Below are 56,632 nucleotides of genomic sequence, written 5' to 3' on the forward strand. Positions count from 1 at the left end.
CCTTACAGGCTGGGAAAGGCGAATTGCGACGCTTCATGGCTGGCCCGTTGCGGCCAACGCTGGGTGATCGCCTTGCGACGAGTATAGAAACGCACCCCGTCCGGCCCATAGGCATGCAAGTCGCCAAACAGCGAACGCTTCCAGCCACCAAAGCTGTGATACGCAACCGGCACCGGCAGCGGCACGTTAACACCCACCATGCCGACTTCAATCTCATCACAGAACAGACGCGCCGCTTCACCATCACGGGTGAAGATACAAGTACCGTTGCCGTATTCATGATCGTTGATGAGTTGCATCGCCGCTTCCAGGCTATCCACCCGCACTACGCACAACACCGGGCCAAAGATCTCTTCTTTATAGATACGCATCTCAGGGGTGACGCGGTCAAACAAGCTGCCACCGAGGAAAAAACCTTGCTCATGCCCGGCAACACTCAAGCCACGGCCATCAACGACCAGCTCAGCCCCCGCCGACACACCGTCTTCTATATAGCCACTGACTTTATCTCGCGCCTGCCCCGTCACCAACGGGCCCATATCCAGCCCGCAAGAAGTGCCCGCACCAATCTTCAACGCCTTGACCTGTGGCACCAGCTTGGCAATCAATGCATCCGCCACCTGATCGCCCACGCACACAGCCACCGAGATCGCCATGCAACGCTCACCGCAGGAACCATACGCCGCGCCCATCAGGGCACTCACAGCGTTATCCAGGTCTGCATCCGGCATCAGCACCGCGTGGTTTTTCGCCCCGCCCAGCGCCTGCACACGCTTGCCACGTTTGGTCGCTTCGGAATAGATGTACTCGGCAATCGGCGTCGAGCCTACAAAGCTCAAGGCTTTGACTTCAGGCGCTTCGATCAATGCGTCCACCGCGCCCTTGTCGCCATGCACCACGCTGAGCACGCCTTTGGGCAGCCCGGCTTCCTGCAACAGCTGCGCGATCAACAGCGTCGAACTCGGGTCGCGCTCTGAAGGTTTAAGGATGAAACAGTTACCGCAGACAATCGCCAGCGGGTACATCCACAACGGCACCATCGCCGGGAAGTTGAACGGGGTAATACCCGCTACCACGCCCAATGGCTGGAAGTCCGACCACGCATCAATGTTCGGCCCTACGTTGCGGCTGTATTCACCCTTGAGAATCTCCGGCGCCGAGCACGCGTACTCCACGTTCTCGATCCCACGCTTGAGTTCACCCGCGGCGTCTTCCAGGGTTTTGCCATGTTCTTCGCTGATCAACTGCGAAATCCGTGCTTCGTTCTGCTCCAGCAGTTGCTTGAAACGGAACATCACCTGGGCACGCTTGGCCGGCGGCGTATTGCGCCAGGCCGGAAACGCCGCCTTGGCTGAGTCAATCGCCTGTTGAATGGTTTCACGGCTGGCCAACGGCACCTGGTGAATCACCTGGCCGGTAGACGGGTTATAGACGTCGGCACTACGACCGCTGTCGTTGACCAGCTCACCGTTGATCAAATGCTGGATAAGGCTCATGCAGGGCTCCTGAAAAATTGTTCTATATAGAAGGAGAAATCAGTCGATCTTGTTCAGCACTTCGCCGACCGCGTCAAACAGACGGTCCAGGTCCTGCGGCTTGCTGTTGAAGGTTGGCCCGAACTGCAGGGTGTCGCCGCCAAAACGCACATAGAAACCGGCCTTCCACAATGCCATGCCGGCCTCGAATGGACGCACGATGGCATCTCCATCACGCGGGGCAATCTGAATCGCACCGGCCAGGCCGTAGTTGCGAATGTCGATCACGTTCTTGCTGCCCTTCAAACCGTGCAGCGCATTCTCAAAGTGCGGTGCGACTTCGGCTACGCTCTGCACCAGGTTTTCTTTCTGCAACAGGTCCAATGCCGCCAAGCCCGCCGCGCAGGCCACCGGGTGCGCCGAGTAGGTGTAGCCGTGGGGGAATTCCACGGCGTATTCCGGCGTCGCCTGATTCATGAAGGTCTGGTAGATCTCGCTACTGGCAATCACCGCGCCCATCGGGATCGCGCCGTTGGTGACTTGCTTGGCGATGCACATCAGGTCCGGTGTCACGCCAAAGCTGTCGGCACCGAACATCGAGCCGGTGCGGCCAAAGCCTGTGATCACTTCGTCGAACACCAACAGGATATTGTGCTGGTCGCAAATTTCGCGCAGGCGCTTGAGATAACCCTGCGGTGGCACCAATACGCCAGCGGAACCGGCCATCGGCTCGACAAACACGGCTGCGATGTTCGACGCATCATGCAGCTCGATCAGCTTGAGCAACTCATCGGCCAAGGCAATACCACCCTGCTCCGGCATGCCCCGGGAGAAGGCGTTGCTGGCCAGCAAGGTGTGAGGCAGATGGTCGACGTCCATCATCGCCTGGCCAAACAGCTTACGGTTACCGTTCACACCGCCCAGGCTGGTACCAGCAATGTTCACACCGTGGTAACCACGGGCTCGACCAATCATCTTGGTCTTGGTGGCCTGACCTTTGAGGCGCCAGTAGGCCCGCACCATCTTCACTGCCGTATCGGCACATTCAGAGCCCGAATCGGTGAAGAACACATGATTCAGGTTGCCTGGGGTCAGGTCGGTGATCTTTTCCGCCAACTGGAAGGACAACGGATGACCGTATTGGAAGCCTGGGGAGTAGTCCAAGGTGCCCAATTGCTTGGCGACCGCTTCCTGGATTTCCTTGCGCGTATGCCCGGCGCCACAGGTCCACAGGCCCGACAACGAATCATAGACCTTGCGCCCCTTGTCATCGGTCAACCAGCTACCCTCGGCGGCCACGATCAGGCGTGGATCGCGCTGGAAGTTGCGGTTGGCGGTGTAAGGCATCCAGTGCGCATCCAGCTTCAATTGGCTGGCCAGTGACGATGGGGCGTTTTCGGGCATGTTCATCAGCAAAACCTCGCAGGGCAAAAGGCAGCGTCGGGATTGAAAAAGCGTTGTTGCAGCTAAATTGCCACGGGGATAAAGTCGGTGAAATCCAACTCTTCTAACCTTCAGTCAGGCCTTCACTAAACTATGAGCAGCCGTCGTCCCGACCCTTTGGCCCAAGTCAGTGACTTCGATATTCGCTTGCTGCGCATCTTTCGCAGCGTGGTGGAGTGCGGCGGCTTCTCGGCAGCGGAAACCGTCCTTGGCATCGGGCGCTCGGCCATCAGCCAGCAGATGAGCGACCTTGAACAACGGCTCGGGCTGAGGCTCTGCCAACGCGGCCGCGCCGGGTTCTCTCTGACAGAAGAAGGCCGCGAGGTCTATCAGTCTGCCCTGCAACTGCTGAGTGCCCTGGAAAGTTTTCGCACCGAGGTCAACGGCCTGCACCAACATTTGCGCGGAGAGTTGATCATTGGCCTCACCGACAATCTGGTGACCCTGCCCCATATGCGCATCACCCACGCATTGGCGCAGTTGAAGGAACGCGGCCCGGACGTGCAGATCCAGATTCGCATGATCGCCCCCAATGAAGTGGAGCAAGGCGTACTCGACGGTCGCCTGCACGTCGGTGTGGTGCCCCAGGCCAGCGCACTGTCGGGCCTGGAATACCAGCCGCTGTACAGCGAACGCTCCTTGCTCTATTGCGCGGTCGGCCACCCGCTGTTTTACGCCGACAACAAGCAACTCGACGACGAACGCATCGACAGCCAGGATGCCATCGCCCCCACCTTCCGCTTACCCGCGGAAATCCAGGCCCATTACCAGGCGCTCAACTGCACCGCCAGTGCGTCAGACCGTGAAGGCATGGCGTTCCTGATTCTCACCGGGCGTTATATCGGCTATTTGCCCGATCACTACGCCAGCCTATGGGTGCAACAAGGCCGACTGCGTGCGCTGAAACCGGCGACACGTTTTTACGATTTGAGCCTGGCATCGGTCACGCGCAAGGGCCGTCGCCCTCATTTGGTGCTGGAAAGCTTCCTCGAAAGCCTGGCCGCCACCCGCTAACTCGGGCCTTGCACAAAAAGCTGAGCATATGGACAGCTTTTTGCAAGGGTTCAAGGACCTTGAACCGTCCGCCTTGAGTTGACCCGCCATGCCCCCAGAATCCTCCAGCCCCAGCGACCTGATCTACGGCCTCAACGACCGGCCGAAACCACTGCCCGCTCTCCTCGCGGCGCTGCAACATGTCCTGGCGGCGTTCGTCGGCATCATTACGCCGCCGCTGATTATTGGCTCCACCCTCGGCCTCACCGCCCACTTGCCCTACCTGATCAGCATGGCGTTGATGGTTTCCGGCGTAGGCACCTTCATCCAGGCACGCAGGCCGTTTGGCATCGGTGCCGGCATGATCTGCCTGCAAGGCACCAGCTTTGCGTTTCTCGGCGCCGTATTGTCAGCAGGCTTTCTGGTGAAGCAACGCGGTGGCAGCCCGGAAGACATTCTGGCGATGATTTTCGGCGTGTGCTTCTTCGGCGCGGCGGTGCAGATTGTATTGAGCCGCTTTATCAGCCAGTTGCGCCGCGTGATCACTCCCCTGGTGACCGGCATCGTAATTACGCTGATCGGCATCAGCCTGATCAAAGTGGGCATCACCGACCTCGGCGGTGGTTTCAATGCACCGGACTTCGGCGCTCCCGCCAACTTGGCGCTGGGCCTGTTCGTTGTATTGACGATCATCCTGCTCAACCGCTCGAACACGCCCTGGGTACGCTTGTCGGCCATCATCATCGGCCTGGCCCTGGGCAGCCTCGCGGCGTGGTTCAGCGGCAAACTGACTCCCCAGGCGTTGCCTGACCTGCCATTGGTCAGCCTGCCTACACCATTCCGCTTTGGTTTCAACTTCGACTGGAGCGCCTTCCTGCCGATTGCGCTGATTTATCTGATCAGCAGCATCGAAACCGTCGGCGATCTCACCGCCAATTGCATGATTGCCCGCCAGCCCATCAGCGGCCCTTCTTATATAAGCCGGCTCAAGGGCGGCGTGCTCGGCGATGGGGTGAGCTGCATGATCGCCGCCACCTTCAGCGCCTTCCCCAACACCACGTTTGCGCAGAACAATGGCGTGATCCAGCTCACCGGCGTGGCCAGCCGTTACGTCGGTTTGTACATCGGCGTGTTGCTGTTCTGTCTGGGCCTGTTTCCATTGATCGGCGCCGTGCTGCAGCAAATCCCCAAGCCGGTGCTGGGCGGCGCCACCCTGGTGATGTTCGGCAGCGTGGCGGCGGCCGGCGTGCGCATCCTTGCCCAGGCACCGCTGGACCGACGCAGCATGCTGATCATCGCCACCTCATTCGGCGTTGGCCTGGGTATCGCCGCGCAACCTAACCTGCTGCACCTGATGCCGACACTGGTGCAGAACCTGTTCGACTCCGCCATCACCAGCGGCGGTATCACCGCCATCCTGCTGTGCCTGTTACTGCCGGAGGCCAAGGCAAGTACCGCCGCCGCAAACCACAGCCCGGAACGCGACAGCCTGGAGCCGCTTTGACGGTTTTATTGCATCAGGACTTGTCTGAGGCTTGAGGGTGGGTTATCTGTGCACACGTCGTCTCTATCGATCAGCACGGAAACCTCCATGAGCCTCGAAGTTCCTGCCCACAGCAACCACGCCGGTAAACCCGCCAGCCGCATTCGGCAAAAGAACGAACAAGCGATTCTCCAGGCTGCTGAAGATGAATTCGCGCGTCATGGCTACAAAGGCACCAGCATGAACACCATCGCTGCCAGTGCCGGGCTGCCCAAGGCCAATTTGCACTACTACTTCACCAACAAGCTGGGCCTGTACGTCGCGGTGCTGAGCAATATCCTCGAACTGTGGGACAGCACCTTCAACGCGCTGACCGCCGAGGACGACCCGGCCGTGGCGCTCGCTCGCTACATCCGCACCAAGATGGAATTCTCGCGCCGCCAACCCCAGGCTTCGCGGATCTTCGCCATGGAGATCATCAGCGGTGGCGAATGCCTCACTGAATATTTCGGCCAGGACTATCGGGCCTGGTTCAGTGGCCGTGCCGCAGTGTTCCAGGCGTGGATCGACGCCGGCAAAATGGACCCCGTCGACCCTGTGCACCTGATCTTCCTGCTGTGGGGCAGCACCCAGCACTACGCTGACTTCGCCACCCAGATCTGCCGCGTTACCGGTCGCACCAAGCTGACCAAGCAGGACATGGAAGATGCCGGCACCAACCTGATCCATATCATTCTCAAAGGCTGCGGCATCAAGCCAGCCCTATAAACGAAGCGATTTATGTCTTTTACGCTCACCGGCTTTTGCGAGTTTCGTGAAGAAATACGCAAAAGTCGCTTTATCACCTTGGCGGCGCCGATTACCAGCCCGCAGGACGCCCAGGCGTTTTTCGAGCAACACAGCGACCTCAACGCCACGCACAACTGCTGGGCCTGGAAGCTGGGCGATCAATACCGCAGCAGCGATGACGGCGAACCCGGAGGCACCGCCGGGCGCCCGATTCTTGCAGCCATCGAGGCCCAGGGCTTTGATCAGGTGGCCGTCTTGGTGATCCGCTGGTACGGCGGCATTCAACTGGGCACGGGTGGATTGGCCCGCGCCTATGGCGGCGGGGCCAATAAATGCCTGCAAAATGCCGAGCGCATCGAGCTGATCAGCCGCGTCCCCCTGCGTTGCGCCTGTGGCTTCTCCGAACTGAACCTGGTGAAGCTGCGTGTCGCTGAACTCGGCGGGCTTGTGGTGGAAGAAACCTTTACCGCCAACGGCGTAGAACTGCAACTCGCCCTGGGGGAGGCGCACATCGACACCCTGCAAACCCAGCTCGCCGACCTGAGCCGTGGGCGCATCCTGCTCGAACGCTGAAACTGCTACTGTTATGCGCTGAACTCCCTGAACCGCGATTTCAAAGGAAGCCTTTCATGTCTACGCCAAAAACCGCACTGATCATCGGCGCCTCGCGCGGGCTGGGCCTTGGCCTGGTCAAGCAACTGCTCCAGGACGGCTGGGACGTGACCGCCACCGTGCGCGATCCGAACAAGGCCGATGCGTTGAAAGCCGTGGGGCCGGTGCAGATCGAGAAGTTGGACATGGACGATCAGCAAGCCGTGATCGCCCTGGCCCAACGCCTGAAAGATCGCACCTTTGACCTGCTGTTCGTCAACGCCGGCGTCAAAGGCCCGGCCAATCAGGAGCCCGGCCACGCGACCCTGGCGGAAGTCGGCCAGTTGTTCTTTACCAACGCCGTGGCGCCGATCAACCTGGCCCAGCGTTTTGTCGGGCAGATCCGCAAAGACACCGGCGTGCTGGCCTTCATGAGTTCAGTACTGGGCAGCGTGACCATTCCCGACGGCTCGGACCTGGCGCTGTACAAAGCCAGCAAGGCCGCCCTCAATTCGATGACCAACAGCTTTATCACGCAACTGGGCGAGCCCAAACCGACGGTGCTGTCGCTGCATCCAGGCTGGGTGAAGACCGACATGGGCGGCGAAAACGCCCACATCGACGTCGAGACCAGCGTGCGCGGCCTGGTGGACCAGGTAAATGCCTACACCGGCAAAGGCGGCCATCACTTCGTCGACTACAAAGGCGACACCATCGCCTGGTAAGTGGCAAAGGGTCGTTATCGACCAATTGCCGTCGATAACGATCCACGCGTAAACTGCCCTCCTCGCCCTCCCCGGCGACCCTGGATCAGCAGACAGGGCAACACTGAGCTGGCAAACCTGAACCCATCATTCAGAGGAGCCGGCCAATGCCTGCGACCCGTATCTGGTTAAAAAACCCCCTCGCGATTTTCACCGCCAATGGCCTCGATGCCCGTGGCGGCCTGGTGCTGCAAGACGGTGTCATCACCGAAGTGCTGGCCCAAGGGCAAGCGCCTGCGCAGCCTTGCGCGCAGGTGTTCGATGCCCGCGAGCATGTGGTGCTGCCTGGGCTGATCAACACCCACCACCACTTCTATCAAACCCTGACCCGTGCCTGGGGCCCGGTGGTCAACCAGCCGCTGTTTCCCTGGCTGAAAACCCTGTACCCGGTATGGGCACGACTCACCCCGGAAAAACTCGCCCTGGCCAGCAAAGTCGCCCTGGCCGAATTGCTGCTCTCGGGCTGCACCACGGCGGCCGACCACCACTACCTGTTCCCCGATGGTTTGGAAAACGCCATTGATGTGCAGGTAGACAGCGTGCGTGAACTGGGGATGCGCGCCATGCTCACCCGCGGTTCCATGAGCCTGGGCGAAGCCGATGGCGGCCTGCCGCCGCAGCAAACGGTGCAGCAAGGCCAAGTGATTCTCGAAGACAGCCAGCGCCTGATCCGCGAATATCACCAGCGCGGTGACGGTGCGCAGATCCAGATCGCCCTGGCGCCGTGCTCGCCGTTTTCCGTCACCCCCGAAATCATGCAAGCCAGCGCCGAGCTGGCCAACCAGTTGGACGTGCGCCTGCACACCCATTTGGCGGAAACCCTTGATGAGGAAGATTTCTGCCTGCAACGCTTCGGGCTGCGTACCGTGGATTACCTCGACAGCGTCGGCTGGCTTGGCCCGCGCACCTGGCTGGCCCACGGCATTCACTTCAACCCGGACGAAATCGAGCGCCTGGGCGCAGCCGGCACCGGCATCTGCCATTGCCCAAGCTCGAATATGCGCCTGGCCTCCGGCATTTGCCCGACCCTGGACCTGCTCGCCGCCGGCGCCCCCATCGGCCTGGGCGTGGACGGCTCCGCCTCCAACGACGCCTCGAACATGATCCTTGAAGCACGCCAGGCCCTGTACATCCAGCGCCTGCGCTACGGCGCGGAAAAGATCACCCCCGAAGGTGTATTGGGCTGGGCCACCAAGGGCTCGGCGCAGTTGCTGGGGCGCACGGATATTGGCGAGTTGGCAGTAGGCAAACAGGCGGACCTGGCACTGTTCAAGCTCGATGAGCTGCGCTTCTCCGGCAGCCATGACCCCATTTCCGCGCTGCTGTTGTGCGGTGCGGACCGGGCAGACCGGATGATGATCGCAGGTCAATGGCGGGTGATCGACGGCCAAGTCGAAGGGCTGGATCTGAAAGGCTTGATCGCGGATCACAGCCAGGCAGCGCGCCAGTTGATCGCAGGCACCTAAGCCAGGTACCAATCCAAATGTGGAGCGGGCTTGCTCGCGAATGCGCTGTGTCAGTCAGTACATCTGTGACTGAACCACCGCATTCGCGAGCAAGCCCGCTTGTATGCTAGGACTTGAAGGGAGGAGAAGGGACAAAGCCCGATTCTGACTGTTGACGCAGTACAGACCGTGGGAGATTTCGCCCCTCCTCCTTTCACCCAAGCGCCGATAAAGAATGCATCTGGCTATGACCGACGATAGGAACAAGCCTGCGCCTCTGGGTGAGCCCTTCAAGTGCTCAAAACCTTAGCCCGGAGGAAGCCCCATGGCAATGCCAGTTTCTGTCTCAAAGCCAATCGTAGGCGTCGATGTCGCTAAGAATGAACTGGTGATTTATCACGCTGAAGTCGATCTGTTAGAAACAATCCCAAACACCAAAGCCGCTATCAAAAAATGGCTGAAGGCCTTGTCCTGCAAAGTGGCCATCGCAATTGAAGCCACCAATATCTACCACTTGGAGTTTGCTGATCTAGCTCATGAAGCTGGTTGCGTGGTTTACATGGTTGGAGGTTATGAGCTCAAGCATTACCGCGAAAGCGTGAAGATCCGGGCCAAGACCGATGCTTTGGATGCCAAGCTGCTCGTCCGCTATTTGAGAAAGGAGGCAGACGAACTGCGTCCCTGGACACCTCCATCACCGCTGTATCGCCATCTTCTAAGCCTGTTTCGTCGGCGCGCAGCCTTGGTTCAGGCGCGCGTCAGCCTGACGCAAAGCTGGGCGAACGAGCCGCTTCTTAAGGCCTCGTTTGCCGAGCAGGTGAAGTCGATGCAGAGACTGGAAGGGTTAATCGAAAAAATGATCAGTGACTGCCTGAAAGAAGCAGGTTTACTGGGTCAGTTGAAGCGTTGCTTGAAAGTCGAAGGCATCGGTTTTTTGACTGGCGCGCGTTTGATTGCCACCTTCCAACGGGGAGAGTTCAGGAATTCGGACGCGTTTATCGCCTTTCTTGGTATGGATTTGCGCGTCAACAAGTCAGGACAGAAGGATGGTCGTCGTAGTTTAAGTAAGCGCGGCGACTCAGAAGCTCGGCGCCTGCTGCATAACGCAGCGATGGCGGCTAGCCGAACAGAGACATGGAAAGCGTTTTATCAAGCACAGAGGGCGCGAGGCTATAGCACCACACAGGCGCTGGTAATACTGGCCCGCAAGCTTGCTAGGGTGGTGTTCGCTCTGCTGAAAGGGCAAAGCGAATATCAGCCAAAAGTTGGTTGAGGGTTGCCCCTCAACCATAGAATCTCCCACATTGGGTCTGCGGCGCCGTTCAAATCGGGTTATAGCCCCAACAGCGACAGCATGATAAAGGTCGCAAACAACACAAAATGCGTCATCCCTTCTATCGCATTGGTTTCCCCGTCGTTGAGGTTGATCGCGCTGACGATCAGGGTGATAAACACCATCACCGTTTGCACCGGCGTCATCGCCATCTGGAACGGCTGCCCGGTGTAGAGCGCCATGGCTTCCATCACCGGCACCGTCAGGATCACCGTAGACAACGAAGCCCCCAGCGCGATGTTGACCACCGATTGCATGCGGTTGGCCAACGCGGCGCGCAGTGCCGTGAGGATCTCCGGCGCGGCCGAGATAGCCGCCACCACAATCGCGGTAATCACCGGCGGTGCGCCGGTCCCTTCCAGGCCCAGGTCGAGGGTCTTTGACATCACCTCGGCCAGCGCCCCAATCACGATCACCCCAAACACCAGAGTCGCAATGGAAAACGTCAGGCTGACAGACGGCGCGTGCTCGTCTTCCGGCTGTTTCTTACGGCGTTTTTCCGGATAGCTGTAGCTGAAGAAATAACTGTGCGGCCCCACCTGCATGCGCAGGAACAAGGTGTAAAGCACCACCATCGCGCCAATGGTGAAGGCCGAGTAAATTTTCCAGTCCGCTTCGGGGATAAATTCCGGCACCACCATCGACACACCCATGGCAGTAAGAATCATCACACTGTAGGTGCGCGCCGAGTCATCGTTGTAGGACTGTTCGCCATGCTTGATGCCGCCCATCAGCGCGGCCAGGCCGAGGATGCCGTTGATATCGAGCATCACCGCTGAGTAAATGGTGTCGCGCACCAGCGTCGGCGATGGCTCGTTGCTCATCATGATCGCCAGGATCACCACCTCCACCAATACCGCGGCGAGGGTCAGGATCATGGTGCCGTAGGGGTCACCGACTTTTTCCGCCAACTGCTCGGCGTGATGAGCCACGCGCATCGATGCCATCACGATAAACGCGATCAGCGCGAAGCCGGCCAGCAGCGCGACCAGTTGGCCGCTGTGGAGCATCCAGTGTTCCAGCGGGTAGGCGGCGATGGCGGCAATCAGCGCCAGCAGCATGAATTTTTCTTGCTTGAGGGATGTGAGCATTCCGGGCCTTTTCATACAGCGAATCAGTCATTGATGGGGTAAAGACTGCGCCGAGCCACTAACGTTTCGTTACACCTTAGTTCAGGCCGCCCTTGCGTGAGTGACAGAAATACTCTCCTGCTGGTCAGGTTTTGCCGATTATTTCAGCCATGGCCTGTAGAATGCCGCCATTGCACCTGATGAGAATTTAAAAATGTACGATTGGCTCAACGCCCTGCCCAAGGCTGAATTGCACCTGCACCTGGAAGGCTCGCTGGAGCCTGAGCTGCTGTTCGCCCTGGCCGAGCGCAACAAGATTGCGCTGCCATGGAACGACGTCGAAACCCTGCGCAAGGCCTACGCCTTCAACAACCTGCAAGAGTTTCTCGACCTGTATTACAAGGGCGCCGATGTGCTGCGCACGTCCCAGGATTTCTACGACCTGACCTGGGCCTACCTGCTGCGCTGCAAGGCCCAGAACGTGATTCACACTGAACCGTTCTTCGACCCGCAAACCCACACCGACCGTGGCGTGCCGTTCGAAGTGGTGCTCAACGGCATCGCCGCCGCACTCAAAGACGGCGAGCAGCAACTGGGCATCACCAGCGGTTTGATCCTCAGCTTCCTGCGCCACCTGAGCGAAGACGAAGCGCAGAAAACCCTCGACCAGGCGCTGCCATTCCGTGACGCGTTCGTGGCCGTGGGCCTGGACAGCTCGGAAATGGGCCACCCACCGAGCAAGTTCCAGCGCGTGTTCGACCGTGCCCGTCACGAAGGCTTCCTGACCGTGGCCCACGCCGGTGAAGAAGGCCCGCCCGAGTACATCTGGGAAGCCATCGACCTGCTGAAAATCCAACGCATCGACCATGGCGTGCGCGCCATCGAAGACGAGCGCTTGATGCAGCGCATCATCGACGAGCAGATCCCGTTGACCGTGTGCCCGCTGTCCAACACCAAGCTCTGCGTGTTCGACGACATGGCCCAGCACAACATCCTCGACATGCTCGAACGTGGCGTAAAGGTCACCGTGAACTCGGATGACCCGGCGTACTTCGGCGGTTACGTCACTGAGAACTTCCATGCGCTGCACACCAGCCTGGGCATGACTCAGGACCAGGCCAAACGCCTGGCGCAGAACAGCCTGGATGCGCGGCTCGTGAAGCCATAACTGAATAGACCTGGACTCAACCTGTGGGAGCTGGCTTGCCTGCGATAGCGGTGTATCAGCCAGCCTCTTATTGCCTGACCTACCGCTATCGCGGGCAAGCCCGGCTCCCACATGGCCCCATCAGCTTTAAGCCTGGGTGAGTTCTTCCAGGGTCTTGCCCTTGGTCTCCATCCCGAACAACCACACCACCAGCGCCGCCACCGCAAAGCACAGCGCACCCAAGGCAAATACCCCGCCCTGCCCGGTTATCGGGAATACCAGTCCGGTTACCAACGGCCCCAGCAACGAGCCCACGCGCCCAATCGCCGACGCAAACCCCGAGCCGGTCGCACGTGCCGAGGTGGGATACAACTCCGGCGTGTAGGTGTACAGCACCGCCCACATGCCAAACAGGAAGAACTGCATCAACAACCCCGAGGTGATCAGCAGGCTTACGTTGCCGCCAAACACTGCGCTCTGCCCATACACAAACGCCATCACCCCGCCGCCCAGCAAGGTCACCACGCACACGGGCTTGCGCCCCCAGCGCTCGACCAACCACGCGGCCATCAAAAAGCCTGGGATTCCGCCCAGGGAAATGATCACCGTGTAATACACCGACTGAGTCACAGCAAAACCCGATTGCTGTAACAACGCACTCAACCACGACGTCAGCCCGTAGAACCCAAGCAGGGCGAAGAACCACACACTCCAGATCATCATCGTGCGTTGGCGGTACTGCGCCGACCACAGCTGCTGGAACGCGGAGAAAAACGTCCCCGGCGCACTCTCGATCCGTGGCAGGGCAATCGGCTCCGGCAAGTCGGCGCGGCCCAGGGAATCGCGCACCTTCTGCTCGATGCCAAGCAAGACCTTGTCCGCCGCCTCATGGCGCCCAGCCTGTTCCAGCCAACGCGGCGACTCCGGTATAAAGAAACGGATGGCCAGCACAAACACCGCCGGTATCGCCAACACCAGAAAGATGTCGCGCCAGCCAATCACCGGCAACAAGAAGTAGGACAACACGCCCGCGGCCACAAAACCCAACGGCCAGAAGCCATCCATCAAAGCGATGTAACGGCCGCGTCGCTTGGCGGGGATCAGCTCCGACAGCATCGACTGGGCAATGGGAAACTCCATGCCCATGCCAATGCCCAGCAGGATCCGGAACAACGTCAGCGTCTCCACCGTCTGCGCCATGGAACACAGGTAGCTCGCCAGGCCCCAGAGTACGATGCTCCACTGGAACACCGGCTTGCGCCCGAAGCGATCAGCAAGCATCCCGGACAGCGAAGCGCCCACCACCATGCCGAAAAAACTCGAACTGGCCAGCAACCCGGCCTGGGCCGTGCTCAGGCCAAACTCGGCTTTGATCGAGCCCAGCAGGAAGGTCATCATCGCCAGGTCCATGGAGTCGAAGAAAAACGCCAGGGCGATGATGATGAAAATGACTCGGTGGTAACCGCTGATGGGCAACCGTTCCAGGCGTTCCGCCGCGCTATAACCCTGCCTACCCATGCCGCACCCCTCGTATGAAAAAATCCCCTTGGCGAGTGTGCGGCATCGTTTACGCTGGCTATTGCTGAATGCGACCTGACGACAGCTGAGAGCGACGCCAGCACCTGTAGGAGCGAGCTTGCTCGCGAAGAACGTTAACGATAACGCCGGGCATCTGGATAAAACGCGGCGCCCTCAAGTTTTTCACGAGCACGCTCGCTCCTACAGCTTGGCAACGCGAGCTATGTGCTCAAGCCCCCCGTCATTGACCGACAGGGCCCGTGACTCGTTGATCACGCTGATCCAGTTCGCCTGCAAAAACAGCTGCATCAAGCCCGCCCCCAGCGCACCGCCCAGATGGGGTTGTTGCTGGCTCCAGTCGAAACAGTCGCAGGCCAGCGGCGATGCCAATGCCTGGGTAAAAATGCCCAGTTCCGCCAACGCTTGCACGCCCCTGGGCGTCACCTCGGTACGCTGCTCATGGCGCTCGATCCATCCGGCCTCAAGCATCCGTTGATACAGCTGCGCCGCCAGTTCACCGCCGAGGTGGCCGTGGCACCAGCGGGCGCGGCGCAGCAACGGCGGCGCTCGCAGCGCCGGTGGCAAAACATCCGGGGTGCTGCGGGCCGCGCTGGCCATGGTGGTGCTGGCCAATGCATCAATGGCGGTGCTGACATCAGCGGCCGCTAGCCTAAACAGGCGCTGGCCTCGCCGTGCCTCGATCCGCAACAGGCCGCTGCCGGTCAGCCGCGCCAAGTGTGCATTGGCTGACGCCGGCGACAAACCGGCCAGCGCTGCCAGCTCGTCTGAAGATTTCGCCGAACCGTCCATCAAGGCCCAGAGCATGGCCGTCCGTTTAGGCTCGGCGAGCAAGCTGGCGATCTGGCTGATGCAAGGTGCTGCTCCCATGTATTCACTCCCTGTTAAACCATTTTTTCTGCTGCGGTTGACGCCCAAGTATAGGTGCGCGGGCAGTAGGTTCCGCGGCGTCTGACAGTGCAGATCAGGACAGGAGACGAGTGAAACTTCCGAGCGTGGCGCAGGCTATTGACGGGAAACCATGCGTCCCGGTCGCTGCGCCGTCAATGTCGCACAGCGGGACACGAGCATGTCCCGCAGCAGATTGATGGGTTTACTCAATTGCGCACGGTGGGCGCACAGCAGGTTGAGCGGGGTGCGCTCGCCCTGCAGTTCCGGCAGGATCAAACGCAAGCGCCCGGCCAGCACATCGGTGCTCACATCCAGCCAAGACTTGTAGGCGATGCCCATGCCCGCCACCGCCCAGCGGCGCACCACATCAGCGTCATCGCTGAAGCGATCGCCGCTGACCGTCAGGCTTACGTGGCGCTTGCCATAGTAAAAACCCCAGTGGTCGTGGACGCGGCTGCCGAGCATGTACAGCAGGCAATTGTGCTGGGCCAATTGTTCCAGATGCCGCGGCTCGCCATGCCGGACGAGGTAACTGGGTGCAGCGCAGAGTACGCGAATATTGTCCGCAGCGATGGGCAGCGCAATCAGGCTGGAGTCTTCGGGTTCGCCGTAACGCAGGGCAATGTCCACGGGCTGACGGAACAAGTCAGCAATGCGATCACCGAGCAACAGGCGCACGTTCAGTTGCGGATGCTCCTGCTGGAACGCATCCAGCCACGGCAACAGTTGGTTGCGGCCAAAATCCGAGGGTGCCGACAATTGCAGCACACCACTGACGTGATCCTGGCCACTGGCCAATAGGCGCCGCCCTTCATCCAGCGCACTCAGTGACGCCCGTGCGTACTCCAGAAAGCCCTCACCTTCGGCCGTCAGCCGAAGGCTGCGGGTAGAGCGCGCCAGCAAGCGCGTGCCCAGTTGCTGTTCGATACGCTTGAGTGCAGCACTGGCCACCGCCGGTGACAGGTCCATGACCCGCGCCGCGGCCGACAGGCTGCCTAGGTCCGCTGCCCGCACAAACAACTGCAAATCATCAAAACGCAGCATGCATACCCGCTCATTATCAATATTTGGTTGAAACAGCCTGCTGTTTTAGCTGCTTTTATCAGCGTGGGAAATAGCCAATCATCTGCCCATCCCGTTACCCCGTGCCAGGAGTCGACTATGTCCACCGCTTTTAATGTCATCGCCACGCTGATCGCCAAACCCGGCCAGCACGCCACCCTGGAAACCCTGCTGCGCGGCCTGCTGGAACCGACCCGCCTGGAAGCCGGTTGCGAGCAGTACGACCTGCACCAGGACCTGCAACACCCCGAGACCTTCTACATGCTCGAGCGCTGGAGCGACGACGCTGCGCTGGCCGACCACGACCAGAGCGCGCATATCCAGAGCTTTCGCGCCAAGGCCGCCGATGTGATCGAACACTTCGAACTCAAGCGCCTGAAATTTCTCGCCTGATCCCGCCTTTTTTGTAGGAGCGAGCGTGCTCGCGAAAACCCAACGACGAGGCGCGAAACCAGAAACACCACGTCATCGTTGACGATCTTCGCGAGCAAGCTCGCTCCTACCTTGACCGTATTCACTTGGAGTCATCATGAAAGCCATTGCCTACTACGCCTCACTGCCGATCAACGATCCAGAATCCCTGCAAGACATCGAATTACCAGCCCCCGTTGCCGGCCCCCGTGACCTGTTGGTGGAAGTCAAAGCCATCTCGGTCAACCCGGTGGATACCAAGGTGCGCCAGAACGTCGCCCCGGAAAATGGCGCCGCCAAGGTGCTGGGTTGGGACGTGGCGGGTGTGGTCAAGGCGGTCGGCAGTGACGTGACGTTATTCAAAGTCGGCGACAAGGTGTACTACGCCGGTTCCCTGGTACGCCCAGGCGGCAACAGCGAACTGCACACCGTGGATGAACGCATCGTCGGCCATATGCCCCGAAGCCTGGGGTTTGCCGAAGCGGCCGCATTGCCGCTGACCGCTATCACTGCGTGGGAGCTGTTGTTCGAACGCTTGCAGGTCGCTGAAGGCAAAGACGATCAAGGCCAGAGCCTGCTGATCGTCGGCGCTGCCGGTGGCGTGGGGTCGATCCTGACTCAACTGGCCAACCAGCTCACGGCGCTGAAGGTCATCGGCACTGCCTCTCGCCCCGAAACCCAGGCATGGGCCAAGGCTCTTGGAGCGCACATGGTGATCGACCACAGCCAGCCGCTGAGCGAAGTGTTGAAACAGGCCGGGCACGGGCAAGTCACCCACGTTGCCAGCCTGACCCAGACCGAGCATCACTTGGACCAACTGGTCGAAGCGCTGCAACCCCAAGGCAAGCTGGCGTTGATCGACGATCCCAAGGCCCTGGATGTGAGCAAGCTCAAGCGCAAGAGCCTGTCGCTGCACTGGGAGTTCATGTACACCCGTTCGATGTTCGAGACGCCAGACATGATCGAGCAGCACAACCTGCTCAACCGCGTGGCCGAACTGATCGACGCCGGCACCCTGAAAACCACGGTGGGCGAGCACTTCGGCGTGATCAATGCGGCGAACCTGCGCCGCGCCCACGCCTTGCTGGAAAGCGGCAAGGCCAAGGGCAAGATCGTGCTGGAAGGGTTCTGAAAAAACGGCTGTCAGTGTCGTCCGTTATCCACGTAGGTAATGGACGACACCATTAGTCCGAGAGTTGATCCTTGTCATATTTATGAGCCCGTTCAGGTTTATATTGGCCGCCTTTGCCACGATTCTTTTACGTGAGGAAGTCAGCAATGAAAATCCTGATAAAAGCGTTAGCAAAATCCCCCGGCAGCCAATGGCAAGTTCGTCTCGACGGCGAGGCCATCACCTTTCGCAGTGAAGCCGAGGCCCGCGCCTTCGCCGACACGCTGCAGGCCCGGATCCAGGCTCCCCACCGATTCCCCCTCAACCAGCAACGTTCCGCTGGCTGAACCGAACGTCAGACCTGCGCCTGTACGGCCCTTGCCCGTTGCAGGCGCTGGGTCGCCATGGCAATGGTCACCGCCAGCACCCCGCAGAGGCAGATGACCATGGCCATCGGCATCGCCGTGCCGTCGTGCAACACACCGACCAACGACGCCGCGCCTGCCGCCACACCAAACTGAATGCAACCGAGCAACGCCGACGCGCTGCCGGCCCGAGTCCCCTGCCCGCTCATGGCACAGGCCGAGGTATTCGGCAAAATGCAGCCCAGGCTGGCGATGCAGATAAACAGCGGCACCAGCAACGGCCATAGCGCCTCGGTGCGCAACGCGGCAATTCCCAACAGCGTCAACGCCGCCGCCACGTACACCCACACGGTGCGCGACAGCAAAAACGCGGGGCCGCGCTTGGCGAGCAATCTTGCGTTCAGTTGCGCCACCAGGATAAAGCCCGCGGCGTTGGAGCCGAACAACCAGCCGTAATGCTCGGCCGGCACGCCATAGAGCTTGATAAATACGAAGGGGGAGCCGGCGATGTAGGCAAACATCCCGGCAATCGAGATGCCGCCGGTCAAGGCATAGCCCAGGTACACCCGGTCTGACAGTAGCGAGCCGTAGCGGCGCAACGAGCCCGACAACGGCTGACGCGGCTGATCGGCCGGGAAGGTTTCCGGCAACCCGACCGCCACGGCGATGGCCGCCATCACGCTGAACAACGACAACGCCAGGAAAATCGACTGCCAGCCCCACACGCCGACCATCAGGCCACCGGCCAATGGCGCCAGGATCGGGGCCAGGCCGGTCACCAGCATCAGTTGCGAATACACCTTGGCCGAGCCCACGGCATCGCATTTGTCACTAACTACCGCCCGGGAAATCACCATGCCCGCACACCCGCCAAGGGCCTGCACGAAGCGTGCACCAATCAACCATTCCAGGGACGGCGCATACGCACAGGCGAAGGACGCGAGGGTAAACAGGGTGACGCCGCTGAGCAGCGGCACACGCCGGCCAAAGCGGTCGGCCAGCGGCCCGTAGATCAATTGGCCAATAGCCAGGCCCGCGAAATACACCGCCAGGGTCAGCTGGATATGTTTTTCATCAGTGGCGAAGGCCGTGGCCATTGCCGGAAAGCCCGGCAGGTAAAAGTCGATCGCCAACGGCGCGAAGGCGCTCAAGGCGCCCAGAATCAGGATTATGCGAAGGTTCATCAGACACCCAAGTGAGTCGGCAGCTCAACAGTCTAGCCGCGCTTGGGTGCCATGAACATTACGTTAGGTGGCTAACGATCAGAAAAATCACGCCAGCTTGGCGCTGTAGCCTTCTTCGGTTATCAGGCCGATCACGTCATCTGCAGATAAGCGGCTTTCCACACCCACTTCTTTCGCTGCCAAATCCACCTTTACACTCGCCGCCGGATCCTTGCTCTGTACCGCCTGGGTCACCGCTTTAACGCAGTGGCCGCAGGTCATTCCTTCAACGCTGAATATTTGCATGACATGACTCCTTTGATGAGGTTGAGCCCAGTGTCGAGCTTGCCATGATGGCAAGGTCAAGTTCTCAGTATTTCTGCCGGGCTGGTATTCGGCGGCGACGTCGGCCAAGCTTCAACCTTCCTAGCTGTGAACCACGGAGCATTCGCCATGCGCTGGTTGTTTTTTGCCCTTGCCGGCCTGATGAGCTTGCCTGCCGCTGCGCCCCAGGCCCTCGCTGCTGAAGATTATGCGGTGCTGATTATTTCCCGCGAACGCCTGGAAGTGCCGACCCACTGCGAGATCGGCCTGTATATCCAGGACCAACTGGCCGGGCGTCTGTTCCAGGAACAGGCCACCGCCTTCAACCTTCCCCCTGGCGATGTGTCGTTGCGCCTGAAAGTGTTGCCGAGCCAGGCCCCCGGCTGTCTGCCAGGCATGCTCGCGCCACCCGCGCAGAACATCACCTTGAAAGCCGGTGACGTACGCAAATTACGCATTGCCCAGGGCCCGGACGGCATGTACCTCAAAGCCGCGGCATTGGAATACTGAAGGGGCTTGACCTTCCCCACAGGTTAAGGTTGATCCTAGTGGCAACTTCTTCTGGAGGACTGCCCCATGAATGGATCCACCACCTTTGACCTGCCCATCGGCGGCATGACCTGTGCCAGCTGTGCCGGGCGGGTCGAACGCGCGCTGGGCAAGGTGCCGGGCGTGCAACGTGTCAGCGTCAACCTGGCCAATGAACGCGCGCACATCGAAGTACAGGGCCAGATGGACCCCAGCGTGCTGATCGCCGCTGTTGACAAAGCCGGCTACACCGCCACCCTGCCCCAAAGCGAAACCGCCACCGACGCCGATCAAGCCCGACGCCTGCGCCGCGAGCGCTGGTCGCTGGTGGCGGGCATTTTGCTGGCGTTGCCCTTGGTGCTGCCGATGCTGGTAGAACCCTTCGGCCTGCACTGGATGCTCCCCGCCTGGATACAGTTTGCCCTGGCCACACCGGTGCAATTCCTCCTGGGCGCGCGCTTTTATGTCGCCGCGTGGAAAGCCGTGCGCGCCGGCGCCGGCAATATGGACCTGCTGGTGGCGATCGGCACCAGTGCCGGCTACGGCCTGAGTATCTACGAATGGCTCACCGCCGCCCCAGGCGTGACGCCGCACCTGTACTTCGAAGCCTCGGCGGTGGTGATCGCTCTGGTGCTGCTGGGCAAATACCTGGAAAGCCGCGCCAAGCGCCAGACCGCCAGCGCCATCCGCGCCCTTGAAGCCTTGCGGCCGGAACGGGCGATCCGCGTGCAGGACGGCCGCGAAGAAGACGTCGCCATCAGTGCGTTGAAGCACGGTGACCTGGTGCTGGTCAAACCCGGCGAACGCTTCCCGGTGGACGGTGAAGTGGTGGAAGGCCTGAGCCATGCCGATGAAGCGCTGATCAGTGGCGAAAGCCTGCCGGTGCCCAAACAACCCGGCGATGCGGTCACCGGTGGCGCCATCAACGGTGAAGGCCGTTTGCTGGTGCGCACCCTGGCCCTGGGCGCAGAAAGTGTGCTGGCGCGCATCATCCGCCTGGTCGAAGACGCCCAGGCCGCCAAGGCACCGATTCAGAAACTGGTGGATAAAGTCAGCCAGGTGTTCGTGCCGGCCGTGCTGGTATTGGCGCTGATTACCGTGGTGGGCTGGTGGCTGTACGGCGCCTCCCTGGAAACCGCCATCATCAATGCGGTCGCCGTATTGGTGATCGCCTGCCCTTGTGCCTTGGGCCTGGCCACGCCGACCGCGATCATGGCCGGCACCGGCGTCGCCGCGCGCCATGGCATTTTGATCAAGGACGCCGAAGCCCTGGAGCGTGCCCACGCCGTGAGCGCCGTGGTGTTCGACAAAACCGGCACCCTCACCTCAGGCGCGCCCAACATTGCGCATTTGGCGGCCGTGGATGGTGACGAAGCCCTATTGTTGCAACAGGCCGGCGCCTTGCAGCGCGGCAGTGAGCACCCACTGGCCAAGGCCGTGCTGGATGCTTGCCGCGAAAAAGGCTTGGACGTGGCCGATGTGAGCGCCAGCCAATCCCTCACCGGGCGCGGCATTGCCGGTACGCTCGACGGTCGGCCACTGGCTCTGGGCAATCGCCGCTTGCTGGAAGAAACCGGCCTGGACGCAGGCGACTTGGGCCCGCGTGCCAAGGAATGGGAAGCCGAAGGCCGCACCTTGTCCTGGCTGATCGAGCAAGGTGCGCAGCCGCGCGTGCTGGGGCTGTTTGCCTTTGGCGACACGCTCAAGCCCGGCGCGTTGCAAGCCGTGCAACAACTCAAGGCGCAGCACATCAGCAGCCACCTGATCACCGGCGATAACCACGGCAGTGCACGGGTGGTGGCCGAGGCCTTGGGCATCGACGATGTGCATGCCGAAGTACTGCCCGCCTATAAAGCCGCTGCCGTGGCCGAGCTGAAAAAAACCGGCGTGGTGGCCATGGTCGGCGACGGTATCAACGATGCACCAGCCCTGGCCGCTGCCGATATCGGCATCGCCATGGGCGGCGGCACCGACGTGGCCATGCACGCCGCCGGTATCACCTTGATGCGTGGCGACCCGCGCCTGGTGCCGGCCGCCCTGGAGATCAGCCGCAAGACCTACGCGAAAATTCGACAGAATCTGTTCTGGGCCTTTGTGTATAACTTGATCGGCATTCCCCTGGCCGCCTTCGGCCTGCTCAACCCGGTACTGGCTGGCGCCGCCATGGCCTTGTCCAGCGTCAGCGTGGTGAGTAACGCCCTGCTGTTGAAAACCTGGAAACCCAAGGACTTGGAGGATCAACGCCCATGAACATCGGCCAAGCCGCCCGCACCAGCGGGCTAAGCGCGAAGATGATTCGCTACTACGAAGCCATTGGCCTGCTGAAAACCGCCCACCGCACCGACAGCGGCTACCGGGTGTACGGCCACGACGACCTGCACACCCTGACGTTCATCAAGCGCTCGCGGGACCTGGGGTTTTCACTGGAAGAAGTCGGCAAGTTGCTGACCCTGTGGGAGGACCGGCAGCGGGCCAGCGCCGACGTAAAAGCCCTGGCGCGCCAGCACATCGACGAGCTGAACCACAAGATTCGTGAGCTGGGGCAACTACGCGATACCTTGCAGGACCTGATGGAGCACTGCCAAGGCGATCACCGGCCCGATTGCCCGATCCTCAAGGAGTTGGCCGCGGGCAATTGCTGCGCCTGACAGACCGTACGCAATGATCGCTCCCACGCTCCGCGTGGGAATGCCGCTTTCGACGCTCCGCGTCACGCTTTGGGACGCAGAGCGTCCAGGGATGCATTCCCACGCAGAGCGTGGGAACGATCAATGTGGGAGTTACTGCATCCAAGGCGGCGGCGGTGGCTCGTCCGGCACTTTGCTCGGTGGCGCGTCATCCGCCGCGCGAATCGCCTGGCGACGCTCTTCATCCAGCCGTGCCGCTTCGATTTCACGGATCACACCGCCCACATCCGCCAGTTCTTCCGGTTCGTCGAACTCACCGGTCAATACACTGGCCGGGTGCAAGGTGCCGGCTTCGTACAGCGCCCACATTTCCTTGGCGTACTTGGTCTTCTTCAACTCCGGGGCAAAACGCCCGAAGTAGGAAGCCATGTTGCCGACGTCGCGCTCCAGCATGCTGAACGCGTGGTTGTTGCCCGCCGCATCCACCGCCTGGGGCAGGTCGATGATTACCGGGCCCGTAGGCGTGAGCAGTACGTTGAACTCGGACAGGTCACCGTGCACCAGGCCGGTGCACAGCATCAGCACGATCTGGGAGATCAGGAAGGCGTGGTATTCGCGCGCCTGGTCCGGCTCCAGCACGACGTCATTCAGACGCGGCGCCGCATCGCCGTATTCGTCGGCCACCAGTTCCATCAACAGTACGCCTTCGAGAAAGTCGAACGGCTGGGGCACACGAACGCCCGCACCGGCCAGGCGAAACAGCGCCGCCACTTCCGCGTTCTGCCAGGCATCTTCGGTTTCTTTCTTGCCGAACTTGGAGCCCTTGGCCATGGCTCGTGCCTGGCGGCTGTTACGGACCTTACGGCCTTCCTGGTATTCGGATGCCTGACGAAAACTTCGTTTATTCGCCTCCTTGTAAACCTTGGCGCAACGCAATTCATTGCCGCAGCGCACCACATAAACAGCTGCTTCTTTACCACTCATCAGAGGGCGCAGCACTTCGTCGACCAGACCGTCTTCGATCAGGGGTTCAATGCGTTTAGGAGTCTTCATCAGCTTTTATTGTGGGTCCTGTATTACCAAACACGCGTGTGGAACTCGTTATACGGCAATCGGCTCGCCGGGGGGAGAGGCTACTGACCTCTGACCCCTTGAGAATGCATTCAATGGGCCAATTTTGTCGGCAATCAGCGTTCGATAATCGCCGTCACGCCTTGGCCACCGGCGGCACAAATGGAAATCAGCCCACGGCCCTTGCCCGCCGCATCCAACAATTTAGCCAAGTTGGCGACGATCCGCCCACCGGTGGCGGCAAACGGATGGCCCGCCGCCAGGGAACTGCCCTTGACGTTGAGCCGGCTGCGGTCGATCGACCCCAGCGGTGCGTCCAGGCCCAGGCGGGTCTTGCAATAGTCGGCGTCTTCCCAGGCCTTGAGCGTGCACAGCACTTGGGCGGCGAAGGCCTCGTGGATCTCGTAGTAATCAAAGTCCTGCAAGGTCAGGCCGTTGCGCGCCAGCAAGCGTGGCACCGCATACACCGGCGCCATCAACAGGCCCTCGGCGCCGTGGACGAAATCCACCGCCGCTGCTTCGCCATCGCGCAGGTAAGCCAGGATCGGCAGGCCGCGCTCCTTGGCCCACGCCTCGCTGCCCAGCAGCACCAGAGAGGCACCATCGGTCAGGGGCGTGGAGTTACCGGCGGTGAGCGTGCCCTTTTCGCTGCGCTCGAAGGCCGGCTTGAGGCTGGCGAGTTTTTCCAGGGTCAGGTCGGGGCGCAGGTTGTTGTCGCGGGTGAGGCCGAGAAAGGGCGTGAGCAAATCGTTGTGCCAGCCTTCGGCGTAGGCCGCCGCCATCTTCTGGTGGCTCTCCAGCGCAAGCTGGTCCTGCTCGGCGCGGGGGATCTGCCAGGTCTGGGCCATCAGCTCGCAGTGCTGACCCATGGACAAACCGGTGCGCGGTTCGCCGTTGCGCGGCAGTTCCGGCTTGAGGTGATGAGGACGAAGTTGTAACAGGAGTTTTAATCTATCTCCCAGGGATTTGCTGCGGTTGGCTTGCAGCAGGATCTTGCGCAGCCCTTCATTCACACCAATCGGTGCATCCGAGGTGGTGTCCACCCCGCCGGCAATGCCGCATTCGATCTGGCCCAGGGCGATTTTATTGGCCACCAGCAGCGCCGCCTCCAGCCCGGTGCCGCAGGCTTGCTGGATGTCGTACGCAGGGGTTTGCGGTGACAGGCGCGAGCCGAGCACGCATTCACGCGTCAGGTTGAAATCACGGGAATGCTTGAGCACCGCGCCGGCGGCCACCTCGCCCATGCGCAGGCCGTGCAGGTTGTAGCGCTCGATCAGGCCCTCCAGCGCGGCAGTCAGCATCGCCTGGTTACTCGCCGTGGCATAGGGGCCATTGGAACGGGCGAAAGGAATGCGGTTACCGCCAATGATCGCTACACGGCGCAATTGAGTCATGGAAAGCTCCCTTGTGGTGGTGGGTGGAATCATCAAGCCTAGCCTAGGCTCAATCGAACGACTGCCACCCCAGGGTGGTCAACCTTTGAACCCCAGCCTTCGGAGAGCGTTCCATGTCTGACCGTTATATCGACTTCGCCAACTCAAGCCTCGGCCATCGCCTGGTCGCCGCCATTGGCCTGCCGTCACCGGTACGCCTGGAACGCTGGCAAGCCGGACGCCTGCGCCCGGTCGAAGGCGCCCTGCTGCTGGGCGGTGGCGCATTGGCAACCCAGGTGCTGGCATTTGCCAACCGACTCACCGACGCCGTCTACAGCTACGGCGCCGAAGCCTCGACAGCGCCCGCGTGGATTCCAGGACACGGCCCCAAGCTCAAGGCGGTGGTGTTCGACGCCAGTGCTTTGCAACACACCGAGCAGCTCAAGCAACTGCGCGAATTCTTCCAACCGCTGCTGAAAAATCTCGACCACAGTGCACACTTGGTAATCCTTGGCCGAGCGCCGGAAAGCCTCAGCGACCCCTTCGCCGCTAGCGCCCAGCACGCCCTGGAAGGCTTCAGCCGCTCCCTGGCCAAGGAGCTGCGCAGCGGTGGCGTGCTGCAGTTGCTGTACGTGGGCGACGGCGCCGAAGACCAGTTGGAAGGCGCGCTGCGGTTTTTCCTCTCGCCCAAAAGCGCTTATATCTCCGGCCAGGTGATTCGCCTGGCGGCCTGCGATACCCCGGTGCAAGATTGGACGCGCCCGCTGGCCGGGCGCAAGGCATTGGTTACCGGCGCCGCTCGAGGCATCGGTGCCTCCATCGCCGAAACCCTGGCCCGCGACGGCGCCGAGGTCATTGTGCTCGATGTGCCCCAGGCCAAGGCCGACCTTGAAGCCCTGGCCGCACGCCTGAATGCGCGCACGGTGGTGCTGGATATCTGCGCTGAAGATGCCGCACGCCAACTGATCGAGCACCTGCCAGACGGGCTCGACATCCTGGTGCACAACGCCGGCATCACCCGCGACAAAACCCTGGCCAACATGACCCCGGAATACTGGGACGCAGTGCTGGCGGTCAACCTCAAGGCTGCGCAAGTGCTGACCAAGGCCCTGCTCGACAACGACACCCTGCAAAACAACGCTCGGGTGGTGTTGCTGGCCTCCATCAGTGGCATCGCCGGCAATCGTGGGCAAACCAACTATGCCGCAAGCAAGGCCGGATTGATCGGCCTGGCTCAAGCCTGGGCGCCGCTGTTGAAGGAACGTGGGATCAGCATCAACGCCGTTGCGCCTGGGTTTATCGAAACCCAGATGACCGCGCATATCCCCTTCGCCCTGCGTGAGGCCGGGCGCCGCATGAGTTCCCTGGGTCAAGGTGGCTTGCCCCAGGATGTAGCCGAAGCCGTCGCCTGGCTGAGCCAGCCGGGCTCCGGTGCGGTCAGCGGCCAGACGCTGCGAGTGTGTGGGCAAAGTCTTCTGGGAGCGTAAGCATGCAATGGCAAACGTTGGACAGCACCCCGTCTCTACTGCCGCTGTATTGGCGCGCGGCGCTCAAGCGCAAGATCACCGGCAGCACATTGCCCGAACGTGGGTTGCGCTGCCGGATAAGTGTCAATCCCGGCGCGGTTGCGGCTTATCGCAAGGTATGCGGCTTTGCTGACAGCCCGATGCTGCCCGCGACTTATCCGCATATCCTCGCGTTCGGCCTGCAACTGCAATTGCTGACGGACAAGACTTTTCCATTTCCACTGCTGGGGTTGATCCACCTGCGCAATCGCATCCGTATTCATCGGCCTTTGGGTGGAGTCGGTGACGTGAGTGTCGGTGTCTACGCACGCAATCTCAGCCCCCATCCCAAGGGGGCCACCTTTGACATCGTCACCGTTATAGAGGATGCCCTTGGGCTCTTGTGGGAAGCCGAAAGCCAAATGTTATGCCGGGGCGTGAAGCTGGAAGGCGAAGCCCTGGAGAGCGGATTGCAAACCCCAGGCACGCTCACCGAATTGACGCGCTGGAAAGCGCCCACTGACATAGGCCGCCGCTACGCACGCGTGTCTGGCGACTACAACCCCATCCACCTTAGTGCGCCTACCGCCAAGCTGTTCGGTTTTCCCCAGGCCATCGCCCACGGGTTGTGGAACAAGGCCCGCACCCTCGCGGCGCTGGCAGAACACTTGCCGGCCGCCAATATTGAAATTGACGTCGAGTTCATGAAGCCGGTGCGCCTGCCCAGTGAAGTGATATTAATAAGTAGCGCGGCCGGTTCCAGCGGAGGGTTGGAACTCAAAGGCGCTGGGGATATTCAACACATGCGGGGCAAGTGGCAGCCGATTTCCTGAAAACCCCCTGATTAATTGTATATATACACCCTAAGTTATAGCGGACCTTGAGAGGTCCGCCGCTTTTTTATAAGCCTTTGATTTTAATCATCTAAACAATCCGAAACACCCTCCCATTACACCTTTGGTATTAGTTCCTAAGCCGACTAAGCCCGGGTGTATATAAATCGTTAATACCAAGTTGAGCATTGCGTGAAAGAGTGCCCTGGCCTGAGATAGCCACACGGACAAACCTATTGTTATCCAAAGAAATAACGAGGGTTTGAAACAACCAAGGTTGTACCAGGTGCAAGGAACTCAATCATGAAAACTCAAGTCGTGTTTTGGAAAGCAAGTACCGCGCTGGCCCTCGTTCTGGCAATGAGCCTGGGCGGCTGCAGCAGCGGTGGTGGCGGGCATAAATCCAGCGTGGCGGCGTCATCGCCGGATGCGGGTGCAGGCGCCGGAGGCGGCACAGGTGGAGGTACTGGTGGCGGTGATGGCGGTACAGGCGGTGGGACCGGTGGTGGCACAGGCGGCGGTGACGGCGGCACTGGCGGTGGAACCGGTGGTGGCACGGGCGGCGGTGACGGCGGCACTGGCGGTGGAACCGGTGGTGGCACGGGCGGTGGTGACGGCGGCACTGGCGGTGGTACTGGTGGCGGCACTGGCGGCGGCACCGGCGGCGGTACTGGCGGTGGTACTGGTGGCGGCACCGGCGGCGGCACTGGCGGTGGTACTGGTGGCGGCACCGGCGGCGGCACTGGCGGTGGTACTGGTGGCGGTACTGGTGGCGGCACTGGCGGCGGCACTGGCGGCGGCACTGGTTCGACAACCACCCCACTGGTCACCGGCCAGATCGCCGGCACCCTTGGCACCACAGTCGGCAATGTCGGTACAGCGGTCGGTAACCTGGGTTCGACGTTGAATGGCGTACCCATCGTCGGCGCAACCGCTGGCGGCCTGGTCACCTCGGCAGGCACCGCTGTTAACAGCATCGGCACTGGCGTAACCGCCGGCTTGGGCTCACTGGGCACCAACACCAACTCCCTGGGCACCACGGTAGCAGGCGTAGGTAATGGGGTGGCCGATTTGGGCGGCGGCCTCTCGACCACCGGCCAATCACTGTCAACCACCCTCGGGGGAGTACCCGTCGTCGGCGGTGTGACAGGCGGAGTAGGCACTGCGGTAGGTGGCGTTGTGGATAAAGTCGGCACCACCGTCACCATGCTCGGCGATACCCTCAGCACGGCCAGCACCACGGGCCCACTGGGTTCATTGACCAATACCTTAGGCAGCAAAGTAGTGGTGCCTGTAGTGTCGCTGGTGGAAAACACCACCGGCAACCTGGGCAACGCAACCGGCCTGGGCGCTCCACTCAATGGCGTACTGGATAAAGTCGGTTCGGCTGTCACTGGCCTGGGTACTCAAGTCGCCAGCACTGGCGGCACGGGCAACCCGGTCACCGGTATTGTCGGCACCGTGCTCACTGGCGTCGGTGGCACACTGGATAAATCGGGCGGTTATGTGGCCCCAACCGGTGGCACCTCGGCTCCCGGCATTCCAGAGCTGGTGGGTGGCCTGGTGGCTAACGTGGGTACCGGCCTGAACGTGGGCAACACCAACGGCACTGTCAGTGCAGCGGGTGTGACCGGTGGTGCAGTCGGCGGCACCGTTGCGTCGCTGGGCACTGTGCTGGGTGGCACAGGTGTAGCAAACACCGCAGCTACCGCACCGGTCGCCACCGTGGCGGCCAATGTCGGCGCAGCGCTCAACCCTGTGACCAGCGGCGTCACCAACCTGACGCAAACCATCGGCACGACTACCGGTGTGGGTGCTCCGGTGAATGGTTTGGTCACTCAAGTCGGCGGCGCAGTCAGCAGCTTGGGTACCAACCTGACGGCGGCCAACGCCAACCCGATCACCAACGCGGTAGGCACCACCGTCACAGCGGTCGGCGGCACCGTCGCCTCGGTGGGTGGCCTGGTGACGGGCGGCACCACTGGCGGCACCAGCGGTGGTTTGCTCGGTGGCCTGAATATCGGCACCACCGCCACAGCAACCGGCACGGCCACAACCACAGGCGGCACTACGGCCACTGGCGGTCTGGGCGGTTTGTTGAACGGCCTGACCGGCAAATAGAAATGCACCTGGCCGATTAGACGGCCTCCCCTACAGCGCCTACGCTTGGTTGAGACGAGAGACCTTTAATAAGTCTCTCGTCTTTTTTATGGGCGGCGACACGCTTTATCAATCGCCACCCTCCCGAACCGAGTCCCAGAACCCGGCGGGCCCGAAGCGCTGCTGCAGTTGACCATGGAGTGTCCTATGCGCGTGTTGACGCCGTTGTTATTGCTCACCCTCAGTGCCTACGTCCAGGCCGAGACCCTTCCCAGCTTTCTTAACAGCAACGACACTGTCCGCACCCTGCCGGTGCCCAACCTGCCCGCCGACGCCTACCGACCACCCTCGTCGAAAACCCAGGTACCTGAAGCGCCACCGACTGCCGGTCAGCCGCTGTTGATGGACACCAAGGTCACTATTCGAAAGTTGCAGATCGAAGGCGGAACGGTCTACCCGCTCGCCGAGACGGCACAGGTGTATGCGCCGTTGATTGGACGAGAAACCAACCTCGCCCAACTGATTGAAGCGACCCGTGGGATCACCCGCCGTTACCAGGAGGATGGCTACCTGCTGTCCTACGCGTTCCTGCCGCAACAGAATTTCGAAAACGGCCTGGTCCGCGTGGTACTGGTGGAGGGCTACATCAAGGACTATCAACAAACCGGCGACATCGGTTCGGTGTCGGCCTACGTCGATAAACTCGCGCAGAAGCTCCTGGCTGAGCGCCCGCTGACCCGCAAGACTTTCGAGCGCTACACCACGCTGATGAGCCGCATCCCCGGCCTCAGCGTACAGGCGCAAGTACCGCCACCGGGCACCACTGATGGCGCCACGCACATGCAGATCCAGGCCAGCCGCAAACCTTTCACCACCAGCATGAGCCTGGTGCAAAAAAGCCGTGGCGGCACGCAAGCGTTGCTGAGCGCCACCAGCAATTCCCAGACGTCCATGGGCGAGCAGCTCAGCGTCAGCGGCCTGTTCCCACCCGGCGAGGACAAAGAACACTACTACCGTGTGGACTACAACCAGTTCATCAACGCCGAGGGCACCCAACTGGCACTCGCCGCCGAACGCTATCGCGCCGACCCCAACAGCAGCGTGCAACTGGACGGCGGTTTCGAACTCAAGCCGCACCAGTCCATAGACCGCTACTCCATTGGCCTGAGCCATCCGTTCATCGCCTCCCCCACCGAGTCGCTCACCCTGGGCACGCGCCTGTACGCGGTCGACCAGACCACGCGCTATAAACTGGTGGGCTACCCGCTGCGTTTCGACATCGAATCCAACCTGCGCGCCCTGGCCTTCGAAGGCGATTGGCGCAAAGCCGACGCGCAACGCCTGCGCATCATCAGTGGTGGTCTGTACCAGGGCATCGACGGTCTGGGCGCCAAGGCCCGCAGTGACCTGGGCGTGGCCAAACCCGACCTCGACTTCTTCCGCCTGCGCCTTTCCGGCGTGCAAAGCGACAAGTTCTTCGACAACTGGCAAGGCGTGTTGTCCGGTGCGCTGTACTGGAGCGACAACACCCTGCCCGACAGCGAACGCGTGACCTTCGGCGGGCAGAATTTCGGCCGTGGCTACCCGGACGACCAAGGCTCGGGCGACAAGGGCTGGGGGGTGGCGTACGAGGTCAACTACAGCTTCAACCGCACCGGCAACTGGGTGAAGATCCTGCAACCCTACGTCGTAGTCGACCGCGCCAAATCCTGGTTCAACGACCTGCCGGTCAAGGCCAACGACATGTCCTCGGCGGCGGTGGGTTTACGTTTTGGCGACAAGAAGTACTACAACATCGCGCTGGAGGCGGCCAAGCCAATGTCGGATATCGCCCTGGACAGCTTTAATCGCAGGCCGCGATATACGCTGAGTTTCAGTTATCAACTGTGATGAGGGCACCTGTAATCAACGTGGGAGCGGGCTTGCTCGCGAAGGCAGTGTGTCAGTCAATGAATCTTTAACTGAACCACCGCTATCGCAGACAAGCCAGCTCCCACAAGGGTCTGTGTTGCTCACAGAATCAGTGCCCGACACAGATCCCAGCGACCTGACAGCCGAACCCCCTCTACCTGAGCCCCCGCAATCAAACGGTGGGAGCTGGCTTGCCTGCGATGACGGCCGGACAGTCGACGACTAAGTGCCTGGCACCCCACGAGCCAAATGTGGGAGCGGGCTTGCTCGCGAAGGCAGTGTGTCAGTCAATGAATCTTTAACTGAACCACCGCTATCGCAGGCAAGCCAGCTCCCACAAGGGTCTGTGTTGCTCACAGAATCAGTGCCCGACACAGATCCCAGCGACCTGACAGCCGAACCCCCTCTACCTGAGCCCCCGCGATCAAACGGTGGGAGCTGGCTTGCCTGCGATGAGGGCCGGACAGTCGGCGACTAAGTGCCTGGCACCCCACGAGCCAAATGTGGGAGCGGGCTTGCTCGCGAAGGCAGTGTGTCAGTCAATGAATCTTTAACTGAACCACCGCTATCGCAGGCGAGCCAGCTCCCACATTTGATAAGCGGTGCCGGTCCGTTACCGACCAGGTGTAGAGAGGGGAAACAGGCTATTGAGGGTATCGAGCAAGCGAGCCAGGTAGATCGGCTTGCGAAACAGATCCAGCACCTGCAAGCGCAGCATATCGCTGACATCATCCATTTCCGCATGGCCAGACATCACGATCACAGGCAAATGCGAGCGTGAGGTGTGTTCGCGCAGGCGCTTGATCAAGGAGATACCGCTTTCCTCGGGCATGCGCAGATCGGTGATGACCAGGGCGATATCGGGGTGAAGTGTCAATTCTTGCAAGGCGAAGGTGACGGAAGTCGCGGTAAAACAGACGAATCCCTCGTTTTCGAGGGATTCGGCCAACTCGATCAGCGCATCCTCCTCGTCATCCACCAATAGGATTTGTTGGCGGGATGACGAAGGGTGGGTCATGGGCGGTACCTTATAAAGAGAATCGCCAAAACAATTACAGACAACGCTGCATGTTAAGTCGCCGCCGGCAAGGCGTCTGACACTTTCTGGAAGACACCTTTGATTTTATCGCCAAGTCCAGTGCCAAAGCCAATGATAACCAACGCAACTATCGCCACAATAATCACATATTCAATGGCCGACGCCCCGTCTCTACGGCGCAGGAATAACTGAGCGTGAATGTAAAATTTCAAGAACAGGTCAAGGATCATATGAGATCTCCTTCATGCGCCACAAAGCGCCGATACAGCTGGCCCGCACAATGATTGCCGTGTGCCACTAGAGCATTGTCAACAAATTTAACACTCACAACTGTAAGAACGAATTAATCATAAAGTATTAGTCGCCGCGCCAGCCCCACAAATCCGTTATTTACAGCCCCCGCTTTAACCGCGCAGATAAATTTTTCATTCAGTAATGGCAATTTGTCCTAGCTGGGCTACCTTCAAATAGCCAAATCGTTAGTTGTTCATCACAGCCCAGTTGCGAATTTAACTCGTTTGGATTAACGGGAATAAAAGCAGTGCAACAGGATAGGGAGCGCCGTCATGAACAGTCGTATCAGCATGGTCCTGGCTGGCTTGCTGCTTATCGGAGCCCTGGTTGCAGGGTATTGGGGCCTGGTGCTGAGCCGTCCGCAGGCACCCGCCGTAGCGCCCTCGCCAGCACCTGTCATTTCCGTTGAAAAAACCGTTGCTGTCGTGGAAGACCAGACCCGCCAGCCGGTCGTGGTGCTGGTGCACGCGGTTGCGCCTTTTGTGCCCCTCACCGCTGCCGATGTCGCCGTGGAAAAACTGCGCACCGTGCCGGCTGGCAGCCTGACCAGCGTTGACCAAGCCATCGGCCGCACGCCCTTGCGGGCCCTGGGTGCCGGCACCTGGCTCAATGATGAGAGCTTCACCGCCGGCGGCCCCCTGGCCCGCATGATTCGTACAAACGAACGCGCACTGGCCGTCGCCGTCGATGAGGTCATCGGTGCCGGTGGCCAGTTGAGCCCCGGCGATTACGTCGATGTCTTGCTGTTCTTGCGCCAGGACAATGCCAATGCCGAGCAGTCGGCGCAGGTGGTCATCCCAGCGATTCGCCTGCTCAGCGTCGGCGACCAGTTGGGCTTGGCCAACGACGGCACCCCGGCCGTACCGCCACCCGGCACCGCCGAAGAACGCGCCCAGGCTGCCCAACGCCGCACTGCCGCGCGCAGTGTGGTGCTGGCGGTGCCCGAACCCTTGCTGAGCCGGCTGATGCTCGCCTCCCAAGCCGGCACGCTGCGCCTGGCCGTGCGCAGTGCCGACGAACAATTGCTCAGCCGCTACTGGGCCGGCGAAAGCGACACCCCGGACAAGGTGCAAAGCGCCAACCGCGACCTCTACCAATTCACCCAATTGGCCCTCAGCGGCCCGCCAAAAAAAATCACCCCCGCGGTGGCCGACACCGGCCAGCGTCGGGGCGTCGAAGTGATTCGCGGCGCGGCGGCGGCACAACCTACCCCCTGATTGAACAAGGATGCCTTGAATGAGCCAACGCTACGCTCAATTGGCCTTGGCCTTGATGCTGCCGTGCCTGCCCCTGGGCATGGCGATGGGCGCATCGGGCAACTGCAACACCCTGGGCCAACTGCCCGCTGTGATCGAGGTGGGCGAAGGCTTGCAGACCGAGCTGCAATCGCCGGTAGCGATTACACGCCTGGCTATCGGCGATCCGAAAATCGCCGACGTGCGGGTCAACGGCGACCGCCACTTTCTGCTCACCGGTGTCGGCAGCGGTGCCACCAGCCTGATGGTGTGGACCGGCTGCTCGACCACGCCGCGTCAGAGCATGGTGTTCGTTAAAGGCAAGGCCACCTCGGCGCTGACCAGCCAATCGCTGTCGCCCTCCGAAGACCCGACGCTGCCCAGCCAGGTGCAGACCGATATTCGCTTCGTCGAGGTCAGCCGCACCAAGCTCAAGGAAGCCAGCACCAAGATCCTGGGCATGGGCAACAATTTCTTCCTCGGCAGCCCAAGCTTGCTGTCCCCTTCAGAGGGCATCTTCAAATTGCCGGTGAGCGCTGACAGCTTCAACATCGGTTTTGGCGGTGGCCGGGTCAAGGCGCTGATCAACGCCCTGGAAAGCAGTGGCTTCGCCTACACCCTCGCACGCCCGAGCCTGGTGGCCATGAGCGGCCAGAGCGCAACCTTCCTGGCCGGCGGCGAAGTGCCGATTCCGGTGCCCAGTGCCGGCAGCGATACCATCACCATTGAGTACAAGGAGTTTGGCATTCGCCTGACCCTCACGCCCACGGTCATCGACCACAACCGCATCGCCTTGAAGGTCGCCCCGGAAGTCAGCGAGCTGGACTACAACAACGCGATCCGGATTGAGGGCATCCAGGTGCCTGCCCTGACCGTCCGACGCACCGACACCAGTGTGTCACTGGCCGATGGCGAAAGCTTTGTGATCAGCGGCCTGATCAGCAGCACCAACCGCTCCACCATCGCCAAGCTCCCGGGCCTGGGCGATATCCCGATCCTTGGTGCGTTTTTCCGCGACTCCAATATCAACAGCGAAGAAAAAGAACTGCTGATGATTGTCACGCCGCATCTGGTCCAGCCACTGGCTGCCAATGCGCAGTTGCCGTCGCTGCCCGGCGAGAAACTGCGCACCTATGACCCGAATTGGTTCCGGCTGTTCTTCCTGGAAAACGGCAACTTCGACCGTCGCAGTGGACTTTCCCAATGAGCGATAGCCTGAGCCAGACCTTCCTGGCAATCACCCGCAACAGCACCGACCTGGAATGGCTCCAAGGTGCACTGGCGCCCCTTGGCCAAGTGATCAGCGTGGGCGGCGGCAGCCTCGATGAATTGCTGGCACTGGTGGACGTGACCTTCGCCAACCTGGTGTTCGTGGGCCTGGACCGTGAACACCTGGTGGCTCAGAGCGCCTTGATCGAAGGCGCCCTGGAAGCCAAGCCGATGTTGGCGGTGGTGGCCTTGGGCGACGGCATGGACAACCAGTTGGTGCTCAACGCCATGCGTGCCGGTGCGCGGGATTTTGTCGCCTATGGCTCGCGCTCCAGCGAAGTGGCCGGGCTGGTGCGGCGCCTGAGCAAGCGCTTGCCGCCCACCGCGCCGAACGCCCACCTCGGCGGCCTCACCGTGCTCTACGGTGCCCAGGGCAACACCGATGGCGCCTTGCTGGCAAGTCACTTGGCGATGGTGGTACAAAAAAGCGGCCAGCAGACGCTGATGCTCGACCTCGGCCTGCCCAGGGGCGACAGCCTGGCGCTGCTGGGCCTGGACAGCACCTTCAATTTCGGCGACGCCTTGCGCCACCTGCGCCGCCTGGACGCCACGCTCATCAACAGCGCCTTCACCAGCACCGACGACGGCCTGCGGATCCTTGCCTACGCCGCCAGCGATGAACCCTTGGAAATGACCAGCGCCGCCGAGCTGTACATGTTGCTCAGCGCCTTGCGCCAGCATTTCCAGCACATCGTGGTCAACCTCACCGGGCAAGCGGACAGCGAAGCCCTGCGTACCTTTGTCAGCCACTGCGACAAGTTGCTGTGGTGCACCGACCAGGGCGTGCTCGACTGTCGGCGTAACCTGGCGGTGCTGAACCTGTGGCGCGAAAAAGGCATGAAGCTCGACCATGCCAAGCTGCTCGTCGATCGCTACATCAAAGCCTGTGCCCCCGACACCGAAGCCCTGGAAAAAAGCTTCGGCCTGGAGTGCATCGCCGTGCTGCCCCTGAGCCCGGAAGTGCGCCTGAACGCCAAAAACCAGGGGCAAAGCCTGTTCACCCTGGCCCCCCGCGAAGCCTTGACCCAAGCCCTGCGTCACCTGGGCGAGCGCCTGGCCAAACGTACCGAAGGCTTGGATAAACCCTCGACACGCTGGTTCGAACGCCTGCTGGGGGCGAGTCGATGAACGGCGAAAAACTCTTCGGCGCCCCGGCCCGTGGAAGCGCCGCGCACAACGACCATGATGGCCTGAAACTGGTGCTGCATCGCTACATCATCGATGCCATCGAAGAGTCGGGCCAGAATCTGCTGGAAGGCTCGCGCCAATCCCTGGCGCAATTTGTCATCGACAAAGTGGCCGAATACATCACGCGCATGCACCTGGCGATCTCGCGCTATGAAATGGAGCGCCTGGCCGAGGAAATCGTCGACGAGCTGACTGGCTTCGGCCCGCTGGAAGTGCTGCTGCGCGATGTGTCGATCACCGAGATTCTGGTCAACGGCCCGCACCGGGTGTTTATCGAGCGTGACGGAGTACTCCATCAGAGCGATCTGCGTTTTATCGACGCGCACCATGTAGAACGCGTCATGCAGCGCATTCTCGCGCCCCTTGGAAGGCGCCTGGATGAGTCGTCACCGATGGTCGATGCGCGCTTGCCAGATGGCAGCCGGGTCAATGCGATCATCCCGCCGATTGCCCTGGACGGCCCCTGCCTGTCGATCCGCAAGTTTCGCAAGGACATGCTCAAGAGCAGCGACCTGGTGGCGATGCAGACCATCGACCACCCTATTTTCGAGTTCTTCCAGGAAGCGGTGGGCAAGCGCTGCAATATCCTCATCAGTGGCGGCACAGGCACCGGCAAGACCACGCTACTCAATATCCTCAGCCAATTGATCAACCCCCACGAACGCCTGGTCACCATCGAAGACGTGGCCGAGCTGCAACTGGGCCACCCCCACGTGGTGCGCCTGGAAACCCGCCCGCCCAATGCCGAGGGGCATGGCGAGGTCAAGGCCAGCGACCTGATTCGCAACGCCCTGCGGATGCGCCCGGACCGCATCATCCTTGGCGAGATCCGTGGCGTCGAAGTGCTCGACGTAATGACGGCCATGAACACCGGCCATGACGGTTCCATGAGCACCGTGCACGCCAACAATGCCCAGGACGCGCTATTGCGCCTGGAAACCCTGGTGGGTCTGACCGGCCGTGTGGTGGCGGAGAAAACCCTGCGGCAGATGATCTGCGCCGCACTGGATGTGGTGATCCAGTTGACGCGCCTGCCCGATGGGCGCCGTTGCGTCAGCGAGGTGGTAGAAGTGGTGGGCGTGCGCGACGACGTGTATGTCACCAACACCCTGTTCCGCCTCGACCGCCGTACCGGTTTTGGCTTCCTGCGCGAAGCGCTCAACCCGGCCGGCGACAAGCTGCGGCGTGAATCGGCATTGCCGTTGTAGAGAGGGCTTATGACCGGACTTGTCTTGCTGCTCATTTGCATCCTGCTGATCAGCCTGTCCGTCTGGCTGTTCCAGCGAGGGCTGCGCCAGGCCGGTACCGATCGGGTGCTGGAGCGGCTCTCCGATGGCCAGCCGGTAGCCCAGGAGCCGAACGGCAGCTGGGTTGCGCTGGAGCGCATGTTCCAGCGCGCCGGCCTGGGCAAGCCCACCGACCGCCTGGGGTTGTGGCTGAGTGGCTGGACCGCGGGCATGTTGCTGGGCTATCTGCTGGCCGGCGGGCTAGGCCTGTTGGCCATGCTGATCCTGCCGCCGCTGCTGTTGCGGGTGTATATCGCCTGGCGCTACCAACGGCGAGTGCAGCGCATGGTCGAACAATTACCGCAGCTGCTGGACCACAGCGTGCGCAGCCTCAAGTCTGGGCGCACCCTGGCAGACGCCGTTCTGGGCGCAATCGACAGCACCGAAGCGCCGCTCAAACAGGCGATGAGCCGCATCCAGCGTAACGTGCAAATGGGCGTGAGCCTGCCGGAGTCGGTCAGCGACTTTGCCGAGTTTTACGAACGCGATGAGTTCCGCCTGTTTGCCCTGGGCCTGAAGGTCAACCACCGCTACGGCGGCAACGCCAGCGAGCTGCTGGAAAACCTGATCAAGATGATCCGCGAGCGCGAACAGGGTGCGCGCCAACTCAAGGCCATGACCGGCGAAACGCGCATGACCGCCTATGTGCTGGCGGGCTTGCCCATCGCCATGGTCGGCTACTTTTTGATGGTCAACCCAGGCTACCTGATGAGCATGTGGAACGACGGTACAGGGCGCTACCTGCTGCTGGCCGCGGTGGCGCTCGACATCACGGGCACCTTCGTCATGTGGCGCATGTTGCGGAGTATTTGAGATGGCCATCCTGATCTGCATCCTGCTGTCGCTCGCCGCCGTCGCCTTGATCGTCGGCAACCTGCTGGAGCAGAAGCGCCGTCAACGCCTGGTCAGCCAACGCCTGCAAGGCCAACTGACCCGCGAGGACAAACTCGGCAGCCTGATGCGCCAGTTGGGCGCCAGCGCCGTGGCCCAGCGCTCGGTCAGCCTGGACAACGAAACCCAGACCCTGCTCAACCGCGTCGGCTGGCGCAAAGCCAACCAGCGGTCCATGTTTGCGGCTTTCCAGATCGGCGTGCCCATCGTGCTACTGGGCTTGACCCTGCTCGGCCAGCAACTGCTGTTCCCCCATGCTGGCTCGCCCTGGATTGCCCCGGCAATTGCCCTGGGCATCGGTTACCTGCTGCCCAAACGCATCCTGGCCCTCAGCGCGAAATACCGCCAGGAGCGCATCGCTCGGGAAATTTCCACCTTCATTCCGTTGCTGCGCATCCTGTTCGAATCCGGCATGGCAGTTGAGCAATCGCTGCGGGTGTTGAGCACCGAAGCCCAGCGCTTGCTGCCAGACCTGACCCATGAACTGCGGCTGGTCCTGGCAAGGGTCGACTCGGGTCTGGAGCTGTCCGAAGAGTTGGGCAAGACCGCACGCCTGCTGGCCGTGGATGAGTTCACCGACACCTGCATCATCCTTCAGCAGTTGATCCACCAAGGCGGCGGTGCGATGAAATCCCTGCTGGCCCTCAAGCAGTTGCTCGACGACCGCCGCCTGACCCGCCTGCAGGAATACATTTCGAAGATGTCCGCGAAGATGTCCGTGGTGATGATGGTGTTCCTGTTTCCCGCCTTGCTGATCGTGCTGGGGGGGCCGGCCATGATCGCCATCTCCCGAGCCTTGAATAATTTTTGAGGAGCCTGCCATGAAACCACTGATCGTCGCCTTGAGCCTGCTGATGCTGGGCGGTTGTGCCAGCAATGGCCAGGTTCCGTGGGCCGGGTTGCTGGCGCCGGGCAGTTGCCCCAAGCCCAGCGCCGACCAGGAGCTGTCGCTGAACCTGGCCGATGACATGGCCAACGAAGGCAAGCTGCACGCCAGCCTCGCCAACCTGCAGAACCTGCCCAGCACCCTGCCCCAGGTTCGTCAACGCCAGGCCCGTGCCTATCGCTTGCTGGGCCGTGCTGACGCCGAGCCGTTGTACCGCAGCCTGCTGGGCACCTGCCTGGCCGCCGACGGTGAGCACGGCCTGGGGCAACTGGCATCGGCCAAGGGCGACAACGGCCAGGCCATGGCTCACCTGCAACGTGCGGCACGGCTGGCGCCCACCGACGAAAAAATCCGCAATGACCTGGGCGTGGTGTACCTCGATCAACGGCGCCTGGACGACGCACGCTTTGAATTCATGACCGCCATCGAGCTCAAGCAAAGCGATCAACTGGCGGCAGTGAACCTGGTGACCTTGCTGATCTATCAGGACAATTGGGAGCAGGCCGCGAAAGTGGTCGGCCAACTCGGGTTGAGCCCTGATCAGGTGACCCGGGCCCAGGCACGGGCGCAACACCTCAAGGAGGCTGGCACGGCACCGCAGCGTCCAGTCAAAGATCAGGTAGCGGCGGTCAGCGACACGCTGCCGGCCTCTGTGAAATAGGGAGTCGATGATGAAATTCCACCACCTTGCCGGCCTTGCCTGCCTGGCGCTGCCCCTCCTTGCTTCGGCCATCGAAGCGGGGCCATCTTCACCCCGGCAGGCAGAAACGGAAAACTGGATGGCGCTGCAACTGAGCGGGCGTGCAGCCTCGGCCAACCCGCAAAAAACCACGCCGGCAGAACGCGAACAGGCGCTCAAGCGCTGGCTGGACAGCAACAAGCATCCAATCCCGGAGTTTTTTGATCAGAAAGTAGGCGGGACTGCGCAGGGCAGCAAATAAAATCCCCCCTGTAGGAGCGAGCAAGCTCGCTCCTACAGGGGGCGGTGCTAGTGCGCCGTTACTCGCTGGCGCATCGCCGAGTTGTTCGGTGACAACGCCAGCGCCAACTGCGTGCGGTTGTGCATATGGGTCAGGCGTAATACCTGGGACACATACAGCTTGACCGTGTTCTCGGTAATCCCCAGCTCACAGGCAATCTGGTAGTTGGTCTGGCCCTTGCCCACCAGGCGGGCCACGTCCAACTGGCGCGGTGACAGTTGATTGAAGATCGCCGGGATCTCCAACGGCCCGGCTTCATCGGCCGAAGGGTCCCCGTCATGGTCCTGAGGCGTCGGGTTTCGGCGTACCTTGTCCAAGTCCATATACAAGTCGTTGATGGATTCGGACAGGTACTGCAACTTCTGGTTGAGCGTGCCCAGCTGCAGGTCTTTCTGCCGCTCCTCCAATGCCGCTTCCTGGCGCTTGAGGCCCTCGAGCAATTCATCGAGGTTGATCGGCTTCTGGTAGTAATCAGCGATGCCCGCACGCAGGGCCTTGATCACATCCTGCTTGTCGGCGCGCCCGGTAAGCATGATCGCTTCGAACGCGCGATGTTTGCCGGCGATGCGTTGCAGCGCCTGGACCAGCTCGATGCCGTCCATGTCCGGCATATGCAGGTCACACAGCACTAAACCGATCTGAAGGTCTTCCTTGAAACGCTGGACAGCTTGCTCACTGGACTCGCACGGGACACAACGGTACCCGCTGCTTTCAAGAAATTCACAGAGCTCCTCTACGATTAAGGGTTGATCGTCGACTACGAGCACTTTTACTGCGGACGTAAGCTTGTTCACGCGCTACTCCATGCCTGGCAAGCCAAATGATGACCTATCCTTTCTGACGAAAATTCCTACACAACTCCTGATTAAACGTAGACGTACTTTCCGACTATGTACATAGCATTAATCAACTCGCGCGACTGATGGATCCAAAACCAGCTGCCGGCAAAACCTGTCAAAACGAAGGGCGCAAAAGGCTGTTTTGTTGACGCTTGCCCTCCCCGTTCAACGCGGTTTGAGCTAAGCCCTTGATGCATAAGTGTCCAGGCCACCATGGCGATGCCCGCACCGATCAACGCCCCCAGCAGGTACTCGATATTGGAGGCCAGCCCCAGGGCGGCGAGCAACTTCACATCTCCCGCGCCAAAGCGGCCCAACGCATAACCCGGCAAAGTCAGCACCAACGCCAAGGCCAAGGCCAGCCCCCCCTCGCTGCGAGGCGCGCCCAGCCACGTCGACCCCGCCCACAGCAGGTAGATCAACGCCAGCAGCCCAACGCCCAGGGTCAGCGTATTGGCAATCTGGCGCTGGCGAATATCCTGCACGGCACATACGCCCAACCACAGCACAATCACTAGCGTCTGGATCACGTAAAAAACATCCCTTTTGGCTGAATGATTCTATGCTGATATCAAGTACTCGCCTCAGGGTAGACGCAGTCATGAAATCGAGCCTCCCGAGAAAGCAAAAAGGTGCTGCGGCGATCGAGTTTGCCTTGGTCTTCGTGATTTTCTTTGCGGTGTTCTACGGCATGCTCAGCTACAGCTTGCCATTGCTGTTGATGCAGTCATTTCACCAGGCGGCGGCTGAAGGGGTACGCCGCAGTGTGTCCCTGGACCCCAGCACCGCAGGCTATTCGGCCCTGGTGGTGCAACGCGCCAAGGATGCCGCCCAGGCCCAATTGAACTGGATCCCCGGCTCACTGAAATTCTTGCCCGGCTATATCACCGCCACCTACACCAATAATTTGCTGACGGTGAAGATCACCTACCCCTCGGCCAATATCAAAGCGGTCCTGCCGGCCCTGGTATTGCCCGGGGTGGGCACCGTACCCAACCTGCCCACCAACCTCACTGCTACCTCGAGCCTTCAGTTTTGACGACGGGGGATAAATTGTTCGCACGCCTGCGCGGACGCAGCAGCGACCTGGCCTTGGACGCGCCAGCAGCACCCGCGCCGGGCCTGCAAGTGCAATTGGACAACCTGGGTCGGGTGCTGAGCATCTCAGGCACCTTGAGGCCTTTGCTTGCCCAGCATCTTGCTAACGCGCCCAACCCGCCCTTGCAGACCTTGCTGTGTGCCGATAGCGCACTGAGTGTCGAGGGCACGCCGCAGGAGTGGCAACGACACGGCCTGGACCTCGACTTTCAGGGCGCTGCCGGCCAGGTCCTGCATACCCGCGGCTGGATCGAGCCGGAGGGTGACGGCTGGGCCCTGCACCTGCTGGACATCACTGACCTGCTGGCCGACCGAGTACGGGTGCAGCAACGCGAACAGAACCACCAACTCGCCGCCCTGATGAGCGAACAGCTGCGCGTGTGCAGCCTCAACCGCTTGCCCCAGGTGTTCAGCGAACACCTGCGCAGCGTGGCCCAGCGCTGGCGCATCCCCTGCGTCGCCATGGCACTGCTCGACGAAGATGACCAGGGCTGGCGCATCTACAGCCACTACGCCGCCCACGACGCCCCGGCCTTATGGCAAACCGGGCAACACCTGGGCACCAGCCTGGACAGCATCAACGGCAACACGCCACTGAGCCTGGACATTGTCCAGGGGCGCAGCGACAACCCGCGCCTGCACGGTGTATTTGGCAATGCCGACGGCTTCCTGGTGCCGTACCGCGACAGCCATGGCGCCGCCGCGTGGCTGCTGTGTGGTTTTTATAACGGCCAGGCACACCACACCGGCGAGCGTGACTGGCTGAACCTGTGCGCAGCACTCGCCGCGCCGCTGCTGGGCCGCCTGCGCGAACAGCGTCACCACCAGCAACTGGAACGGGTTGAAGCCCTGCAAGGCCTGCTCGGCACTGGCTGGTGGGAACTGTTGCCCGCCACCCAGGAGATCCAGCTGGCGCCACAATTGCTGCGCAACCTGAGCCTGGACGAAGGCCCCACCCGCCAACCTCTCGGCACTTGGCTCGAACTTATCCACCCCGCCGACCGCCAGGCCCTCGACAGCCGCCTGCAAGACCTGCAAGCCCTGGGCAAGCCACTGCTGACCAGCGTGCGCCTGCAACGCACCGAGCCTGAGCAGTCGCCCCTGTGGTACCGCATACAAGGCCAAGTGCTGGGCGCCGGCAATGAACGGCGCTGGATCGGCTTCATGCTCGACATCAGCGACATCCAGAACCAGCAACTGCAAGCCGCCGCCGCCCATGCGCGCCTGGACAACCTGATCGCCAGCTCACCGGCCGTCATCTATGTGCAGCGCTACGTCAACGGCGCGCTGCACCCGGCGTTTTTCAGCGCCAGCCTGTTGCCGCTGCTGGGCTGGACCTTGGCCGATTGCAACCACGACACCCTGGCGGCGCTGATCCACCCCGACGACCGAGAACGCTACTTCGAACGCACCCGCCAACTGCTGCGCGAAGGCAACGTGCGCAGCCGCTACCGCCTGCGCGACAAACAAGGCAACTACCACTGGCTGCTCGACGAAGCCAAGCTTTTGCGCGACGACCTCGGCCTGCCGGTGGAAGCCGTAGGCCTGTGGCTGGACGTCACCGAAGCGACCCTGGCCGCCGAGCAGGTGCGCCAAAGTGAAGAACGCTACCGCATCCTGGTAGAAGACTCGCCAGCGATGATCTGTCGCTACCGCCCCGACCTGATCCTCACCTTCGGCAACACGCCGCTGGCCAATTACCTGGAATGTCGGCCCGAGCAATTGCCAGGCATCGACCTGGGCCAGTGGCTGTCGGATGAACAACGCGCCGCCTTTGTACAGCGCATCCAGCAACTGACCCCGGAATTCCCGGTGAGCACGGCGGAAATCAGCCTGCAACTGCCGGGGCGCGAACATGCCTGGTGGGTGTGGTCGGACCGTGGCGTCTTCGATGAACAAGGCGCCCTGATCGAGGTGCAGGCCGTGGGGCGCGACAACACCGAAGTACGCCGCTCCCAGCAGCAACTGACCCAAAGCGCGAAAATGGCCACCCTCGGCGAAATGGCCACCGGCCTGGCCCATGAGATCAACCAACCGCTGAACGTGATGCACATGGCCGTCGTCAACGTGCTCAAGCGCCTGGGCAATGGCGATGTGCAAATCGACTACCTCACGGAAAAACTCCAGCGCATCGACGCCCAGGTGCAACGTGCAGCACGGGTGGTCGACCATATGCGCGTGTTCGGCCGCCGCTCGGAAATCGAGCAGCAACCGTTCGACCCGGCGCAGGCGCTGGAGGGCACCCTGTCCCTGCTCAGCGAAGGCCTGCGCGGCAAAGGTGTGGACGTGCGCATCAGCCCTGCGGACTTCTCGGTGCAGGTCAAAGGCTATGTCGACCAGCTGGAGCAGGTGCTGATCAACCTGATGGTCAACGCCCGTGACGCATTGCTCAGCCAACGAGAAAAAGACCCTGCCCTGCGCCCCTGGATTGCCCTGCACAGCGAGCACGACAGCCGCCATGTGCGTATCTGGGTTGAAGACAACGCCGGCGGGATAGACCCGCGCTTGCTGGAGCGGATTTTCGAGCCCTTCTTTACCACCAAGCCAATCGGCGTCGGTACCGGGCTGGGGCTCTCGGTGAGCTATGGGATTGTGGAAAATATGGGCGGACGCCTGAGCGTTACCAACAGCGAGGCCGGCGCGAAATTCTGCATCGAACTCCCCATCGCGCAGAACTAATTCAACGCTAACCACGATGCGAAGCGAGCTGCTCTTGATCTGCTCTTGATCTGCTTTTGATCTTGATCTTAAGCGCCCCGTCAAACCACGCTGGCCGGAATTCGCCAGGGATTTGGGGGGCAAACCGGCAGGGATGCCGGTTTAGCCGCCCCGCGCCATGGATGGCGCGTGGCGGCGGCCCCCCAAATCACTGGCGGATTACGGGCACACCGAGCCTGGGCGAGGTGCCGAGTGGTGGGGCAAGAGCCCTTTTGGTTACTTTTGGGGCTCTTTTCCAAAAGTGACCCGCTGTAAAAGCGGAACCCTAGGTGGCCGTTACCGCAGGAATGGATATGTACACAATCCAACTGTGTCGCCTGCCAGGCCGCCTTCGCGAGCAAGCCCGCTCCCACAGTTGGATTGCGGGGGTGTCAGGTAGATATGTGTCGCCTGGGAGGCCGTCATCGCAGGCAAGCCAGCTCCCACATTTGGACTGCGGGGGTGTCAGGTAGATTGGCGTCGGCTGTCAGGCCGCCATCACAGGCAAGCCAGCTCCCACAGTTGGATCGTTGGGTGTCAGGTAGATTGGCGTCGGCTGGCAGGCCGTCATCCCAGACAAGCCCTACATTTTGTCCCGTGTTGAATCAGGAACCGAGGCTGATGCCATTGGCCGGCAATGGCAATGCGGTTTTGTAGCGCACTTGCTTCAAGGCAAAGCTGGAGCGAATGTTCGCCACCCCCGGCACCTTGGTCAAAAAGTCCATCATGAAACGCTCCAGCGACTGAATCGTGGGCACCAACACCCGGATCAAATAGTCCGGGTCGCCGGCCATCAGGTAGCACTCCATCACCTCAGGCCGATCCGAGATCGCCCCTTCGAATTGCTGCAGCGCCAGCTCGTTCTGTTTTTCCAGGCTCACATGGATGAACACATTGACGTGCAGCCCCAGCAAATCAGCATCCAGCAGCGTGACCTGCTCACGAATCAGCCCCAGTTCTTCCATCGCCTTGACCCGGTTGAAACACGGCGTGGGCGACAGGTTGACCGAGCGGGCCAGGTCGGCATTGGTGATCCGGGCATTCTCCTGCAGGGCGTTGAGAATGCCGATATCGGTACGGTCCAGTTTGCGCATGAGACAAAATCACCTGTTTATTATGTTTATGCAGTTTTTTTATCCGCAAATGACCGTGAGCGCAATGAAACACAGATAAATATTCTTCTACGCCACGCCTATGATTGTTGTAGGACAAGATTTCTTCTACCCGAAGACTGACTGTCAGCTAGCGCGCCCACTACAAGAAATTCACAAGATAGAGCGTAGAAAGCCATGACCCAGCCGTATGCACCGCTGCGCCTGCACGTTCCCGAACCCTCGGGCCGCCCAGGCTGCAAGACCGACTTCACCTACCTGCGTTTGACCGACGCCGGCCTGGTACGCAAACCCGCCATCGACGTAGAACCGGCCGACACCGCCGACCTGGCCAAGGGCCTGATCCGCGTGCTCGACGATCAGGGCCAGGCCCTTGGCCCGTGGGCCGAGGGTGTCTCCACCGAGATCATGCGCCGCGGCATGCGCGCCATGCTCAAGACGCGCATTTTCGACAACCGCATGGTGGTCGCCCAGCGTCAGAAAAAAATGTCGTTCTACATGCAAAGCCTTGGCGAAGAAGCCATCGGCAGCGCCCAGGCCCTGGCCTTGAATATCGACGACATGTGCTTCCCCACCTATCGCCAGCAAAGCATCCTGATGGCCCGCGAGGTGCCGCTGGTGGACCTGATCTGCCAACTGCTGTCCAACGAGCGCGACCCGCTCAAGGGCCGCCAGTTGCCGATCATGTATTCGGTCAAGGAGGCGGGCTTCTTCACTATTTCCGGCAACCTCGCCACCCAATTCGTGCAGGGCGTGGGTTGGGGCATGGCCTCGGCGATCAAGGGCGATACCAAGATCGCCTCGGCCTGGATCGGCGACGGCGCCACTGCTGAATCGGACTTCCACACCGCCCTCACCTTCGCCCACGTGTACCGCGCGCCAGTGATTCTCAACGTGGTCAACAACCAGTGGGCGATTTCCACCTTCCAGGCCATCGCCGGCGGTGAAGCCACCACCTTCGCCGGACGCGGCGTCGGTTGCGGCATCGCTTCCCTGCGCGTGGACGGCAACGACTTTATCGCCGTGTACGCCGCCTCGGCCTGGGCGGCCGAGCGTGCGCGCCGCAACCTGGGGCCCACCCTGATCGAGTGGGTCACCTACCGCGCCGGCCCACACTCCACCTCCGATGACCCATCCAAGTACCGTCCCGCCGACGACTGGAGCCACTTCCCGCTGGGCGATCCGATTGCCCGCCTCAAGCAGCACCTGATCAAGATTGGCCAGTGGTCCGAAGAGGAACACGCGGCGGTCAGTGCCGAACTTGAAGCCGAAGTGGTCAAGGCGCAGAAGGAAGCCGAACAGTACGGCACCCTCGCCGGTGGCCAGATTCCAAGCGCCGCGACCATGTTCGAGGACGTCTATAAAGAGATGCCGGAGCACCTGAAGCGCCAGCGTCAAGAGTTGGGGGTGTGACATGAACGACCACAACAACAGCATCGAACTGGAAACCGCCATGACCACCACCACCATGACCATGATCCAGGCCCTGCGCTCGGCCATGGATGTGATGCTTGAGCGTGACGACAACGTGGTGGTGTTCGGCCAGGACGTCGGGTACTTCGGCGGCGTGTTCCGTTGCACCGAAGGCTTGCAGACCAAGTATGGCAGCTCGCGGGTGTTTGACGCCCCCATTTCGGAAAGCGGCATCGTCGGCGTGGCCGTGGGCATGGGCGCCTATGGTTTGCGCCCGGTGGCCGAAATCCAGTTCGCCGACTACGTCTACCCCGCCACCGACCAGATCATCTCCGAGGCGGCGCGCCTGCGTTATCGCTCGGCCGGCCAGTTCACTGCGCCCTTGACCATGCGCATGCCCTGCGGTGGCGGCATCTATGGCGGCCAGACCCACAGCCAGAGTATCGAAGCGGTGTTCACCCAGGTCTGCGGCCTGCGCACGGTGATGCCGTCCAACCCCTATGACGCCAAGGGCCTGCTGATCGCCTCCATCGAAAACGATGACCCGGTGATCTTCCTCGAACCCAAGCGCCTGTATAACGGCCCTTTCGATGGCCACCACGACCGCCCGGTAACGCCGTGGTCGAAACACCCCCAAGCCCAGGTGCCGGACGGTTACTACACCGTGCCGCTGGATGTGGCCGCCATCGTGCGTCCGGGTTCGGCCGTGACCGTGCTGACCTACGGCACCACCGTGTATGTGTCGCAAGTCGCCGCTGAAGAAACCGGCATCGACGCCGAGGTCATCGACCTGCGCAGCCTGTGGCCGCTGGACCTGGAGACCATCGTCAAGTCGGTGAAAAAGACCGGCCGTTGCGTGGTGGTGCATGAGGCCACGCGCACCTGCGGCTTTGGTGCCGAGTTGGTTTCGCTGGTGCAAGAGCATTGCTTCCACCACCTGGAAGCGCCGATCGAACGCGTCACCGGTTGGGACACCCCCTACCCGCACGCGCAGGAATGGGCGTATTTCCCAGGGCCGTCCCGAGTGGGCGCGGCGTTGAAACGGGTCATGGAGGTCTGAATGGGCACGCACGTTATCAAGATGCCGGACATTGGCGAAGGCATCGCGGAAGTTGAATTGTCGGTATGGCATGTAAAGGTCGGCGACCTGGTGGTTGAAGACCAGGTGCTGGCGGATGTGATGACCGACAAGGCGATGGTGGATATTCCCTCGCCGGTCCACGGCAAGGTGATTTCCCTCGGCGGCGAGCCGGGTGAGGTCATGGCAGTGGGCAGTATTTTGATCAGCATTGAAGTAGAAGGCGCAGGCAATACCAAGGATGTCCCGGTGGTTGCCGAGCCGGCGAAGGCCGCGCCGCCTGTGGCCGAAGCCAAACCGGTACAGGCGCCGGTAGAAAGCAAGCCCGCTGCAGCAGTGAAAGCGCCGCAAGCGCCCGTGGCCCGTGAAGCCAGCGAACGCCCATTGGCCTCGCCTGCCGTGCGCAAACACGCGCTGGATGCCGGGATTCAACTGCGCCTGGTCCAGGGCACAGGGCCTGCCGGCCGAATTCTGCATGAAGACCTGGAGGCTTACTTGCGCCAGGGCACGGCAACGGGCGCCAGTGCCGCCAACCCTTACGCCGAGCGCAACGACGAACACCAAATCCCGGTGATCGGCATGCGCCGCAAGATCGCCCAGCGCATGCAGGACGCCACCCGGCGCGCCGCGCATTTCAGCTACGTGGAAGAAATCGACGTCACCGCCCTCGACGAGTTGCGCGTGCATCTCAACGAGAAGCACGGTGCGACACGCGGCAAGCTGACCCTGCTGCCGTTTATCGTGCGGGCCATGGTGGTAGCCTTGCGCGACTTCCCGCAGATCAATGCGCGTTACGACGACGAAGCCCAGGTCATCACTCGCCTCGGTGCCGTGCACGTGGGCGTCGCCACCCAGAGCGACGTGGGCCTGATGGTGCCGGTGGTACGTCACGCCGAAGCCCGCAGCCTGTGGGGCACTGCCGAAGAAATCGCGCGTTTGGCCAATGCCGCACGCACAGGCAAGGCCAGCCGCGATGAGCTGTCCGGTTCCACCATCACCCTGACCAGCCTTGGCGCCTTGGGCGGCATTGTCAGCACGCCGGTGCTGAACCTGCCGGAAGTGGCCATCGTCGGCGTCAACCGTATCGTTGAGCGGCCGATGGTGATCAAGGGCCAGATTGTGGTGCGCAAGATGATGAACCTCTCCAGCTCCTTCGATCACCGCGTGGTCGATGGCATGGACGCGGCGCAATTCATCCAGGCCATTCGCGGCCTGCTCGAACAACCCGCCAGCCTGTTCCTGGAGTAAGGGCATGACTCAGACATTGCACACCACGCTGCTGATTATCGGCGGCGGCCCCGGCGGTTATGTGGCGGCGATTCGCGCAGGCCAACTGGGCATTCCCACCATCCTGGTGGAAGGCCAGGCACTGGGCGGCACCTGCCTGAACATTGGCTGCATTCCCTCCAAGGCGCTGATCCATGTGGCCGAGCAGTTCCAGCAAACCGTGCACCATAGCCAGGGCTCGCAACTGGGCATTGAAGTGGATGTACCGACCCTGGACATCCGCAAGAGCGTGGAATGGAAAGACGGCATCGTCGACCGTCTGACCACCGGCGTGGCCGCGCTGTTGAAGAAGCACAAGGTGCAGGTGATCCATGGCTGGGCCAAGGTCATCGACGGCAAGACTGTCGAGGTGGGCGAGCAGCGCATCCAGTGCGAACACCTGCTGCTGGCCACCGGCTCGACAAGCGTCAACCTGCCGATGCTGCCGATTGGCGGGCCGATTATCTCCTCCACCGAAGCCCTGGCACCGACCCATGTGCCCCGGCGCCTGATCGTGGTGGGCGGTGGTTATATCGGCCTGGAACTGGGGATTGCCTACCGCAAGCTGGGTGCCGACGTCAGTGTGGTCGAGGCCCAGGCGCACATCCTGCCGGCCTACGACGCCGAGCTGACCCTGCCGGTGGCTGAATCCTTGAAGAAACTTGGCGTGAAGCTGTACCTGGAACACAGCGTCACCGGCTTTGCCGACGGCAAACTGCAGGTGCGCGCCCCCAACGGCGACATCTTGGCGCTGGACACCGACCAGGTGCTGGTCGCCGTGGGGCGCAAACCCAACACCCAGGGTTGGAACCTCGAAGCGCTGAACCTGGACATGAACGGCGCGGCGATCAAGATCGACAGCCGCTGCCAGACCAGCATGCGCAACGTGTACGCCATCGGCGACCTCAGCGGCGAGCCGATGCTGGCGCACCGGGCCATGGCCCAGGGAGAAATGGTTGCCGAACTGATCAGCGGCAAGGCCCGCGAATTCAACCCGGCGGCAATTCCGGCGGTGTGCTTTACCGACCCGGAACTGGTGGTGGTCGGCAAGACCCCGGACGAGGCCAAGGCTGCCGGCCTGGATTGCATTGTGTCGAGCTTCCCCTTCGCCGCCAATGGCCGGGCCATGACGCTGGAGTCCAAAGCCGGCTTCGTGCGGGTGGTGGCGCGACGTGACAATCACTTGATTGTTGGCTGGCAAGCCGTGGGGGCCGGAGTGTCCGAGCTGTCGACCGCGTTCGGCCTGAGCCTGGAAATGGGTGCGCGCCTGGAGGATGTGGCCGGCACCATCCATGCCCACCCGACCCTGGGTGAAGCGGTGCAGGAAGCCGCGCTGCGGGCGTTGGGCCACGCGTTGCACCTGTAAAACCGTGGCGTGGCTATCGCAGGCAAGCCAGCTCCCACACTTGGAATGCATTCCAATGTGGGAGCCGGGCTTGCCCGCGATAGCGGTGCATTAGCCAATGCAGAGGTTGAATGGTCCGCCGCCCTCCTCCCACACCGGCCAAGAATGCAGTATTGTTGCGCCCATCCAGAAAAAAAATCCGACTTGACCAGAGATAGAGGGTGTCATGGGTAACGAGAGCATCAATTGGGACAAGCTGGGTTTTGACTACATCAAGACCGACAAGCGGTTTCTCCAGGTCTGGAAAAACGGCGAATGGCAAGCTGGCACCCTGACCGACGACAATGTGCTGCACATCAGCGAGGGCTCCACTGCCCTGCATTATGGCCAGCAATGCTTCGAGGGCCTGAAGGCCTACCGTTGCAAGGACGGTTCGATCAACCTGTTCCGCCCGGACCAGAACGCCGCCCGCATGCAGCGCAGCTGTGGCCGCCTGCTGATGCCACAAGTGCCGACCGACGCGTTCATCGACGCCTGCAAACAAGTGGTCAAGGCCAACGAGCGCTTCATCCCGCCGTACGGCAGTGGCGGCGCGCTGTACCTGCGCCCGTTCGTGATCGGCACCGGTGACAACATCGGCGTGCGTACCGCGCCGGAGTTCATCTTCTCGGTGTTCTGCATCCCGGTCGGTGCCTACTTCAAGGGCGGCCTGGTGCCGCACAACTTCCAGATCTCCGGCTACGACCGCGCCGCGCCGCAAGGCACCGGTGCCGCCAAGGTCGGTGGCAACTACGCCGCCAGCCTGATGCCCGGCTCGGAAGCGAAGAAATCCGGTTTCGCCGACGCGATCTACCTGGACCCGATGACCCACTCGAAAATCGAAGAAGTCGGCTCGGCCAACTTCTTCGGGATCACCCACGACAACCAGTTCATCACGCCGAAGTCGCCTTCGGTATTGCCAGGCATCACCCGCCTGTCGCTGATCGAACTGGCCCAGACCCGCCTGGGCCTGGAAGTGGTCGAGGGCGAAGTGTTCATCGACAAGCTGGACCAATTCAAGGAAGCCGGCGCCTGCGGTACCGCTGCGGTGATCTCGCCTATCGGCGGCATCCAGTACAACGGCAAGCTGCACGTGTTCCACAGCGAGACCGAAGTCGGCCCGATCACCCAGAAGCTCTACAAAGAGCTGACCGGTGTGCAGACCGGTGACGTTGAAGCGCCGGCGGGTTGGATCGTCAAGGTCTGACAGCCACGAAAGCCAGCGACACCACAAAACCCCTGTGGAAGCTGGCTTGCCTGCGATAGCGATCTGTCAGCCAGCATATGATCGTTCCCACGCTCCGCGTGGGAATGCTATGCATCCCCTGACGCTCCGCGTCACCTGTTGTCCGGCGGGACGCGGAGCATCCCAGGCGGCATTCCCACGCAGAGCGTGGGAACGATCAAAGGCCCACCGCTATCGCAGGCAAGCCAGCTCCCACACTGGTTTCTACGCCTTCAAGAGCGTGGCGCAATATTCTCGCCAATCTTCTTGCCCATACTGATCCTCGGCTCCACCCCATACCCTAACGCTTCATAAAACCCTAAGTGTTGTCCGGCGGGACGCGGAGCGTCCCAGGCGGCATTCCCACGCAGAGCGTGGGAACGATCAACTGTAAATGCATACACCCTGTCAAGTTTGACAGTAGAGATGCGCAGGGATCGAGATTATAAATGCAGAGGCTGGATTCTCACCAAACCTCAAGGAGACACCTCATGGGCAACTTTATCATTCACCTCACGACAGATGACTTCGAAGGTGACGCAAGCAAAGAAATATTGATGGAAGTATTGAATGCCCCCAACGATCCCGACCCTCTTCTGGTGTATGCCAGCTCCAGCGAAAAAAATGGTTTTTATGACCGCTCCTCAAGCCCGGGGGATGCCGACGGTGACGGCGATGTCGAAGGGGATATTGACGACAAGATCCTGTTTCTGAACTTGGCGAATGCTTTTGCGGCAATGAAAGGCTATACCGCGAAGCGGAAAAAAAATAAGCGTAAGCCTTAAAGGCTAGACGGATGATCAGATTGCTGTCGGTCATCTACTTTGTCCTGGAATACACTCAACGATCCTCTTCCCCATACTGATCCTCGGCTCCACCCCATACCCCAACGCCTCATAAAACCCCACCACCACGTCATTGCCGCCGGTGATCTGCAGGTTGATCTTCATGCAACCCAGCGCCGTCAACGCCTGTTCGGCATAGCGCACCAGCGACGATCCCAGGCCATGGCGCCGATAGTCGGTATGCACCGCCACCGAATACAACCAGCCACGATGCCCGTCATAGCCGGCGAGAATGGTACCGATCACGGCTTTGTTGTCGGTGGCAACGAAGAACAACCCGTCGTTGACCGCCAGTTTCTTATCAATCGCCAGGCTCGGCAGGTTATGCGCGGTGTCATAGCCAAACGCCTGCTGCCATAACTCAATCACCTGGGCACGGTGTTGACGGTCGCGATAAGGCCCTATGGGGTGGCGGGACAACAGCGTTTTTTCCATCACCAACGTGCGCTCATTGCCGTGGTACACGTCACGCACGTTGTGAAAACCCAACTTGGCGTAGAAGGCTTGCGCCGTCAGCGAGGACGGCACGCTCAAGACCGTCACGCCGGCTTCACGGGCGCGCAGTTCGATCTCGATCATCAACAATCGGCCAATGCCCTGCCCTTGCAGCGCTGGGTTGACGAACACCGAGCGCACCACATTGCCATCCAGTGAGGCCGTAGCGACGATCAGTTGATCCTGAGTCGCCACCAACACTACCCGCCGCTGGAGCAATGCCAGCACAGCGTCGGGGGTGAAGTTGCTGGCAACCCGCGCAATCACATCCGCGGGGTAATCACGTGCGTTGCTGCTGTGCAGCGCAGCCAGGATGACGTGGCTGATACCTTCGGCATCGGAAGGTTGGGCAAGGCGAACAGCGGTAGACATGGTTCCTCCTGGCTGACACAGCGATAACAATCACCACAATACCAATGTGGGAGCTGGCTTGCCTGCGATAGCGGTGGGCCAGCCAGATGAATGGGGCTGACACACCGCTATCACAGGCAAGCCAGTTCCCACAGTTTGATCGTATTTCAATCTGGCAGCCGATTCGGCTGCGCCACTCCCGTTTTCAGCTTTCTTGGCTGAACCACCCCGCCGTTTCAGCCGGGATCCTTTCCCCGCAACGCACACAATAGCGGCACAAGATCCCCAACGGACCCGTGCCCCCATGCAAACCACCAACACCGTCCTGATGATCCGCCCGGCGCGCTTTGCCTTCAACCCGGATACCGCGATCAACAACCGTTTCCAACGCCCGCCGCTGGACCCGCTCAGTGCACAGCACAAAGCGCTGGAGGAGTTCGACGGTTATGTCGACACCCTGCGCCAGCATGGCGTGGAGGTGCTGGTGGTGCAGGACACGCCGGCGCCCCATACGCCCGACTCGATCTTCCCCAACAACTGGTGGAGCAGCCATGCCGACGGCAGCCTGGTGCTCTACCCCATGGAAGGCCAGAACCGCCGACTGGAGCGCAACAAGGGCGTGCTGCAAGTTTTGGAGCAGCGCTTTGCGATCAACACCACCATCGATCTCAGCCACTTGGAACAACAGAACATCTTCCTGGAAGGCACCGGCAGCATGGTACTCGACCGCCAGCACCGCATCAGCTACGCCTGCCATTCGGGGCGCACCCACCACGCGGCCCTGCGCCAGTTTGCCGAACGCCTCGACTACCAACTCTGCGTGTTCCACGCCCTGGACCGCCACCAGGCACCCATCTACCACAGCAACGTGATGATGAGCGTTGGCCGCGACCTCGCGGTGGTGTGCCTGCAGGCCCTGCCCGACGACCGCGAACGCCTGGCCCTGGAACGCTCCCTGCGTGATACCGGCAAAGACATCCTCAGCCTGGACTTCGACCAGCTGGAAGCCTTCGCCGGCAACATGCTGGAAGTCCACGACCGTGACGGCCAGCCGTTGCTGGTGATGTCCGCCAGTGCCTGGGGCGCTCTGCATCCGGCGCAGCGTCAGCATGTGGAACGCCATACGCGGCCGGTGGTGGTGAATATCGACAACATCGAACGCATCGGCGGCGGCAGTGCCCGCTGCATGCTGGCTGAAGTGCATCTGCCGGCCCGTCCCTCATTTCAATAAGGAGTCTTGCCATGACCCGTTATATCGACGTCAACGACCTCAGCTACCTGGTTTCGCAAAAAGGCCTGCAAACCTGCATCACCGAAATGGCCGACTACATTCGCGCCGACTACCTGCGCTGGCAGGATTTCGAGAAATGCGCGCGCCTGGCCAACCATTCACCGGATGGGGTGATCGAGCTGATGCCGGTGTCCGACGCCTCGCTGTACGCCTTCAAGTACGTCAACGGCCACCCGAAAAACACCCTGGCCGGCATGCTCACCGTGATGGCGTTCGGTGCCTTGGGCGACGTCGACACCGGTAAACCGGTGCTGCTGGCGGAAATGACCCTGACCACTGCGATCCGCACCGCCGCCACCTCGGCCCTGGTCGCCCGCTACCTGGCCCGCGCCAACAGCCGCAGCATGGCGCTGATCGGCAACGGCTGCCAAAGCGAATTCCAGGCCCTGGCCTTCCACGCCATGCTCGGTATTACTGAAATCCGCCTGTTCGACATCGACCCCCAGGCCACCGCCAAGCTCGCCGCCAACCTCAAGGCGTTCCCGGCGATCAAGGTGATCCTGGCCGCCAGCGTCGCCGAGGCAGTCAAAGGCGCGGACATTGTCACCACCGTGACTGCGGACAAAGCCTACGCCACCATCCTGACTGACGAGATGATCGAGCCAGGCATGCACCTCAATGCCGTGGGCGGTGACTGCCCGGGCAAGACCGAGCTGGACCGCCGCATCGTCGAGCGCGCTCGGGTGATCGTCGAGTACGAACCGCAAAGCCGCATCGAAGGTGAAATCCAGCATATGCCGGAAGATTCGCCGGTCACCGAGCTGTGGCAAGTGATCAACGGCCAACAGCCGGGCCGCGAAAATGACCGCCAAATTACCCTGTTCGACTCGGTGGGTTTTGCCATCGAAGACTACTCGGCCCTGCGCTATGTATTGGACGTGGCCAAAGCCTTGGATGTGGGCAGCGAGCTGGAGCTGGTGCCGGACCTGGCCGACCCGAAAAACCTGTTCGCACGCCTGGCCCAGCAACCTGTGGTACAGCATAAAAAGCGCGCCTGAAACCGCTCTGGCCTGCCGCTTTGCGACCAGGGCAGGCCAGATTCTAGTGGGTTAAAAGCCGATTTTGCCGGTGCCACAGCCGATTCCGCTGCATTGCTTGTTTTAACAGCGCAATTTGCGCTTTGCGC

General features: G+C 61.4%; 52 protein-coding genes. 36 read left to right on the forward strand and 16 right to left on the reverse strand.

Annotated elements, in window-relative coordinates; all coding sequences use genetic code 11:
* Positions 1-2: 2 nt before the first annotated feature.
* On the reverse strand, positions 3-1,496 hold the full coding sequence (locus MHH62_RS13140) for a CoA-acylating methylmalonate-semialdehyde dehydrogenase (RefSeq protein WP_014716778.1): 1,494 nt from the start codon (positions 1,494-1,496) through the stop codon (positions 3-5).
* A gap of 39 nt (positions 1,497-1,535) precedes the next feature.
* Positions 1,536-2,885 (reverse strand): aspartate aminotransferase family protein, encoded by a 1,350-nt coding sequence (locus MHH62_RS13145; RefSeq protein ID WP_003188272.1) that lies wholly within the window; start codon positions 2,883-2,885, stop codon positions 1,536-1,538.
* 126 nt (positions 2,886-3,011) lie between these two features.
* On the opposite strand from MHH62_RS13145, the gene MHH62_RS13150 reads away from it, so the two are divergent.
* The 7 genes from MHH62_RS13150 (at position 3,012) to MHH62_RS13180 (ending at position 10,256) form a co-directional block, all read left to right on the forward strand.
* Positions 3,012-3,932 (forward strand): LysR family transcriptional regulator, encoded by a 921-nt coding sequence (locus MHH62_RS13150; RefSeq protein ID WP_003188270.1) that lies wholly within the window; start codon positions 3,012-3,014, stop codon positions 3,930-3,932.
* 88 nt (positions 3,933-4,020) lie between these two features.
* Positions 4,021-5,415, forward strand: a complete 1,395-nt coding sequence (locus tag MHH62_RS13155) for a nucleobase:cation symporter-2 family protein (protein WP_019817935.1) — start codon at positions 4,021-4,023, stop codon at positions 5,413-5,415.
* A gap of 87 nt (positions 5,416-5,502) precedes the next feature.
* Complete coding sequence (locus MHH62_RS13160; protein WP_014716776.1) at positions 5,503-6,162, forward strand: TetR/AcrR family transcriptional regulator; 660 nt, start codon at positions 5,503-5,505, stop codon at positions 6,160-6,162.
* Positions 6,163-6,174: 12 nt separating this feature from the next.
* Positions 6,175-6,756: a YigZ family protein gene (locus MHH62_RS13165; protein WP_014716775.1), complete on the forward strand. Its 582-nt coding sequence runs from the start codon at positions 6,175-6,177 to the stop codon at positions 6,754-6,756.
* Between the two features lie 56 nt (positions 6,757-6,812).
* Positions 6,813-7,499, forward strand: a complete 687-nt coding sequence (locus MHH62_RS13170; protein WP_003188266.1) for an SDR family oxidoreductase — start codon at positions 6,813-6,815, stop codon at positions 7,497-7,499.
* A 146-nt stretch (positions 7,500-7,645) separates the two neighbouring features.
* Positions 7,646-9,004, forward strand: coding sequence for an 8-oxoguanine deaminase (locus MHH62_RS13175; RefSeq protein WP_339233018.1), 1,359 nt, complete (start codon positions 7,646-7,648; stop codon positions 9,002-9,004).
* 310 nt (positions 9,005-9,314) lie between these two features.
* A complete protein-coding gene (locus MHH62_RS13180; RefSeq protein WP_172832683.1) occupies positions 9,315-10,256 on the forward strand; it encodes a transposase in 942 nt (313 codons plus the stop codon).
* 59 nt (positions 10,257-10,315) lie between these two features.
* Here the strand turns inward: MHH62_RS13180 and MHH62_RS13185 are convergent, their stop codons facing one another.
* Positions 10,316-11,407 (reverse strand): calcium:proton antiporter, encoded by a 1,092-nt coding sequence (locus tag MHH62_RS13185; RefSeq protein ID WP_003188263.1) that lies wholly within the window; start codon positions 11,405-11,407, stop codon positions 10,316-10,318.
* Between the two features lie 193 nt (positions 11,408-11,600).
* Between MHH62_RS13185 and MHH62_RS13190 the strand changes: the two genes are divergently transcribed.
* Positions 11,601-12,554, forward strand: a complete 954-nt coding sequence (locus tag MHH62_RS13190; protein ID WP_014716772.1) for an adenosine deaminase — start codon at positions 11,601-11,603, stop codon at positions 12,552-12,554.
* Positions 12,555-12,680: 126 nt separating this feature from the next.
* On the opposite strand, the gene MHH62_RS13195 is transcribed toward MHH62_RS13190, so the two are convergent.
* The 3 genes from MHH62_RS13195 to MHH62_RS13205 all read right to left on the reverse strand — a co-directional run bounded on the left by MHH62_RS13195 (position 12,681) and on the right by MHH62_RS13205 (position 16,004).
* On the reverse strand, positions 12,681-14,051 hold the full coding sequence (locus MHH62_RS13195; RefSeq protein WP_014716771.1) for an MFS transporter: 1,371 nt from the start codon (positions 14,049-14,051) through the stop codon (positions 12,681-12,683).
* Positions 14,052-14,252: 201 nt separating this feature from the next.
* Positions 14,253-14,939, reverse strand: coding sequence for a helix-turn-helix transcriptional regulator (locus tag MHH62_RS13200; protein ID WP_020301942.1), 687 nt, complete (start codon positions 14,937-14,939; stop codon positions 14,253-14,255).
* 135 nt (positions 14,940-15,074) lie between these two features.
* The gene (locus tag MHH62_RS13205; protein WP_339233019.1) at positions 15,075-16,004 is read right to left on the reverse strand and encodes a LysR family transcriptional regulator; all 930 of its coding nucleotides are present in this window, start codon (positions 16,002-16,004) and stop codon (positions 15,075-15,077) included.
* 117 nt (positions 16,005-16,121) lie between these two features.
* Here MHH62_RS13205 and MHH62_RS13210 point away from each other — a divergent pair, with 117 nt between their 5' ends.
* From MHH62_RS13210 to MHH62_RS13220, 3 genes are all read left to right on the forward strand, one after another.
* Entirely contained in the window at positions 16,122-16,415 is a 294-nt protein-coding gene (locus MHH62_RS13210; protein ID WP_003188253.1) for a putative quinol monooxygenase, read from the forward strand.
* A gap of 136 nt (positions 16,416-16,551) precedes the next feature.
* Positions 16,552-17,565, forward strand: a complete 1,014-nt coding sequence (locus MHH62_RS13215; RefSeq protein WP_073454533.1) for a zinc-binding alcohol dehydrogenase family protein — start codon at positions 16,552-16,554, stop codon at positions 17,563-17,565.
* A gap of 146 nt (positions 17,566-17,711) precedes the next feature.
* Positions 17,712-17,891, forward strand: a complete 180-nt coding sequence (locus MHH62_RS13220; RefSeq protein WP_014716767.1) for a hypothetical protein — start codon at positions 17,712-17,714, stop codon at positions 17,889-17,891.
* 8 nt (positions 17,892-17,899) lie between these two features.
* Here the strand turns inward: MHH62_RS13220 and MHH62_RS13225 are convergent, their stop codons facing one another.
* Entirely contained in the window at positions 17,900-19,093 is a 1,194-nt protein-coding gene (locus MHH62_RS13225; protein ID WP_019817879.1) for a multidrug effflux MFS transporter, read from the reverse strand.
* An 87-nt stretch (positions 19,094-19,180) separates the two neighbouring features.
* The gene (locus MHH62_RS13230) at positions 19,181-19,378 is read right to left on the reverse strand and encodes a cation transporter (protein WP_014716765.1); all 198 of its coding nucleotides are present in this window, start codon (positions 19,376-19,378) and stop codon (positions 19,181-19,183) included.
* Positions 19,379-19,525: 147 nt separating this feature from the next.
* On the opposite strand from MHH62_RS13230, the gene MHH62_RS13235 reads away from it, so the two are divergent.
* From MHH62_RS13235 to cueR, 3 genes are all read left to right on the forward strand, one after another.
* Complete coding sequence (locus MHH62_RS13235; RefSeq protein ID WP_014716764.1) at positions 19,526-19,906, forward strand: hypothetical protein; 381 nt, start codon at positions 19,526-19,528, stop codon at positions 19,904-19,906.
* Between the two features lie 66 nt (positions 19,907-19,972).
* The gene (locus MHH62_RS13240) at positions 19,973-22,174 is read left to right on the forward strand and encodes a heavy metal translocating P-type ATPase (RefSeq protein ID WP_339233020.1); all 2,202 of its coding nucleotides are present in this window, start codon (positions 19,973-19,975) and stop codon (positions 22,172-22,174) included.
* On the forward strand, positions 22,171-22,572 hold the full coding sequence (gene cueR / locus MHH62_RS13245) for a Cu(I)-responsive transcriptional regulator (RefSeq protein WP_014716762.1): 402 nt from the start codon (positions 22,171-22,173) through the stop codon (positions 22,570-22,572). Before MHH62_RS13240 ends, cueR begins: the two co-directional genes overlap by 4 nt.
* Positions 22,573-22,704: 132 nt before the next feature.
* Here the strand turns inward: cueR and MHH62_RS13250 are convergent, their stop codons facing one another.
* Positions 22,705-23,604, reverse strand: coding sequence for a PA4780 family RIO1-like protein kinase (locus MHH62_RS13250; RefSeq protein WP_014716761.1), 900 nt, complete (start codon positions 23,602-23,604; stop codon positions 22,705-22,707).
* 134 nt (positions 23,605-23,738) lie between these two features.
* Positions 23,739-25,016, reverse strand: a complete 1,278-nt coding sequence (locus MHH62_RS13255) for an acetyl-CoA C-acetyltransferase (protein ID WP_014716760.1) — start codon at positions 25,014-25,016, stop codon at positions 23,739-23,741.
* A gap of 113 nt (positions 25,017-25,129) precedes the next feature.
* On the opposite strand from MHH62_RS13255, the gene MHH62_RS13260 reads away from it, so the two are divergent.
* The 4 genes from MHH62_RS13260 to MHH62_RS13275 all read left to right on the forward strand — a co-directional run bounded on the left by MHH62_RS13260 (position 25,130) and on the right by MHH62_RS13275 (position 31,323).
* Positions 25,130-26,482 carry a 3-oxoacyl-ACP reductase gene (locus MHH62_RS13260; RefSeq protein ID WP_014716759.1) on the forward strand — a complete coding sequence of 451 codons (1,353 nt, stop codon included), beginning with the start codon at positions 25,130-25,132 and terminating at the stop codon, positions 26,480-26,482.
* A 2-nt stretch (positions 26,483-26,484) separates the two neighbouring features.
* Positions 26,485-27,333, forward strand: coding sequence for a MaoC/PaaZ C-terminal domain-containing protein (locus MHH62_RS13265; protein ID WP_020301947.1), 849 nt, complete (start codon positions 26,485-26,487; stop codon positions 27,331-27,333).
* Positions 27,334-27,636: 303 nt separating this feature from the next.
* Complete coding sequence (locus MHH62_RS13270) at positions 27,637-29,454, forward strand: collagen-like triple helix repeat-containing protein (protein WP_081088342.1); 1,818 nt, start codon at positions 27,637-27,639, stop codon at positions 29,452-29,454.
* A 186-nt stretch (positions 29,455-29,640) separates the two neighbouring features.
* Positions 29,641-31,323, forward strand: a complete 1,683-nt coding sequence (locus MHH62_RS13275) for a POTRA domain-containing protein (RefSeq protein WP_330209897.1) — start codon at positions 29,641-29,643, stop codon at positions 31,321-31,323.
* A 634-nt stretch (positions 31,324-31,957) separates the two neighbouring features.
* Here the strand turns inward: MHH62_RS13275 and MHH62_RS13280 are convergent.
* Positions 31,958-32,362 (reverse strand): response regulator, encoded by a 405-nt coding sequence (locus MHH62_RS13280; protein ID WP_072434937.1) that lies wholly within the window; start codon positions 32,360-32,362, stop codon positions 31,958-31,960.
* A gap of 53 nt (positions 32,363-32,415) precedes the next feature.
* A complete protein-coding gene (locus tag MHH62_RS13285; RefSeq protein ID WP_003188231.1) occupies positions 32,416-32,613 on the reverse strand; it encodes a Flp family type IVb pilin in 198 nt (65 codons plus the stop codon).
* A gap of 336 nt (positions 32,614-32,949) precedes the next feature.
* On the opposite strand from MHH62_RS13285, the gene cpaB reads away from it, so the two are divergent.
* The 8 genes from cpaB to MHH62_RS13325 are packed head-to-tail and all read left to right on the forward strand — an operon-like array spanning position 32,950 to position 40,373.
* Positions 32,950-33,894, forward strand: coding sequence for a Flp pilus assembly protein CpaB (gene cpaB / locus MHH62_RS13290; RefSeq protein WP_137271577.1), 945 nt, complete (start codon positions 32,950-32,952; stop codon positions 33,892-33,894).
* Positions 33,895-33,913: 19 nt separating this feature from the next.
* Positions 33,914-35,119 (forward strand): type II and III secretion system protein family protein, encoded by a 1,206-nt coding sequence (locus MHH62_RS13295; RefSeq protein ID WP_014716753.1) that lies wholly within the window; start codon positions 33,914-33,916, stop codon positions 35,117-35,119.
* Entirely contained in the window at positions 35,116-36,309 is a 1,194-nt protein-coding gene (locus MHH62_RS13300; RefSeq protein ID WP_019818342.1) for a hypothetical protein, read from the forward strand. The genes MHH62_RS13295 and MHH62_RS13300 overlap by 4 nt, the downstream gene beginning before the upstream one ends.
* On the forward strand, positions 36,306-37,577 hold the full coding sequence (locus tag MHH62_RS13305; RefSeq protein ID WP_014716751.1) for a CpaF family protein: 1,272 nt from the start codon (positions 36,306-36,308) through the stop codon (positions 37,575-37,577). The genes MHH62_RS13300 and MHH62_RS13305 overlap by 4 nt, the downstream gene beginning before the upstream one ends.
* Positions 37,578-37,586: 9 nt before the next feature.
* Positions 37,587-38,468 carry a type II secretion system F family protein gene (locus tag MHH62_RS13310; protein ID WP_014716750.1) on the forward strand — a complete coding sequence of 294 codons (882 nt, stop codon included), beginning with the start codon at positions 37,587-37,589 and terminating at the stop codon, positions 38,466-38,468.
* 1 nt (position 38,469) lies between these two features.
* Positions 38,470-39,357 (forward strand): type II secretion system F family protein, encoded by an 888-nt coding sequence (locus tag MHH62_RS13315; RefSeq protein ID WP_019818343.1) that lies wholly within the window; start codon positions 38,470-38,472, stop codon positions 39,355-39,357.
* Positions 39,358-39,367: 10 nt separating this feature from the next.
* A complete protein-coding gene (locus MHH62_RS13320; RefSeq protein ID WP_019818344.1) occupies positions 39,368-40,093 on the forward strand; it encodes a tetratricopeptide repeat protein in 726 nt (241 codons plus the stop codon).
* A gap of 10 nt (positions 40,094-40,103) precedes the next feature.
* On the forward strand, positions 40,104-40,373 hold the full coding sequence (locus MHH62_RS13325; RefSeq protein ID WP_003188221.1) for a DUF3613 domain-containing protein: 270 nt from the start codon (positions 40,104-40,106) through the stop codon (positions 40,371-40,373).
* A 47-nt stretch (positions 40,374-40,420) separates the two neighbouring features.
* On the opposite strand, the gene MHH62_RS13330 is transcribed toward MHH62_RS13325, so the two are convergent.
* Both MHH62_RS13330 and MHH62_RS13335 read right to left on the reverse strand, forming a co-directional pair.
* Complete coding sequence (locus MHH62_RS13330; protein ID WP_072434928.1) at positions 40,421-41,206, reverse strand: response regulator transcription factor; 786 nt, start codon at positions 41,204-41,206, stop codon at positions 40,421-40,423.
* A 71-nt stretch (positions 41,207-41,277) separates the two neighbouring features.
* The gene (locus tag MHH62_RS13335) at positions 41,278-41,781 is read right to left on the reverse strand and encodes a prepilin peptidase (protein WP_014716746.1); all 504 of its coding nucleotides are present in this window, start codon (positions 41,779-41,781) and stop codon (positions 41,278-41,280) included.
* A gap of 71 nt (positions 41,782-41,852) precedes the next feature.
* Between MHH62_RS13335 and MHH62_RS13340 the strand changes: the two genes are divergently transcribed.
* The gene (locus MHH62_RS13340) at positions 41,853-42,290 is read left to right on the forward strand and encodes a TadE family protein (protein ID WP_003188217.1); all 438 of its coding nucleotides are present in this window, start codon (positions 41,853-41,855) and stop codon (positions 42,288-42,290) included.
* Positions 42,287-45,028, forward strand: a complete 2,742-nt coding sequence (locus tag MHH62_RS13345) for a PAS domain-containing sensor histidine kinase (protein WP_198833904.1) — start codon at positions 42,287-42,289, stop codon at positions 45,026-45,028. Before MHH62_RS13340 ends, MHH62_RS13345 begins: the two co-directional genes overlap by 4 nt.
* Before the next feature lie 623 nt (positions 45,029-45,651).
* Here MHH62_RS13345 and bkdR read toward each other — a convergent pair.
* Positions 45,652-46,140 carry a Bkd operon transcriptional regulator BkdR gene (gene bkdR, locus MHH62_RS13350; RefSeq protein ID WP_003174877.1) on the reverse strand — a complete coding sequence of 163 codons (489 nt, stop codon included), beginning with the start codon at positions 46,138-46,140 and terminating at the stop codon, positions 45,652-45,654.
* 195 nt (positions 46,141-46,335) lie between these two features.
* Between bkdR and MHH62_RS13355 the strand changes: the two genes are divergently transcribed.
* The 6 genes from MHH62_RS13355 to MHH62_RS13380 all read left to right on the forward strand — a co-directional run bounded on the left by MHH62_RS13355 (position 46,336) and on the right by MHH62_RS13380 (position 53,309).
* Entirely contained in the window at positions 46,336-47,571 is a 1,236-nt protein-coding gene (locus MHH62_RS13355; protein WP_014719015.1) for a 3-methyl-2-oxobutanoate dehydrogenase (2-methylpropanoyl-transferring) subunit alpha, read from the forward strand.
* 1 nt (position 47,572) lies between these two features.
* Complete coding sequence (locus tag MHH62_RS13360) at positions 47,573-48,631, forward strand: alpha-ketoacid dehydrogenase subunit beta (protein ID WP_005789444.1); 1,059 nt, start codon at positions 47,573-47,575, stop codon at positions 48,629-48,631.
* Complete coding sequence (locus tag MHH62_RS13365; protein WP_014719016.1) at positions 48,632-49,897, forward strand: dihydrolipoamide acetyltransferase family protein; 1,266 nt, start codon at positions 48,632-48,634, stop codon at positions 49,895-49,897. It abuts the gene before it with no gap.
* Positions 49,898-49,901: 4 nt separating this feature from the next.
* Positions 49,902-51,281 (forward strand): dihydrolipoyl dehydrogenase, encoded by a 1,380-nt coding sequence (gene lpdA / locus MHH62_RS13370; protein ID WP_038450611.1) that lies wholly within the window; start codon positions 49,902-49,904, stop codon positions 51,279-51,281.
* 205 nt (positions 51,282-51,486) lie between these two features.
* Positions 51,487-52,506, forward strand: a complete 1,020-nt coding sequence (locus tag MHH62_RS13375; RefSeq protein ID WP_003192309.1) for a branched-chain amino acid aminotransferase — start codon at positions 51,487-51,489, stop codon at positions 52,504-52,506.
* Positions 52,507-53,015: 509 nt separating this feature from the next.
* Positions 53,016-53,309, forward strand: coding sequence for a hypothetical protein (locus tag MHH62_RS13380; RefSeq protein ID WP_137270572.1), 294 nt, complete (start codon positions 53,016-53,018; stop codon positions 53,307-53,309).
* Positions 53,310-53,339: 30 nt separating this feature from the next.
* On the opposite strand, the gene MHH62_RS13385 is transcribed toward MHH62_RS13380, so the two are convergent.
* Positions 53,340-54,236, reverse strand: a complete 897-nt coding sequence (locus MHH62_RS13385; protein WP_198833344.1) for a GNAT family acetyltransferase — start codon at positions 54,234-54,236, stop codon at positions 53,340-53,342.
* A 283-nt stretch (positions 54,237-54,519) separates the two neighbouring features.
* Between MHH62_RS13385 and MHH62_RS13390 the strand changes: the two genes are divergently transcribed.
* Positions 54,520-55,446: an arginine deiminase-related protein gene (locus MHH62_RS13390; RefSeq protein ID WP_014719020.1), complete on the forward strand. Its 927-nt coding sequence runs from the start codon at positions 54,520-54,522 to the stop codon at positions 55,444-55,446.
* An 11-nt stretch (positions 55,447-55,457) separates the two neighbouring features.
* Positions 55,458-56,504 carry an ornithine cyclodeaminase gene (locus tag MHH62_RS13395; protein WP_020301301.1) on the forward strand — a complete coding sequence of 349 codons (1,047 nt, stop codon included), beginning with the start codon at positions 55,458-55,460 and terminating at the stop codon, positions 56,502-56,504.
* The last annotated feature ends 128 nt before the right edge of the window (positions 56,505-56,632 follow it).

This window comes from Pseudomonas sp. FSL L8-0168 (assembly GCF_037976155.1).
GTDB classification, from domain to species: domain Bacteria; phylum Pseudomonadota; class Gammaproteobacteria; order Pseudomonadales; family Pseudomonadaceae; genus Aquipseudomonas; species Aquipseudomonas paracarnis.

What these genes read in the sequence shown, in the direction of transcription:
- MHH62_RS13140 (WP_014716778.1), bottom strand. Translation starts at nt 1,496, where the DNA reads ATGAGCCTTATCCAGCATTTGATCAACGGTGAGCTGGTCAACGACAGC.
- MHH62_RS13145 (WP_003188272.1), bottom strand. Translation starts at nt 2,885, where the DNA reads ATGAACATGCCCGAAAACGCCCCATCGTCACTGGCCAGCCAATTGAAG.
- MHH62_RS13150 (WP_003188270.1), top strand. Translation starts at nt 3,012, where the DNA reads ATGAGCAGCCGTCGTCCCGACCCTTTGGCCCAAGTCAGTGACTTCGAT.
- MHH62_RS13155 (WP_019817935.1), top strand. Translation starts at nt 4,021, where the DNA reads ATGCCCCCAGAATCCTCCAGCCCCAGCGACCTGATCTACGGCCTCAAC.
- MHH62_RS13160 (WP_014716776.1), top strand. Translation starts at nt 5,503, where the DNA reads ATGAGCCTCGAAGTTCCTGCCCACAGCAACCACGCCGGTAAACCCGCC.
- MHH62_RS13165 (WP_014716775.1), top strand. Translation starts at nt 6,175, where the DNA reads ATGTCTTTTACGCTCACCGGCTTTTGCGAGTTTCGTGAAGAAATACGC.
- MHH62_RS13170 (WP_003188266.1), top strand. Translation starts at nt 6,813, where the DNA reads ATGTCTACGCCAAAAACCGCACTGATCATCGGCGCCTCGCGCGGGCTG.
- MHH62_RS13175 (WP_339233018.1), top strand. Translation starts at nt 7,646, where the DNA reads ATGCCTGCGACCCGTATCTGGTTAAAAAACCCCCTCGCGATTTTCACC.
- MHH62_RS13180 (WP_172832683.1), top strand. Translation starts at nt 9,315, where the DNA reads ATGCCAGTTTCTGTCTCAAAGCCAATCGTAGGCGTCGATGTCGCTAAG.
- MHH62_RS13185 (WP_003188263.1), bottom strand. Translation starts at nt 11,407, where the DNA reads ATGCTCACATCCCTCAAGCAAGAAAAATTCATGCTGCTGGCGCTGATT.
- MHH62_RS13190 (WP_014716772.1), top strand. Translation starts at nt 11,601, where the DNA reads ATGTACGATTGGCTCAACGCCCTGCCCAAGGCTGAATTGCACCTGCAC.
- MHH62_RS13195 (WP_014716771.1), bottom strand. Translation starts at nt 14,051, where the DNA reads ATGGGTAGGCAGGGTTATAGCGCGGCGGAACGCCTGGAACGGTTGCCC.
- MHH62_RS13200 (WP_020301942.1), bottom strand. Translation starts at nt 14,939, where the DNA reads ATGGGAGCAGCACCTTGCATCAGCCAGATCGCCAGCTTGCTCGCCGAG.
- MHH62_RS13205 (WP_339233019.1), bottom strand. Translation starts at nt 16,004, where the DNA reads ATGCTGCGTTTTGATGATTTGCAGTTGTTTGTGCGGGCAGCGGACCTA.
- MHH62_RS13210 (WP_003188253.1), top strand. Translation starts at nt 16,122, where the DNA reads ATGTCCACCGCTTTTAATGTCATCGCCACGCTGATCGCCAAACCCGGC.
- MHH62_RS13215 (WP_073454533.1), top strand. Translation starts at nt 16,552, where the DNA reads ATGAAAGCCATTGCCTACTACGCCTCACTGCCGATCAACGATCCAGAA.
- MHH62_RS13220 (WP_014716767.1), top strand. Translation starts at nt 17,712, where the DNA reads ATGAAAATCCTGATAAAAGCGTTAGCAAAATCCCCCGGCAGCCAATGG.
- MHH62_RS13225 (WP_019817879.1), bottom strand. Translation starts at nt 19,093, where the DNA reads ATGAACCTTCGCATAATCCTGATTCTGGGCGCCTTGAGCGCCTTCGCG.
- MHH62_RS13230 (WP_014716765.1), bottom strand. Translation starts at nt 19,378, where the DNA reads ATGCAAATATTCAGCGTTGAAGGAATGACCTGCGGCCACTGCGTTAAA.
- MHH62_RS13235 (WP_014716764.1), top strand. Translation starts at nt 19,526, where the DNA reads ATGCGCTGGTTGTTTTTTGCCCTTGCCGGCCTGATGAGCTTGCCTGCC.
- MHH62_RS13240 (WP_339233020.1), top strand. Translation starts at nt 19,973, where the DNA reads ATGAATGGATCCACCACCTTTGACCTGCCCATCGGCGGCATGACCTGT.
- cueR (WP_014716762.1), top strand. Translation starts at nt 22,171, where the DNA reads ATGAACATCGGCCAAGCCGCCCGCACCAGCGGGCTAAGCGCGAAGATG.
- MHH62_RS13250 (WP_014716761.1), bottom strand. Translation starts at nt 23,604, where the DNA reads ATGAAGACTCCTAAACGCATTGAACCCCTGATCGAAGACGGTCTGGTC.
- MHH62_RS13255 (WP_014716760.1), bottom strand. Translation starts at nt 25,016, where the DNA reads ATGACTCAATTGCGCCGTGTAGCGATCATTGGCGGTAACCGCATTCCT.
- MHH62_RS13260 (WP_014716759.1), top strand. Translation starts at nt 25,130, where the DNA reads ATGTCTGACCGTTATATCGACTTCGCCAACTCAAGCCTCGGCCATCGC.
- MHH62_RS13265 (WP_020301947.1), top strand. Translation starts at nt 26,485, where the DNA reads ATGCAATGGCAAACGTTGGACAGCACCCCGTCTCTACTGCCGCTGTAT.
- MHH62_RS13270 (WP_081088342.1), top strand. Translation starts at nt 27,637, where the DNA reads ATGAAAACTCAAGTCGTGTTTTGGAAAGCAAGTACCGCGCTGGCCCTC.
- MHH62_RS13275 (WP_330209897.1), top strand. Translation starts at nt 29,641, where the DNA reads ATGCGCGTGTTGACGCCGTTGTTATTGCTCACCCTCAGTGCCTACGTC.
- MHH62_RS13280 (WP_072434937.1), bottom strand. Translation starts at nt 32,362, where the DNA reads ATGACCCACCCTTCGTCATCCCGCCAACAAATCCTATTGGTGGATGAC.
- MHH62_RS13285 (WP_003188231.1), bottom strand. Translation starts at nt 32,613, where the DNA reads ATGATCCTTGACCTGTTCTTGAAATTTTACATTCACGCTCAGTTATTC.
- cpaB (WP_137271577.1), top strand. Translation starts at nt 32,950, where the DNA reads ATGAACAGTCGTATCAGCATGGTCCTGGCTGGCTTGCTGCTTATCGGA.
- MHH62_RS13295 (WP_014716753.1), top strand. Translation starts at nt 33,914, where the DNA reads ATGAGCCAACGCTACGCTCAATTGGCCTTGGCCTTGATGCTGCCGTGC.
- MHH62_RS13300 (WP_019818342.1), top strand. Translation starts at nt 35,116, where the DNA reads ATGAGCGATAGCCTGAGCCAGACCTTCCTGGCAATCACCCGCAACAGC.
- MHH62_RS13305 (WP_014716751.1), top strand. Translation starts at nt 36,306, where the DNA reads ATGAACGGCGAAAAACTCTTCGGCGCCCCGGCCCGTGGAAGCGCCGCG.
- MHH62_RS13310 (WP_014716750.1), top strand. Translation starts at nt 37,587, where the DNA reads ATGACCGGACTTGTCTTGCTGCTCATTTGCATCCTGCTGATCAGCCTG.
- MHH62_RS13315 (WP_019818343.1), top strand. Translation starts at nt 38,470, where the DNA reads ATGGCCATCCTGATCTGCATCCTGCTGTCGCTCGCCGCCGTCGCCTTG.
- MHH62_RS13320 (WP_019818344.1), top strand. Translation starts at nt 39,368, where the DNA reads ATGAAACCACTGATCGTCGCCTTGAGCCTGCTGATGCTGGGCGGTTGT.
- MHH62_RS13325 (WP_003188221.1), top strand. Translation starts at nt 40,104, where the DNA reads ATGAAATTCCACCACCTTGCCGGCCTTGCCTGCCTGGCGCTGCCCCTC.
- MHH62_RS13340 (WP_003188217.1), top strand. Translation starts at nt 41,853, where the DNA reads ATGAAATCGAGCCTCCCGAGAAAGCAAAAAGGTGCTGCGGCGATCGAG.
- bkdR (WP_003174877.1), bottom strand. Translation starts at nt 46,140, where the DNA reads ATGCGCAAACTGGACCGTACCGATATCGGCATTCTCAACGCCCTGCAG.
- MHH62_RS13355 (WP_014719015.1), top strand. Translation starts at nt 46,336, where the DNA reads ATGACCCAGCCGTATGCACCGCTGCGCCTGCACGTTCCCGAACCCTCG.
- MHH62_RS13360 (WP_005789444.1), top strand. Translation starts at nt 47,573, where the DNA reads ATGAACGACCACAACAACAGCATCGAACTGGAAACCGCCATGACCACC.
- MHH62_RS13365 (WP_014719016.1), top strand. Translation starts at nt 48,632, where the DNA reads ATGGGCACGCACGTTATCAAGATGCCGGACATTGGCGAAGGCATCGCG.
- lpdA (WP_038450611.1), top strand. Translation starts at nt 49,902, where the DNA reads ATGACTCAGACATTGCACACCACGCTGCTGATTATCGGCGGCGGCCCC.
- MHH62_RS13375 (WP_003192309.1), top strand. Translation starts at nt 51,487, where the DNA reads ATGGGTAACGAGAGCATCAATTGGGACAAGCTGGGTTTTGACTACATC.
- MHH62_RS13380 (WP_137270572.1), top strand. Translation starts at nt 53,016, where the DNA reads ATGGGCAACTTTATCATTCACCTCACGACAGATGACTTCGAAGGTGAC.
- MHH62_RS13385 (WP_198833344.1), bottom strand. Translation starts at nt 54,236, where the DNA reads ATGTCTACCGCTGTTCGCCTTGCCCAACCTTCCGATGCCGAAGGTATC.
- MHH62_RS13390 (WP_014719020.1), top strand. Translation starts at nt 54,520, where the DNA reads ATGCAAACCACCAACACCGTCCTGATGATCCGCCCGGCGCGCTTTGCC.
- MHH62_RS13395 (WP_020301301.1), top strand. Translation starts at nt 55,458, where the DNA reads ATGACCCGTTATATCGACGTCAACGACCTCAGCTACCTGGTTTCGCAA.